Annotated in this window: 58 protein-coding genes (1 of these 58 running past the window's edge); 37 read left to right on the forward strand and 21 right to left on the reverse strand. The window is 51.2% G+C overall.

The window, feature by feature from the left end; genetic code table 11:
* The 9 genes from ACO0LL_RS06200 to ACO0LL_RS06240 form a co-directional block, all read left to right on the forward strand.
* Nucleotides 1-2,075, forward strand: a 2,075-nt coding sequence (locus ACO0LL_RS06200) for a beta strand repeat-containing protein (RefSeq protein ID WP_422950018.1), incomplete at its 5' end; no start/stop codon positions are given.
* A 276-nt stretch (nt 2,076-2,351) separates the two neighbouring features.
* Nucleotides 2,352-3,788, forward strand: coding sequence for a tetratricopeptide repeat protein (locus tag ACO0LL_RS06205; protein WP_422950019.1), 1,437 nt, complete (start codon nt 2,352-2,354; stop codon nt 3,786-3,788).
* A gap of 329 nt (nt 3,789-4,117) precedes the next feature.
* Nucleotides 4,118-4,822 (forward strand): SapC family protein, encoded by a 705-nt coding sequence (locus ACO0LL_RS06210; protein ID WP_422950020.1) that lies wholly within the window; start codon nt 4,118-4,120, stop codon nt 4,820-4,822.
* Between the two features lie 94 nt (nt 4,823-4,916).
* On the forward strand, nt 4,917-5,510 hold the full coding sequence (locus ACO0LL_RS06215; RefSeq protein ID WP_422950021.1) for a class I SAM-dependent methyltransferase: 594 nt from the start codon (nt 4,917-4,919) through the stop codon (nt 5,508-5,510).
* A 16-nt stretch (nt 5,511-5,526) separates the two neighbouring features.
* Nucleotides 5,527-7,182: a tetratricopeptide repeat protein gene (locus ACO0LL_RS06220; RefSeq protein ID WP_422950022.1), complete on the forward strand. Its 1,656-nt coding sequence runs from the start codon at nt 5,527-5,529 to the stop codon at nt 7,180-7,182.
* Between the two features lie 102 nt (nt 7,183-7,284).
* A complete protein-coding gene (locus ACO0LL_RS06225; RefSeq protein ID WP_422950023.1) occupies nt 7,285-8,592 on the forward strand; it encodes a glycosyltransferase family 4 protein in 1,308 nt (435 codons plus the stop codon).
* 729 nt (nt 8,593-9,321) lie between these two features.
* Nucleotides 9,322-11,118, forward strand: a complete 1,797-nt coding sequence (locus tag ACO0LL_RS06230; RefSeq protein ID WP_422950024.1) for a type I secretion system permease/ATPase — start codon at nt 9,322-9,324, stop codon at nt 11,116-11,118.
* Nucleotides 11,119-11,120: 2 nt separating this feature from the next.
* Nucleotides 11,121-12,476 carry an HlyD family type I secretion periplasmic adaptor subunit gene (locus ACO0LL_RS06235; protein ID WP_422950025.1) on the forward strand — a complete coding sequence of 452 codons (1,356 nt, stop codon included), beginning with the start codon at nt 11,121-11,123 and terminating at the stop codon, nt 12,474-12,476.
* Between the two features lie 2 nt (nt 12,477-12,478).
* Nucleotides 12,479-13,846 (forward strand): TolC family outer membrane protein, encoded by a 1,368-nt coding sequence (locus tag ACO0LL_RS06240; RefSeq protein WP_422950026.1) that lies wholly within the window; start codon nt 12,479-12,481, stop codon nt 13,844-13,846.
* A 131-nt stretch (nt 13,847-13,977) separates the two neighbouring features.
* On the opposite strand, the gene gatB is transcribed toward ACO0LL_RS06240, so the two are convergent.
* The 3 genes from gatB to gatC form a co-directional block, all read right to left on the reverse strand.
* Complete coding sequence (gene gatB, locus ACO0LL_RS06245) at nt 13,978-15,435, reverse strand: Asp-tRNA(Asn)/Glu-tRNA(Gln) amidotransferase subunit GatB (protein ID WP_422950027.1); 1,458 nt, start codon at nt 15,433-15,435, stop codon at nt 13,978-13,980.
* A 104-nt stretch (nt 15,436-15,539) separates the two neighbouring features.
* A complete protein-coding gene (gene gatA / locus ACO0LL_RS06250) occupies nt 15,540-16,994 on the reverse strand; it encodes an Asp-tRNA(Asn)/Glu-tRNA(Gln) amidotransferase subunit GatA (protein ID WP_422950028.1) in 1,455 nt (484 codons plus the stop codon).
* 14 nt (nt 16,995-17,008) lie between these two features.
* On the reverse strand, nt 17,009-17,317 hold the full coding sequence (gene gatC / locus ACO0LL_RS06255; protein ID WP_422950029.1) for an Asp-tRNA(Asn)/Glu-tRNA(Gln) amidotransferase subunit GatC: 309 nt from the start codon (nt 17,315-17,317) through the stop codon (nt 17,009-17,011).
* A gap of 279 nt (nt 17,318-17,596) precedes the next feature.
* Here gatC and ACO0LL_RS06260 point away from each other — a divergent pair, with 279 nt between their 5' ends.
* The 6 genes from ACO0LL_RS06260 to ACO0LL_RS06285 all read left to right on the forward strand — a co-directional run bounded on the left by ACO0LL_RS06260 (nt 17,597) and on the right by ACO0LL_RS06285 (nt 24,811).
* Nucleotides 17,597-18,640 carry a rod shape-determining protein gene (locus tag ACO0LL_RS06260; RefSeq protein ID WP_162061166.1) on the forward strand — a complete coding sequence of 348 codons (1,044 nt, stop codon included), beginning with the start codon at nt 17,597-17,599 and terminating at the stop codon, nt 18,638-18,640.
* A gap of 180 nt (nt 18,641-18,820) precedes the next feature.
* Entirely contained in the window at nt 18,821-19,897 is a 1,077-nt protein-coding gene (gene mreC / locus ACO0LL_RS06265; protein WP_422950030.1) for a rod shape-determining protein MreC, read from the forward strand.
* Nucleotides 19,894-20,412 (forward strand): rod shape-determining protein MreD, encoded by a 519-nt coding sequence (gene mreD, locus ACO0LL_RS06270; protein WP_162061164.1) that lies wholly within the window; start codon nt 19,894-19,896, stop codon nt 20,410-20,412. The genes mreC and mreD overlap by 4 nt, the downstream gene beginning before the upstream one ends.
* 114 nt (nt 20,413-20,526) lie before the next feature.
* Entirely contained in the window at nt 20,527-22,530 is a 2,004-nt protein-coding gene (gene mrdA / locus ACO0LL_RS06275) for a penicillin-binding protein 2 (RefSeq protein ID WP_422950031.1), read from the forward strand.
* 2 nt (nt 22,531-22,532) lie between these two features.
* Nucleotides 22,533-23,645: a rod shape-determining protein RodA gene (gene rodA / locus ACO0LL_RS06280; protein ID WP_422950032.1), complete on the forward strand. Its 1,113-nt coding sequence runs from the start codon at nt 22,533-22,535 to the stop codon at nt 23,643-23,645.
* Nucleotides 23,642-24,811: a septal ring lytic transglycosylase RlpA family protein gene (locus ACO0LL_RS06285; RefSeq protein WP_422950033.1), complete on the forward strand. Its 1,170-nt coding sequence runs from the start codon at nt 23,642-23,644 to the stop codon at nt 24,809-24,811. The genes rodA and ACO0LL_RS06285 overlap by 4 nt, the downstream gene beginning before the upstream one ends.
* A 23-nt stretch (nt 24,812-24,834) precedes the next feature.
* Here the strand turns inward: ACO0LL_RS06285 and rsmI are convergent, their stop codons facing one another.
* The gene (rsmI, locus tag ACO0LL_RS06290) at nt 24,835-25,749 is read right to left on the reverse strand and encodes a 16S rRNA (cytidine(1402)-2'-O)-methyltransferase (RefSeq protein WP_422950034.1); all 915 of its coding nucleotides are present in this window, start codon (nt 25,747-25,749) and stop codon (nt 24,835-24,837) included.
* 59 nt (nt 25,750-25,808) lie between these two features.
* Between rsmI and ACO0LL_RS06295 the strand changes: the two genes are divergently transcribed.
* From ACO0LL_RS06295 to ACO0LL_RS06315, 5 genes are all read left to right on the forward strand, one after another.
* Nucleotides 25,809-26,207: a YraN family protein gene (locus tag ACO0LL_RS06295; protein ID WP_422950035.1), complete on the forward strand. Its 399-nt coding sequence runs from the start codon at nt 25,809-25,811 to the stop codon at nt 26,205-26,207.
* 231 nt (nt 26,208-26,438) lie between these two features.
* On the forward strand, nt 26,439-27,035 hold the full coding sequence (locus ACO0LL_RS06300) for a phosphoheptose isomerase (RefSeq protein WP_162043771.1): 597 nt from the start codon (nt 26,439-26,441) through the stop codon (nt 27,033-27,035).
* On the forward strand, nt 27,028-27,681 hold the full coding sequence (locus ACO0LL_RS06305; RefSeq protein ID WP_422950036.1) for a BON domain-containing protein: 654 nt from the start codon (nt 27,028-27,030) through the stop codon (nt 27,679-27,681). The genes ACO0LL_RS06300 and ACO0LL_RS06305 overlap by 8 nt, the downstream gene beginning before the upstream one ends.
* Before the next feature lie 52 nt (nt 27,682-27,733).
* The gene (locus ACO0LL_RS06310) at nt 27,734-28,330 is read left to right on the forward strand and encodes a LemA family protein (protein WP_422950037.1); all 597 of its coding nucleotides are present in this window, start codon (nt 27,734-27,736) and stop codon (nt 28,328-28,330) included.
* 49 nt (nt 28,331-28,379) lie between these two features.
* Nucleotides 28,380-28,889, forward strand: coding sequence for a DinB family protein (locus ACO0LL_RS06315; RefSeq protein ID WP_422950038.1), 510 nt, complete (start codon nt 28,380-28,382; stop codon nt 28,887-28,889).
* Between the two features lie 23 nt (nt 28,890-28,912).
* On the opposite strand, the gene ACO0LL_RS06320 is transcribed toward ACO0LL_RS06315, so the two are convergent.
* The 5 genes from ACO0LL_RS06320 to ACO0LL_RS06340 all read right to left on the reverse strand — a co-directional run bounded on the left by ACO0LL_RS06320 (nt 28,913) and on the right by ACO0LL_RS06340 (nt 31,167).
* Nucleotides 28,913-29,338 (reverse strand): BLUF domain-containing protein, encoded by a 426-nt coding sequence (locus tag ACO0LL_RS06320; protein WP_422950039.1) that lies wholly within the window; start codon nt 29,336-29,338, stop codon nt 28,913-28,915.
* Nucleotides 29,339-29,350: 12 nt separating this feature from the next.
* Complete coding sequence (gene folE, locus ACO0LL_RS06325) at nt 29,351-30,058, reverse strand: GTP cyclohydrolase I (protein ID WP_422950040.1); 708 nt, start codon at nt 30,056-30,058, stop codon at nt 29,351-29,353.
* A gap of 76 nt (nt 30,059-30,134) precedes the next feature.
* Nucleotides 30,135-30,359: a cysteine-rich CWC family protein gene (locus ACO0LL_RS06330; RefSeq protein WP_422950041.1), complete on the reverse strand. Its 225-nt coding sequence runs from the start codon at nt 30,357-30,359 to the stop codon at nt 30,135-30,137.
* A complete protein-coding gene (locus ACO0LL_RS06335; protein ID WP_422950042.1) occupies nt 30,356-30,586 on the reverse strand; it encodes a zf-HC2 domain-containing protein in 231 nt (76 codons plus the stop codon). Before ACO0LL_RS06335 ends, ACO0LL_RS06330 begins: the two co-directional genes overlap by 4 nt.
* Nucleotides 30,583-31,167, reverse strand: coding sequence for a sigma-70 family RNA polymerase sigma factor (locus ACO0LL_RS06340; RefSeq protein ID WP_162043763.1), 585 nt, complete (start codon nt 31,165-31,167; stop codon nt 30,583-30,585). Before ACO0LL_RS06340 ends, ACO0LL_RS06335 begins: the two co-directional genes overlap by 4 nt.
* 100 nt (nt 31,168-31,267) lie before the next feature.
* Between ACO0LL_RS06340 and argB the strand changes: the two genes are divergently transcribed.
* The 5 genes from argB to ACO0LL_RS06365 all read left to right on the forward strand — a co-directional run bounded on the left by argB (nt 31,268) and on the right by ACO0LL_RS06365 (nt 34,969).
* Nucleotides 31,268-32,200: an acetylglutamate kinase gene (gene argB, locus ACO0LL_RS06345; RefSeq protein ID WP_422950043.1), complete on the forward strand. Its 933-nt coding sequence runs from the start codon at nt 31,268-31,270 to the stop codon at nt 32,198-32,200.
* Between the two features lie 33 nt (nt 32,201-32,233).
* Nucleotides 32,234-32,932 (forward strand): pyrimidine 5'-nucleotidase, encoded by a 699-nt coding sequence (locus ACO0LL_RS06350; protein ID WP_422950044.1) that lies wholly within the window; start codon nt 32,234-32,236, stop codon nt 32,930-32,932.
* 121 nt (nt 32,933-33,053) lie between these two features.
* Nucleotides 33,054-33,629 carry a nucleoid occlusion factor SlmA gene (slmA, locus tag ACO0LL_RS06355; RefSeq protein WP_422950045.1) on the forward strand — a complete coding sequence of 192 codons (576 nt, stop codon included), beginning with the start codon at nt 33,054-33,056 and terminating at the stop codon, nt 33,627-33,629.
* A gap of 82 nt (nt 33,630-33,711) precedes the next feature.
* Complete coding sequence (locus ACO0LL_RS06360; RefSeq protein ID WP_422950046.1) at nt 33,712-34,485, forward strand: helix-turn-helix transcriptional regulator; 774 nt, start codon at nt 33,712-33,714, stop codon at nt 34,483-34,485.
* Nucleotides 34,486-34,525: 40 nt separating this feature from the next.
* Nucleotides 34,526-34,969: a DUF962 domain-containing protein gene (locus ACO0LL_RS06365; RefSeq protein ID WP_422950047.1), complete on the forward strand. Its 444-nt coding sequence runs from the start codon at nt 34,526-34,528 to the stop codon at nt 34,967-34,969.
* 25 nt (nt 34,970-34,994) lie between these two features.
* Here ACO0LL_RS06365 and ACO0LL_RS06370 read toward each other — a convergent pair whose 3' ends face one another.
* A complete protein-coding gene (locus ACO0LL_RS06370; RefSeq protein WP_422950048.1) occupies nt 34,995-36,278 on the reverse strand; it encodes a diguanylate cyclase domain-containing protein in 1,284 nt (427 codons plus the stop codon).
* 226 nt (nt 36,279-36,504) lie between these two features.
* Between ACO0LL_RS06370 and pabB the strand changes: the two genes are divergently transcribed.
* From pabB to ACO0LL_RS06405, 7 genes are all read left to right on the forward strand, one after another.
* Complete coding sequence (pabB, locus tag ACO0LL_RS06375) at nt 36,505-38,385, forward strand: aminodeoxychorismate synthase component I (protein WP_422950049.1); 1,881 nt, start codon at nt 36,505-36,507, stop codon at nt 38,383-38,385.
* Nucleotides 38,386-38,632: 247 nt separating this feature from the next.
* On the forward strand, nt 38,633-39,796 hold the full coding sequence (locus tag ACO0LL_RS06380) for an ABC transporter substrate-binding protein (RefSeq protein WP_422950050.1): 1,164 nt from the start codon (nt 38,633-38,635) through the stop codon (nt 39,794-39,796).
* A gap of 99 nt (nt 39,797-39,895) precedes the next feature.
* Nucleotides 39,896-40,945, forward strand: coding sequence for a branched-chain amino acid ABC transporter permease (locus ACO0LL_RS06385; RefSeq protein WP_422950051.1), 1,050 nt, complete (start codon nt 39,896-39,898; stop codon nt 40,943-40,945).
* The gene (locus tag ACO0LL_RS06390) at nt 40,945-42,786 is read left to right on the forward strand and encodes an ABC transporter permease subunit (protein WP_422950052.1); all 1,842 of its coding nucleotides are present in this window, start codon (nt 40,945-40,947) and stop codon (nt 42,784-42,786) included. Before ACO0LL_RS06385 ends, ACO0LL_RS06390 begins: the two co-directional genes overlap by 1 nt.
* Nucleotides 42,786-43,589 (forward strand): ABC transporter ATP-binding protein, encoded by an 804-nt coding sequence (locus ACO0LL_RS06395; protein ID WP_422950053.1) that lies wholly within the window; start codon nt 42,786-42,788, stop codon nt 43,587-43,589. The genes ACO0LL_RS06390 and ACO0LL_RS06395 overlap by 1 nt, the downstream gene beginning before the upstream one ends.
* Nucleotides 43,590-43,613: 24 nt before the next feature.
* A complete protein-coding gene (locus ACO0LL_RS06400) occupies nt 43,614-43,979 on the forward strand; it encodes an SLOG family protein (RefSeq protein WP_422950054.1) in 366 nt (121 codons plus the stop codon).
* Between the two features lie 81 nt (nt 43,980-44,060).
* Complete coding sequence (locus tag ACO0LL_RS06405) at nt 44,061-44,456, forward strand: VOC family protein (protein WP_422950055.1); 396 nt, start codon at nt 44,061-44,063, stop codon at nt 44,454-44,456.
* A 35-nt stretch (nt 44,457-44,491) separates the two neighbouring features.
* Here the strand turns inward: ACO0LL_RS06405 and ACO0LL_RS06410 are convergent, their stop codons facing one another.
* The 6 genes from ACO0LL_RS06410 to gpmA form a co-directional block, all read right to left on the reverse strand.
* The gene (locus ACO0LL_RS06410; protein ID WP_422950056.1) at nt 44,492-45,286 is read right to left on the reverse strand and encodes a spermidine synthase; all 795 of its coding nucleotides are present in this window, start codon (nt 45,284-45,286) and stop codon (nt 44,492-44,494) included.
* Nucleotides 45,287-45,294: 8 nt separating this feature from the next.
* Entirely contained in the window at nt 45,295-45,939 is a 645-nt protein-coding gene (locus ACO0LL_RS06415; protein ID WP_422950057.1) for a glutathione S-transferase family protein, read from the reverse strand.
* Nucleotides 45,940-46,008: 69 nt separating this feature from the next.
* Nucleotides 46,009-46,767 carry a HesA/MoeB/ThiF family protein gene (locus tag ACO0LL_RS06420; protein WP_422950058.1) on the reverse strand — a complete coding sequence of 253 codons (759 nt, stop codon included), beginning with the start codon at nt 46,765-46,767 and terminating at the stop codon, nt 46,009-46,011.
* Nucleotides 46,768-46,829: 62 nt separating this feature from the next.
* Complete coding sequence (locus ACO0LL_RS06425; RefSeq protein ID WP_422950059.1) at nt 46,830-48,359, reverse strand: S41 family peptidase; 1,530 nt, start codon at nt 48,357-48,359, stop codon at nt 46,830-46,832.
* 14 nt (nt 48,360-48,373) lie between these two features.
* Entirely contained in the window at nt 48,374-49,717 is a 1,344-nt protein-coding gene (locus ACO0LL_RS06430) for a murein hydrolase activator EnvC family protein (protein WP_422950060.1), read from the reverse strand.
* A 10-nt stretch (nt 49,718-49,727) separates the two neighbouring features.
* Nucleotides 49,728-50,474 (reverse strand): 2,3-diphosphoglycerate-dependent phosphoglycerate mutase, encoded by a 747-nt coding sequence (gpmA, locus tag ACO0LL_RS06435; protein ID WP_422950061.1) that lies wholly within the window; start codon nt 50,472-50,474, stop codon nt 49,728-49,730.
* A gap of 97 nt (nt 50,475-50,571) precedes the next feature.
* Here gpmA and ACO0LL_RS06440 point away from each other — a divergent pair, with 97 nt between their 5' ends.
* The 5 genes from ACO0LL_RS06440 to ACO0LL_RS06460 all read left to right on the forward strand — a co-directional run bounded on the left by ACO0LL_RS06440 (nt 50,572) and on the right by ACO0LL_RS06460 (nt 53,527).
* Nucleotides 50,572-50,979 (forward strand): rhodanese-like domain-containing protein, encoded by a 408-nt coding sequence (locus ACO0LL_RS06440; protein ID WP_162043741.1) that lies wholly within the window; start codon nt 50,572-50,574, stop codon nt 50,977-50,979.
* Nucleotides 50,980-50,993: 14 nt separating this feature from the next.
* On the forward strand, nt 50,994-51,260 hold the full coding sequence (gene grxC, locus ACO0LL_RS06445; RefSeq protein ID WP_162061134.1) for a glutaredoxin 3: 267 nt from the start codon (nt 50,994-50,996) through the stop codon (nt 51,258-51,260).
* A gap of 163 nt (nt 51,261-51,423) precedes the next feature.
* Entirely contained in the window at nt 51,424-51,900 is a 477-nt protein-coding gene (secB, locus tag ACO0LL_RS06450; protein WP_422950062.1) for a protein-export chaperone SecB, read from the forward strand.
* 61 nt (nt 51,901-51,961) lie between these two features.
* Nucleotides 51,962-52,411 (forward strand): SH3 domain-containing protein, encoded by a 450-nt coding sequence (locus ACO0LL_RS06455; RefSeq protein WP_422950354.1) that lies wholly within the window; start codon nt 51,962-51,964, stop codon nt 52,409-52,411.
* 117 nt (nt 52,412-52,528) lie between these two features.
* On the forward strand, nt 52,529-53,527 hold the full coding sequence (locus ACO0LL_RS06460; RefSeq protein ID WP_422950063.1) for an NAD(P)H-dependent glycerol-3-phosphate dehydrogenase: 999 nt from the start codon (nt 52,529-52,531) through the stop codon (nt 53,525-53,527).
* Nucleotides 53,528-53,558: 31 nt separating this feature from the next.
* Here ACO0LL_RS06460 and ACO0LL_RS06465 read toward each other — a convergent pair whose 3' ends face one another.
* From ACO0LL_RS06465 to hslV, 5 genes are all read right to left on the reverse strand, one after another.
* Nucleotides 53,559-53,738, reverse strand: a complete 180-nt coding sequence (locus tag ACO0LL_RS06465; protein ID WP_422950064.1) for a hypothetical protein — start codon at nt 53,736-53,738, stop codon at nt 53,559-53,561.
* A gap of 221 nt (nt 53,739-53,959) precedes the next feature.
* Nucleotides 53,960-54,469 carry a GAF domain-containing protein gene (locus ACO0LL_RS06470; RefSeq protein ID WP_422950065.1) on the reverse strand — a complete coding sequence of 170 codons (510 nt, stop codon included), beginning with the start codon at nt 54,467-54,469 and terminating at the stop codon, nt 53,960-53,962.
* A gap of 18 nt (nt 54,470-54,487) precedes the next feature.
* A complete protein-coding gene (locus ACO0LL_RS06475) occupies nt 54,488-54,697 on the reverse strand; it encodes a hypothetical protein (protein ID WP_422950066.1) in 210 nt (69 codons plus the stop codon).
* 56 nt (nt 54,698-54,753) lie between these two features.
* A complete protein-coding gene (gene hslU / locus ACO0LL_RS06480) occupies nt 54,754-56,091 on the reverse strand; it encodes an ATP-dependent protease ATPase subunit HslU (RefSeq protein ID WP_422950067.1) in 1,338 nt (445 codons plus the stop codon).
* Between the two features lie 13 nt (nt 56,092-56,104).
* Nucleotides 56,105-56,636, reverse strand: the 3' portion of a protein-coding gene (hslV, locus tag ACO0LL_RS06485) for an ATP-dependent protease subunit HslV (protein ID WP_422950068.1). The gene runs 5 nt beyond the window's last position; only the last 532 of its 537 coding nucleotides appear in the window; its start codon lies off the right edge, out of view; the stop codon is at nt 56,105-56,107.

Here is a 56,636-nt window from a genome sequence, read left to right on the forward strand (position 1 = left end):
CCAACGTTGCTAACGCAACAGTCGGCGTTTCCATCGATGCAGGCGCATTGACAGCACAATCTGCACTGGACGTCACACTGGCCCGCGGCGCCAACTTCCTGAGCCTCGGCGCTGGTAATGACCGCGTTGTACTGTTGGGTAACTATGTTGCCGGTACCTACAACACGACAGAAAACGGTGTGAACCTGAATGCACAGTCCACAGCGACTGCAGTTGCCCGCGTTGTAACAGACACGATCAACCTGGGTACAGGTAACGATACACTGGTCACTTACGGTGCGATCAATCTGGCTGGCGCGCAATTGTCGGGTATTGAAAACATCACAGCGAACTCCGCTGTTGTGATCACTGCTTCCCAATACGCTGCTCTGGTTGCTGCCCGTGCTGCTCTGTCCCTGAGCACACCAGTGATCACATTCACAGGTAACGTTCCACATCAACTGACTATCGTTGATGATATCGCTGGCGTGAACAACATCGATCTGTCCCTGATCGCTGTAACTAGCGGCACATTGGTGATCGACACAACGTCTTCTTCCAATGCAACTGGTGGTGGCGTGAACAACACTACAGTTAGCAATGCAGTGACAGTGTCTGGTGGCGCAACAGTAACAACAGGTGTTGTTGGTACTAATCCAGTTAATGGTGGCGGTACAGCATTGACTCCAACAGCATTCGTTGCTGGTGGTAATTACGCAAGTGCTGTCAATGTGAACGACAACTTCACAGGTACAGTAGCTAACCTGAGCGGTACAACTATCAGTGGTAACGTTGGCGATACAGACACGATCACTTTGACTGGTAACTCTAGCATTACTGGTTTCGGTAACGGTACAACTGGCGGTATCATCACCAACATCAAATCTCTGATCACTGATAACACTGGTGGCACTATCACTTTCGGTGCAACTACTACTGGTGTTACTACAGTAACTGGTGGTACAGGTGTTGATAACGTTGATGTGACAGGTGCAGGTACTTCCTTCCTGGCTGGTAACGTTAATCTGGGCGCTGGTGCTGGTCAGACATTGACACTGGGCGCATTCGCTTACACTGGTACTTTCAGTGCAGGTGCTGGCGTTACTGATACTCTGGCATTGGCCGCTGGTGCAAACATCTCTGGTGCTAACATCACAGGCTTCGAAAATCTGACATTGGCAGCAACTGGTAACTACACTCTGACTGCAGCGCAATATAATGCATTCACAGGTACTATCTCTGCAGGCAATACAGAAACACTGACATTCACTACAGCCGGTACTATCGTTGCTAACAATGCGATCGAACGCTTCACTCTGGCTGCTGGTACTAACACATTCACTGCTGGTACTAACACAGTGAGCGTTGTTGGTGGCACAGGTAACGATACATTCAACTACACTGCAACTCAAATCGCCGGCGCAACAACGCTGGACGGCGGCTTGGGTATAGATACACTGAACATCGGTGCTATCGGTGCTAACTTGAATATCACTGCTCTGGTAACAGGCATTGAAACAGTGAACGTAACTGGCTCTGCAGCAACAGGCTGGACTTTCACTAACGAAAATGGTGCTGGTGTAACTCTGAACTTCGCTAAAGGCGCATTTGCTGACACAGTAGTTCTGGGTTCAGGCGGCCAAACAGTTAATCTGTTGGGTACAGCTGCTACAAATGTAACAGTAACTGGTAATGCAACTGGTGTTGATACTATCAACCTGTCCACTACTGCAACTGGTGTTGAAACTATCACTGCTGGTTCCAACATTGCTGCTATCGATACAGTAGCAAACTTCAAAGTTGCTGGCGCTGACGTGTTCAAAACTGGCACAGCAGCAACTTCGTTGAACCTGTTGTCTATCGCTACTGCTGACATCTCTACTTTGGCAGCGGCTATCGCTACAGCAGCAACAGGTGCTGGCGCGGCTCTGGCAGCGAATACTCAGGCTTACATCATCACTGTAGCCGCAGGTACAGCAGCTGGTACTTATGCTTTCCAAAACATCGGTGGCACTGTAGGTGCAGTTGATGCAACTGACTTTATCGTTAAAATCACTGGCGCAGGTTCCATCGTCGCTGGCGACTTCATCGCTTAATTCAGTAAGCTATGCAGGAAAATGGGTAGCTTGCTACCCATGCAGCAGGGAGAAAACATCCTCCCTGCTGTGTAAAAATAAAAAACCCACCCCTGTAAAGCGGTGGGTTTTTTTATGATGGTTGATCCTTGCCGACAACGGTATTTTTGTTGAAGGTCTTTGTTTGAGATTTTTGTTTAATTTTGACGATTAAATTCTGCAGTTCCAGCCCAGTCTTTGCTAGCATGCAGCTTCATCTATCCTGAATCCCTGGTTTTGTCAGTCCTGCGAACGTCTATGAAAAAATTGAGCCGTAACGATCCCTGTTCCTGTGGCAGCGGGAAGAAATACAAGCAATGTTGCATGGCTGCAGACGACGCCGCGCAGGCGCAGGCAGACAAGCAAAAACAGGATGCGCAAAAACAGATTGCTGCATGGGTGGAGCAGGGCATGGGCTTGCACCGCAATGGGCAAATTGAGGCAGCAAGGCAAATCTATCAACAAATCCTTGCAATACAGCCAGAGCATGCAGACACCCTGCATTTATTTGGCGTGACTGCTCACCAGCTCGGAGAATATGCTAACGCAATAGAATTTATCCAGCGCTCTTTGCAAGCCAATCCCCGGAATTTTTACGCCCTGAATAATCTTGGATCGGCATTGCGGGAGTCTGGCCAATTGGTGGAGGCACTCGCATGTTTCCACCAAGCCTGCAAGCTCAAGCCCGACTATGCTGAGGCACACAGCAATATTGGCAATGTATATAAGGACATGGGGCAGCAGGAAGAGGCGATATCCGCTTATAAACACGCAAGCAGCCTTAATCCATCACTGGCCGAGCCCTGGAATAACCTGGCCTTGATTTATCAAAAGCGTAAGGACATAGATCAGGCCATACTATGTGCAGAGCGCGCTGCTGCGCTGCAGCCCAACCACGCAGAGATTCATAATAGTCTGGGTAATATTTACAAGGATGCCGGCCAGACTGCGCAGGCAATCAGCAGCTATCAGCGTGCCGTCGCCCTGGACCCGGAACACGGCAATGCCCTGCATTTCATCCATGTTCTCAGCGGGCAGGCCAGTGCTCAGGCACCAGTCAGTTATGTCAGTAAGGTATTTGATGATTATGCAGAGCGTTTTGACCAGCATTTGCAAGAAGTGCTGGAATACCAGATTCCTGCCATTATTGGGCAGGAGCTCAGTCAATTACGCGTGGCTGACACGAAGGCATGGCGCATACTGGATCTGGGTTGCGGCACCGGTTTGGTCGCGAAAGAACTTGCGCCACTGGCTGCGAGCCTCGTTGGCGTTGATCTGTCAGAAAAAATGCTGGCAAAAGCCCAGGCCAGGCGGCTGTATCACAGGTTGATCAAAGCCGATTTGCTGAGTATGACGCAACAAGAAGCAAGTGCAATCTATGAAGTCGTGACGGCGGCAGATGTATTTGTATATCTGGGGCAACTTGATAATATCATTGCCGAGGTCAGTCGTTTGTTGATCCGCGATGGCTTGTTTGCCTTTTCTGTCGAAGCTGCAGATGGAGGTTCTGCTACCACCCCCGGTAGCACAGGCTATACGCTACGCAATAGTGGGCGTTATGCGCATCAACTTAATTATCTGGACAAATTGGCCTCAGAACATGGATTTACGTGTTTGCAATGTTTGCCACAGACCATCAGAATGGAAAATTTGCAGGCCATTCCAGGTTATCTGCTGATATGGCGTAAGCACTAGCATTGGCGACTGGACTGCTATGATGCCATTACCGCTCTGGTATCAAAATCAGGCATTGACCGTATCCGCTAACAAAGTTGCACCTGCACCCTGGCCTGCCTTGATTTTGCCCCAAACTGCCTATGCTGAAAAAAGCGCCAGCGCTTTAAGCTGCTGATACAATACTGCACTTGATTTTGACCAAAACGTCTTCATTTCAATGTAAGTAGTCGCTTTTTGCGTGTTTTGATCAAAATAAATACTGATTTGTGATTTAATGTCATCTAAGCCTGGCGCTTAACCCATGCCGTCAATGGAAATGGGCTTTTTCTAGTTATTGGAGTTTTACTATGTTTCAAAATGCTCAAACCCTGGACAAGAACCTGCATGCCTCTTTGCGCTTTCAACCAGCTGCTGACTTTGCTTTTGCCCGTAGCCTGACGACTGCCCCACTGGCACCGACAGAAATTCCTGAGGCAGCACAGTTCTATCCAGTCTTGTTCTCACAATCCGGCTTGCTCAATCCGATTGCCGTACTGGGTTTGAGAGAACGCAATGTATTCCTGAATGAAAAAAATCAATGGACTGAGGCCTATGTACCAGTTCATGTACGTCGCTACCCATTCATCCTGGGTCGTATCGGTGACACTGATGACTATGTGCTGGCTGCTGATATGGATGCGCCACAGTTCAACACCAAAGAGGGTGAACTGGTATTTACAGACAAAGCAGAATTCAACCCCAGCTTTGGCAAGGTACTGGAGCTGTTGAACAGCTATGAGAAAAACCTGCGTGAAGGCCGCGTCATTCTGAATGAACTGGAAACCACAGGCGTATTGGTTGCCAAAGACCTCAACTTCCGTGAAGGCGATGAAGTTCACCTGATCGGCGGTTTCCGTATTGTCGATCGTGAAAAAGTCCTGGCACTTGATGATGCAACACTGGCGCGTTGGGTGCGTAGTGGTTTGATGTCCCTGCTGGAATTGCACTGGGCGTCTTTCCGTCATCTGCCTAAAGTGGCACTGGCTTCTTCACGTCCAGATCAGGTACAGTAATCTGTATTTGACTTGATATAGAATGTGCATGGAAAATGGGGCTATATGCCCCATTTTTTTTGTTTAAATTTTGGTTTAAATTACAGGTGATCCTTTGAAATTACTACACGTAGGTTGCGGTCCACAAAACAAGTCAGGTACTACACCTTTCTTTCAGTCAGATGAATGGCAGGAAGTACGCTTCGATATCGATCCTAAGGTCAATCCTGATATCCAGGGGACTTTGACTGATATGAGTGCTGTCGAGACAGGCTCCATAGACGCGGTTTATTCCTCCCATAATATTGAACACCTGTATCCGCACGAAGTACCGGTTGCACTGAAGGAAATTATGCGTGTGCTCAAGGATGACGGCGTCTTTGTCGTGACTTGTCCTGATATGGTATCGGTCTGCAAACTGGTGGCTGAGGACAAATTACTCGAACCCGCCTACATATCACCTGCCGGGCCGATTGCACCTATCGATATCCTGTATGGACACCGCGCAGCCATGGAAAGAGGTAATTTGTTTATGGCCCACCGTTGCGGTTTTACCCAAAAAGTATTGATGAATACACTTGCTGGTGCAGGCTTTCAGACAGTGGTAGCGGCGTCACGTCCCTCAGCCTTTGATTTGTGGGCGGTAGGCAGCAAGAGTGCCAGGCCTATTCCTGAGATGGAGAATTTGTTGCGTGCGCAATTGAAATAAACTTCAAGCGCTGAATATGCATAAGAAAAAAATATCTGCTGTAACCAAAGGTACGAACCCTGCTACCCATGCACGGGTAAACCAGGCAGCACAGTTGCTGCAAAAGGCTTTGGTATTGCATCAGGCCGGAAATCTGGCTGATGCTGCTGCCATCTATCAGCAGATACTAGTCATTGACGCCCGGCATTTTGAAGCCTTGCAATTCCTGGGCATGATCAAGCGCAGCACAGGTGCTTTGCAAGAGGCGCTTGATCTATTGACCTTGGCGGCTTCCATCAATCCAGCCAATACCATCATACATGCTTCACTCGGCAATGTTTTAATGGACCTTGAGCGCCACGCCGATGCCATTGTCAGTTATGACCGTTTCTTGTCGGCCACGCCTGACTTTGCCGAAGTTCTCAACAATAAGGCGAATGCATTGAGCGCCTTGGGGCGAGAAGCAGAGGCCATGGCATGCTATGAACATGTGCTGCGTCAACAGCCAGATTTTTCTGATGCGCATTTTAATCGCGGTAATCTGTACATGGACATGCGTCAGTATGCGCAGGCCCTGGCTGACTATGAACAGGTGCTGCGTAGTCATCCTGGTCATTTTCAATCCTGGAATAACCGTGGTAACGCGCTGCTGAAACTGGAAAGACTGCCTGAGGCCAGGCAAAGTTACCAGCAAGGATTAAGCATCGCGCCCGACAATCCAGAATTGCACGCTTGCTTGGCTCACGCCTATAAAATCACTGGCCAGTTAAATGAGGCGGTTCAGCATTATGCCAAAGTGCTGGAACTGACCACGACCGGTTTTCCCAGGCAAAATGCTGCGCTACAGCTGGCTATCCTGCACTATGTCTTTGGTAGCCCGGCCAATGTAGATGCTTTGCTGCAAGTGGCAAAGGATATGCTGGGCAATGCGCTGATTAAAGACAAAGGTTCTTTGATTTACTGCGCCTTCATGTTGAAAATCCAATTATGGTGGCAGATGTACAGGCAGCAGGCACAAAACCCGCCAGCGCAAGGCACGCTGTATGTCATAGGTGAGAGCCACATCTTGTCGGCCCATAATCTGCTGGTCACGTATCAGGGCCAACATCTGCAATGCAAAGGGCTATGGATAGAAGGCTGTACGCAGTGGCAAATCGGCAAAGTCGAAACCAATCATTACCAGCAACTAATGCAGCAATATCTGCAGGCCGTGCCTGTTGCGTCGAGCGTGTTGATTAGCATAGGTGAAATTGATTGCCGCATTGATAGCGGCATCCTGAAAGCCAATAAAAAATCTGCAAGCACCAGCACTACTGATGCCCACAACGCTCCCAACGCCTCCAACATCAGCCTGACACAGCGGGTGCAGGACGTCATAGTGGCTTTCCTGGATTTTATTGTTGCCCATGCGCAGCCGCGCCAGCTCAAGCTCATCATCAGCGGTGTGCCTGCCTATTTAATCAATGAAAATGGCTATGCGGCAGATCAGTTGCAGGAATTTGGTCAGTTTCTGACACTGTTCAATACCGGTCTGAAACAGCAGGTTGCAGAGCGGGGTCTGGATTTTCTCGATATGTTTACCCTGACCGATGGCGGTGGCGGTAAATCGAATCAGCAATGGCATATAGACGAGCATCATTTGCGACCTGATGCTGTTATCGAAGCGTTTTCCAGGCATTTGCTTGTTCCCTGAATATTTGCCTGCAGCATGAGTGCATCGGCATGACTCTGTGCTGCCGAATAGCGTTTATACTGTAGCAATTTACGAAGTTCGTATTCCTACTCAATTTGCGCTATGAAAATCCTGTTCGTTCACCAAAATTTTCCAGGTCAGTTTGTCCATCTTGCGCCAGCACTGGCTGCAGACCCGGCGAATGAAGTTGTCGCGCTGACCATGCAAAAGGCTGCTCCGGCGCTGTGGAATGGCGTCAAGGTATTCTCATACCAGGTTGCGCGAGGTACCAGTGCTGAAACCCATCCCTGGCTGGCCGATAGTGAACCCAAGGTCATCCGTGGTGAAGCTGCCATGCGTGCCGCGCTTCAATTGCGTGAGCAGGGTTTTGTACCTGATGTGATCATCGCCCATCCAGGCTGGGGTGAAAGCCTGTTCCTGAAAAAAGTATGGCCCACAGCCAAGCTAGGCATCTATGCAGAATTCTTTTATCACGCACAAGGAGCGGATGTCGGGTTTGATCCTGAATTCTCTTCCAATGCGATTGAGCAAGCCTGCAAGATACAACTCAAGAATATCAATAACCTCTTGCATATAGAAATGGCGGATGCTGCCATATCTCCTACGCACTGGCAGGCCAGCACCTTCCCCAGCGCCTTCCGTGAGCGCATCAGCGTTATTCATGACGGCATCAATACGGATATGGTCGCTCCCAACCCCGGTGTTGCCCTGGCCCTGGGTGGGGGATTGAAGCTGACCCGTGATGATGAAGTAATCACCTTCGTCAACCGCAATCTCGAACCATACCGCGGCTATCATATTTTCATGCGTGCCTTGCCGCAGATATTGGCACAGCGCCCCAATGCCCACGTACTGATGGTGGGTGGGGATGATGTCAGTTACGGTGCCAAGTCTGAAACCGGCAGGTCATGGAAAGAGATCTTCCTCAGCGAAGTAAGTCCGCAACTACCGGAAAGCGCGCGCGAACGCATACATTTCCTGGGGAATATCCCTTACCAGCATTTTATTCCCTTGCTGCAATTGTCGCGCGTTCATGTTTATCTGACTTACCCCTTCGTTTTGTCGTGGAGTCTGCTTGAGGCCATGAGCGCAGGATGCGCTATCGTCGCGTCGAATACTCAGCCTTTGAGAGAGGCCATACGTCACAATGAGACAGGCAGGCTGGTTGATTTCTTTGATGTGGCAGCGCTGAGCAAGGAAGTCTGTGATTTATTGGATCAGCCAGAAGAAAGACAGCGTCTGGGTGAAAATGCCCGTCGTTTTGCCTGTGAATTTTATGATCTGCAAAAAGTATGTTTGCCAGCGCAAATAGAATGGGTATATGGCCTGGTTGAAGACACAAAAGTTAACTTAAAAAATGATATATCTGCACAAGCACTAGTAAACACAGTAGTAATTGAGTTAAAATAATATCGTAGCCAGCAAGACCATTAAGAACTCGGCGCCCCGCAACGGATATTGCGGGGCGTTTTTTTTCGCATACCACTTCGCGCTCGCGGCTTTAAGCATACTTACTTAAGCATTCCCAAACTTCTGTAGTGCCGTACACCCCGCTGGACCCCAAAACACGATCACTCTGCACAAGGTCCAATGCCGATAAGGCTACACCAAGTGAGAATTCTGGCTAAGTCACAGCAAATTGCAGCATTTCAAGTGAGAGATATACATTCAATGAGGTCCAACGAAGTGCCGCATGTGCATATCTGATTCTAAATTGACAGCATTTTATGTTTAAAAAGCATGTCAATTAAGTATGTGATGCAATTGACAAAAATTTTTGTATTACCAATATATGGGGAGTATGCCCGTAATATCAATAGTGCTGCAGGAGGTATATGGAGATTTTTGATATACAGGAGGGGGTATGCAAAATATATCGGCTTCGATACACGAAACACGTTTTAAAAGCGTAAAACTTGTGTTACGCTTTCGAAAAATGTGATGTACGTCACATTTAATTGAGTTGTGAACAGGGATAATGCCGCCTTGCCTTAAAAATGCTGATGAATTCCTCCTCTAAAGAGATTACTCATCAAGCGGCCACCTATTATATTGCGATGTTTTTAGCACTTCAGTGTGCAAAGAATACAAATGATCTCGAAACTAAAACTTCCACAAACTGAAATTGCACAGGTTCTGATGACCTTTAAAAGTGCCTTCAGAACCGTTGGCATCTTCAGTGCCATCATCAATCTGTTGATGTTAGCACCTTCCCTGTATATGTTACAGGTTTACGATCGTGTTTTGCAAAGCCGCAACGAAATCACCTTGTTGATGTTGACATTGTTGATGCTGGGTGCTTACGCCTTGATGAGTGCGCTTGAATATATCCGTAGTTTTGTACTGATACGTCTGGGCGCCAAGCTCGACATGCAAATGAACAAGCGTATCTACACTGCTGCATTTGAACAAAACCTGAAACGTGGCGGCGGTAATGCCGGCCAGGCTTTGCAGGATTTGACGCAAATCCGTCAGTTCCTCACAGGTGCAGGCTTGTTTGCCTTCTTCGATGCACCATGGTTCCCGTTCTATCTGGCCGTGATCTTCATGTTTGATACTTATCTCGGCTTGTTTGCGCTGGCTGCGGTGATTGTCATGGTGATCCTGGCGTACGCCAATGAAGTGGTTTCCAAAAAACCTTTGACTGAAGCCAATACCATGGCCATCGTCTCCAGCAATCTGGCGACGAATAATCTGCGCAATGCCGAAGTCATTGAAGCCATGGGCATGCTGCCTAACCTGATGTCGCGCTGGTTCAAATTGCATGGCCGTTTCCTGCAATTGCAGGCAGAAGCGAGCGAGAAGTCAGGCATTATCACCGCTTTGAGTAAATTTGTTCGTGTCTCCGTTCAATCCCTGGTGCTCGGTTTTGGTGCCTTGCTGGTGATTGAAGGCAAGATGTCGCCTGGTATGATGATTGCCGGCTCCATCCTGTTGGGTAAAGCAACTGGTCCTATCGATCAACTGATCGGTGTATGGAAACAATGGAGCACTGTTAAAGGTGCCTATGGTCGTTTGAATGAATTGCTGGCATCCAATCCACCACGTCAGGCTGGCATGGACTTGCCTAAACCGTTGGGTGCTTTGTCTGTCGAAGGCGTGACTGCAGCGCCTCCGGGCTCTACTGTTGTTGTTGTTAAAGGCTTGTCCATGGCTTTGCAACCAGGTGACGTACTGGGCGTGATCGGCCCATCAGGTTCCGGTAAATCCACACTGGCACGTTTGCTGGTAGGCGTCTGGCCAGCTGCGGTTGGTAAAGTGCGTCTCGATGGCGCTGATATCTACCAATGGAACAAAGATCAACTCGGACCAAATATTGGTTACCTGCCACAAGACATAGAATTGTTTGGCGGCACAGTAGCAGAAAACATCGCACGCTTTGGTGAAGTTGATTCTGAAAAAGTCATTATGGCTGCCAAGCGCGCCGGTGTGCATGAAATGATTTTGCATTTCCCTCAAGGTTACGACACCCGTTTGGGTGATGGCGGTGCCGGTCTGTCTGGTGGCCAAAAGCAGCGTATCGGTCTGGCCCGTGCCATGTATGACGATCCATCCCTGCTGGTACTTGATGAACCAAATTCGAATCTGGATGATATTGGCGAACAGGCTCTGGTCGTTGCTGTGAATGATTTGCGTCAACGCGGCAAAACGATTGTGTTGATCACGCACCGTACGACGATTCTGGGCGCCACCACCAAGCTCTTGTTGTTACGTGATGGTGTTGCCCAGGCCTTTGGTCCACGTGACCAGGTACTGGCTGCACTGAATCAGGCAAATCAACAACAGGCACAGCAGATGCAACAAGCCCAGCAAGCTGCGGCAGCACAACAGGCTGCCCAACAAGCGCAGGCTCAGGGCGGTTTGCAGTCAGCAGCTACAGAGCCACCGGCAGATACGCAGCAAAGAATTAATGCTACAGCTGCACAAGAGGAATAATCATGAAAAATGCATTGGTCAAAAAAGGTGATGTCACGGACGTGACAACTCACAACGTAGAAATACTTGAAGTTAATACAGATGCACGCGGCTATTCCCGCCTGGGCTGGATCATCATCCTGATCGGCGTAGTTGGCTTCCTGCTGTGGGCGTTTACTGCCAAGCTCGATAAAGGTGTGCCCATGAGTGGTAACGTCGCCGTGGCCTCCAGCCGTAAAGTCATACAGCATCAGACTGGTGGTACCGTTGATGAAATCCTGGTCAAGGATGGCGATGTCGTCAAAGCAGGTCAAACCTTGCTGAAAATGAACTCTGTCAGTGCCAAGTCAAATGCAGAAATCACCAGGGTGCAATTGTTTACAGCCCAGGCGGTAGAAGCAAGATTGCTGGCTGAACGCGTAGGTGCAAAGTCCATCAGTTTTCCCAAGGAACTGGATGAGGCAAAAAGCGATCCTCGCGTTGCTAACGTCATTTCGCTGCAACAGCAACTGTTCACTACACGTCAGATTTCCATACAAAGTGAGTTGGGTGCAGTAGATGAAAACATCGCTGGTTTGAAATCGCAACACAAAGGCCTGGAAGAATCCATGGTCAGCAAAAAGCAACAGCAACAGTTCCTCAAAGAACAGCTCGATGGTATGCGTGATCTGGCCAAGGAAGGCTATATTGCCCGCAATCGTCTGCTGGATCTGGAACGTACTTATGCGCAGGTGAATGGCAGTATCTCTGAAGACCTGGGTAATATGGGCCGTGTCTCACGCCAGATCATGGAAATGGGCTTGCGTAAATCACAGCGTCAGCAAGACTATCAAAAAGAAATCCGCACACAATTGTCTGATGTCCAGAAAGAAGCAGAAGCCTTGCAAAACCGTCTGACTGCACTGGATTTTGATCTGAATAATGTCGCCGTGAAAGCACCTGTAGCAGGCACCGTTGTCGGCCTGAATGTATTCACCAAAGGTGCGGTTGTACCTAGTGGTTTCAAATTGATGGAACTGGTTCCGCAGGATGATGCGCTGATCGTCGAAGCCAGCTTGCCAGTCAATCTGGTAGATAAAGTGCATGCCGGTTTGAAAACAGAATTGATTTTCTCTGCCTTCAATACCAATACCACACCGCATATTCCGGGCATCATTACTCAGGTATCCGCTGACCGTACTGTTGATGAAAGAACCGGCCAGGCCTTCTATAAAGTCCGTGCAGAAGTAGCACCTGAAGGCAAGAAAATGATTGCCAACCTGAACATCCGTCCTGGTATGCCTGTTGAAATGTTTGTCAGCACTGGTGGCCGCACCATGATGAACTACCTGTTGAAACCAGTGATCGACCGTGCCCATTCTGCAATGACTGAGGATTAATGATGAAAAAATCATGGAAGCGCCTTAATCTGATCGCAGCTGCCTGTGGCGTCCTGGTGATGTCGGCAGGCCAGGCTCAGGCCATGGGCTTGTTGCAGGCCTATGAGGCTGCGTTGGTCAATGATCCTACTTACCGTGCAGCTGTTTCAGAAAATATCGCGGGTAAGGAATACCGTAATATCGGCCGGGCCGGTTTATTGCCAACCATACAGTATGCTTATGGAACAGGTAAAAACCGCGCAGAAATCACCTCGCCGGCGACCAACTTTTTGGGTCAGCCAACTGGTGGTGTGGCGGTCAGTAATTACGATTACACCAGCATCACCAATTCTGTTTCCTTGCGTCAGGTGTTGTTCAGTCTGGATACGGCAGCGCGTTACAAGCAAGGCATAGCGCAGACCAACTATAGCGACGCTATCTTTTCTGCACGTAGCAAAGACTTGATCATCCGCCTGACGACAGCTTATGCGGATGTCAAATTCTCTGAAGATCAGGTAGATTTGTTCCGTGCCCAAAGAGATGCTTATGCCGAACAGAAACGCATCAATGAGCGCATGTTTGAAAAAGGTGAAGGCACCAAGACCGACATGCTGGAAACCCAGGCAAAGCTTGATGTTGCCGAGGCTCAGGTGATAGAAGCGCAAGACAATTTGCTGAATTCAAGGAATGCTTTTTCTGCCATCATTGGCAGTGAAGTAGTGCAGCTTGATGGCTTGCGCCCAGAGTTTACCGTGATGCCTGTTGCCCTCTCCAGTTTTGAAGAGTGGATGACGATCGCAACAGAAAGCAATCCTGAAATTGCAGCCGCCAAATATTCTGTCGAAGCTGCCGAACTGGAAATCAGCAAGAGTAAAGCAGGCCATACACCAAGGCTGGATCTGAACGTTGGTTACAACCGTGGTTTGTCTGACAGTATCACGACACGTACGCAAGATCAGACGATCAAGAGCATAGGCGTGCAATTGGTGATACCGATTTATTCTGGCGGTTATGTCACCGCAATCAGTAATCAGGCCATCGCCAACCGCGACAAGGCCAAAGCTGATCTGGACTCAACCAAGAACAGAATTTCGATAGAATTGCGCAAGCAATTTAATGCTATACAAACCAGTTTGACGAAAATCAGTGCTTTGCAAAAGTCCGTCAACTCCGCGACTTTGCTGGTTGAAGCAACCAAGCAAAGTGTCAAAGGTGGTGTGCGTATCAATCTGGACGTGCTCGGTTCCGAACAACAACTGGTCGCCGCCAAACGTGACCTGGCGCAAGCCAAGTACAATTACCTGATCAGCTACCTCAAGCTGCGCGTCACTGCAGGTAATATCAGTGTGGATGATGTACAGACAGTAGCTGCTTACTTTGCACCGAACTGATATTGATAAAGGCTGCTGCCGGGATTTGAAGCAGACGCCAAGCCCGGCACTAAAAGCCAGACAATAAATCAGCAGGTATAAAAAAACGGCACATCTTCACAGATGTGCCGTTTTTCATTTTCAGCCGGGAATTAACCAGCCAATTTTTTCTTCAGCAATTCATTGACCTGAGTCGGGTTACCCTTGCCTTTGGTCGCCTTCATCGCCTGACCAACCAGGGAGTTGAATGCCTTCTCTTTGCCTGCACGGTATTCATCGACAGACTGCTGATTCGCAGCCATGACTTCGTCGATGATTTTTCCGAGAACATTTACATCAGAAATTTGTCCGCCTATCGATGCGATCGTTTTATCGACTACACCTGTATCTTCAGATGGCGCCTGCCAAATAGCCGTAAACACTTCCTTGGCAATCTTGTTGGAAATCGTGCCATCAGCAATACGTTGCAACAGCACTGCCAACTGCGCGGACGTTACTGGAATAGCGCTGATATCCAGGCCTTCACGGTTCAGAGTCGCTGACACATCACCCATCATCCAGTTGGCCGCAGGTTTGGCTTGTGCGGCACCCGCAGCAGTCACCACCGCTTCAAAATAAGTAGCCATACCTTTGGATTGCGTCAGCACAGTCGCATCATATTCAGGCAAGCCCAATTGCTCGATGAAACGCTGGCGCATCGCAGATGGCAGCTCAGGCATGGTAGCGCGAACTTGTTCTACCCATTCGCGGCTGATCTTCAGTGGTGGCAGGTCAGGATCGGGGAAGTAACGATAATCCATCGAATCTTCCTTGTCGCGCATTTTTACTGTGATCTTTTTATCCGGGTCATAAAGGCGTGTTTGCTGCACTACCTTTCCACCATCTTCGATTAATTCTATCTGGCGGCGCACTTCATAATTAATCGCCTCTTCCAGGAAACGGAAAGAGTTCAGGTTTTTTATTTCGCAACGTGTACCAAATTCTTTTTGACCGACAGGGCGTACGGAAACGTTAGCATCACAACGGAAAGAACCTTCCTGCATATTTCCATCGCAGATGTCCAGCCAGGTCACCAGCGAGTGCAAGGCTTTGGCATAAGCCACCGCTTCAGCAGCACTGCGCATCACAGGTTCAGTCACGATTTCCAGCAAGGGCGTACCTGCACGGTTCAAGTCTATGCCTGTCATGCGGGCGGCTGCACCGTGGGTGGATTTGCCAGCGTCTTCTTCCAGGTGGGCGCGTGTCAGTTCAATATTTCTGAATTCGGCCTTGCCATCTTTTTCAAATACACAAGGCACGAAACCGCCCTGTACTACCGGGATTTCAAACTGGCTGATCTGATAGCCTTTAGGCAGGTCAGGGTAGAAGTAATTTTTGCGGGCGAAGATGGATTCAGGCGCAACCACGGCACCGACGGCCAGGCCAAACTGTATGGCTTTTTCTACCGCACCTTTATTCATGACCGGCAACACGCCAGGCAGGGCCAGATCGACCGGGCTGGCCTGAGTATTGGGCTCCGCACCAAATTGTATTGAAGAGCCGCTGAAAATTTTTGAGTTGGTCTTGAGTTGCGCATGCGTCTCAAAACCGATAACGACTTCCCATTGCATAATATTCCTCGTTATATCTTTGTTTATTGCCTCTGCCTCTTTACAGAAAGCAGTACATCAATTCCATGTTTATGATCTTTCATTCCCTGTCAGAGGGAAGAGGCTCATGCCGGTGCGCGTGTATGCCAGTCTGTCGCTTGCTGGAACTGGTGAGCCACATTCAGCAATTTCGCTTCATCATAATAATTCCCGATGATTTGCAAACCTACCGGGCGCTTCGCATTTTTTTCACCCTGACCAAAACCACAAGGGATGGACATGCCAGGCAAGCCAGCCAGACTGGTCGAGAGGGTGAAAATATCAGCCAGATAGTTGGCTACCGGATCATCCGCTTTCGAGCCCAGATCCCAGGCCACGGTCGGTGCTACCGGCCCCATGATGACATCGCATTTCTCGAATGCAGTGGCAAAATCCTGGGCGATCAGACGGCGTATTTTCTGTGCCTGCAAATAATAAGCATCATAGTAACCGTGCGACAGTACATAGGCACCTACCAGGATACGGCGCTTAACTTCTGCACCAAAACCTTCAGCACGCGACTTCTTGTACATGTCTTCAAGGTCAGTGTAGTCTGCTGCGCGATGACCATAACGTACACCGTCAAAACGGCTCAAATTCGAAGAAGCTTCTGCCGGCGCAATCACATAATACACAGGGATGGACAACTCGGTTTTTGGCAAAGAAATTTCTACCAGTGTCGCGCCCAGCTTTTCATATTCAGCCAGCGCAGCGCGGACTGCCTGTTCCACATCTGCAGCCAATCCATCAGAGAAAAATTCTTTCGGTACACCGATGCGCAAGCCTTGCAAAGACTTGTTCAGGTCACGGTTGAAATCTTCTTTTTTGCGTTCGAGAGAAGTCGAATCTTTCTCATCAAAACCTGTCATCGCATTCAGCAAAATACCGCAATCTTCCGCTGTCTGGGCAATAGGGCCACCCTGGTCCAGTGAAGAGGCAAATGCGATCATGCCGTAACGCGATACGCTGCCATAAGTTGGCTTGATACCGGTGACACCGCAAAATGATGCCGGTTGACGGATAGAGCCACCAGTGTCCGTAGCTGTCACTGCCGGTGCCAGACGCGCTGCAATTGCTGCTGCTGAACCGCCAGAAGAACCACCGGGTACGGCAGTCTTGTCCCAGGGGTTTTTCACCGCACCAAAATAAGAATTTTCATTTGATGAACCCATGGCGAATTCATCGCAATTCAATTTGCCCAGGGTGACGGTGCCAGCCTTGTTGAACAGCTCAACGACAGTGGCATCAAAGGGACTGACATAATTTCCCAGCATGCGTGAGCCTGCTGTAGAACGCCAGTCGCGTGTCACGAAAATATCTTTATGGGCGATAGGTACGCCCGTCAATACACCGGCATCACCACTGGCCAGACGTGCATCAGCTGCGGCAGCCTGTTGCAAAGTCCATTCAGGATTCACATGCAAAAAAGCATTGAGGTCACTGGCAGCAATACGGTTCAGATAATGCTGGGCAAGTTCAGTGGCGGAAACCTGCTTGCTTTGCAGCAGGGCGGATAATTGCGAAATTGTCTTGGTATGCATAAGTGAAATATGACTTATTCAGTCTCAATAACCTGAGGTACGAGGTAAAGGCCATCTTGTGTCGCTGGCGCTGGCTTTTGATAATCTTCGCGATGATTGCTTTCAGTAACCACGTCTTCGCGCAGGCGCAAAGCCATTTCTGGCAGCAGGGCGGCGATAGGGTGGCTCAGAGGCGCCACACCCGTGGTATCGACTGCTCTTAATTGCTCGACCAGCGAGAAAATACCGTTCAGTTTCTCCAGCGTAGCAGTCGCTTCTTCAGGGGAGGTCTGTATATTTGCCAATTTGGCAATTCTTTCTACATCTTTAATTGTCAGTGACATAGTTCAGGAGCGCATTTTTGCGCGAAAAGAGTGTCAAAAAATACATAATTCGACATACCACCAAAAGCATAATTTAGGTGTTGGTATCGAATAAATTTAAACAGATTATAAGGTAGAATGGCGGGTTAATGCCCTAAATGGCTTGCTAAATCCCCTAACATGCTTGGATTGCGAGATGGCTGCTCAGTTTTTACTGGAATCAGTCAGGGTTAAAAATTCGGTAGCACAGCCCGGCAGAGCGGGTTGAGCCCACAATCAGTTAAATACAGGACAATATACATGTTTGGTTTTTTACGTAGTTATTTTTCAAATGATCTGGCGATCGATCTGGGAACAGCCAATACGCTGATTTATGTACGTGGACAGGGTATCGTACTTGATGAACCATCCGTAGTAGCGATCCGTCAAGAAGGCGGCCCTAACGGCAAGAAAACAATACAGGCAGTTGGTAAAGAAGCCAAGCAGATGCTGGGCAAGGTACCAGGTAATATTGAAGCCATCCGCCCGATGAAAGATGGTGTGATTGCCGACTTTACCGTCACCGAGCAAATGCTCAAGCAATTCATCCGCATGGTGCATGACACCAAGTTCTTCAAACCATCTCCACGTATCATCATTTGCGTCCCTTGCGGTTCTACCCAGGTAGAACGCCGTGCGATCCGTGAGTCTGCTTTGGGCGCCGGTGCTTCTCAAGTGTATTTGATTGAAGAACCGATGGCTGCGGCGATAGGTGCTGGTTTGCCAGTGTCTGAGGCAACTGGTTCGATGGTGGTTGATATCGGTGGTGGTACGACAGAAGTCGGTATCATTTCCCTCGGCGGCATGGTCTATAAGGGTTCGGTCCGCGTCGGTGGTGACAAGTTTGATGAAGCGATTGTCAACTACATCCGCCGCAACTACGGCATGCTGATCGGTGAACAGACTGCTGAAGCCATCAAAAAAGCCATCGGTTCTGCTTTCCCGGGTTCTGAAGTTAAGGAAATGGAAGTCAAGGGACGTAATCTGTCCGAAGGCATTCCACGTTCCTTCACGATCTCCAGTAATGAAATTCTGGAAGCGCTGACAGATCCGCTGAACAACATCGTTTCTGCCGTTAAAAACGCGCTGGAACAAACACCGCCAGAGCTGGGTGCCGATATTGCTGAAAAAGGCATGATGCTGACCGGTGGTGGCGCACTCCTGCGTGACCTCGACCGTTTGCTGATGGAAGAAACCGGTTTGCCAGTCATCGTTGCAGAAGACCCGCTGACTTGCGTAGTCCGTGGTTCTGGCATGGCGCTGGAGCGCATGGATAAGCTGGGTTCGATTTTCTCTTACGAATAATAAGACTAAATAAGACTAAGTACCGGACCATCGTGGGAAGACTGTCAGCACCGATGTTGGCTGTACTTCCCGTATTTGATGAAGCTGCATTTTCCTGGCTACTGATGCGCAGGATGTACAGCTGATTTGATTGCAATTTATATGCTTGTTGCGCTGTTCACTGAGAAACACCGGTAAAGTATGGATTACAGCCCGCCACCACTCTTCAAGCAAGGCGCCTCTGCGCGCGTGAGGGTGGTTTTCTTTGCCGTCCTGGCGATTTTTCTATTAGTTGTTGATTCCCGTCTGAAGTCTCTGACTCTGGTCAGGCAAATCCTCGGCAGCGTACTGTATCCGGTGCAAATGGTCGCCGTCATGCCACGTGATACCGTCAAGCGTGCTTCTGATTATTTTGTGTCGGTCACGACACTGGAAAAAGAAAACACGCAACTGAAGCACCAGCAAACCCAGAATGCCGATACCCTGCAGCAGACCGGGCACTTGATGGCAGAAAACACCCATCTGCGCAAACTGCTGGACGCGCGTGAACGTCTGCAAGTCAAGTCTGTCATGGCAGAGATCATCTACGATGCCCGTGACCCTGCCAGCCGCAAGGTCATCATAGACCGTGGCATCAAGCATGGCCTGACCTTGTCCCAGCCAGTGATTGATGACAAGGGTGTGGTCGGCCAGGTGACTCGGGTATTCCCGCTGACGGCAGAAGTAACCTTGCTGACCGATAAAAACCAGGCCATCCCCGTGCAAATCCTGCGTAATGGCTTGCGCAGCGTGGCCTATGGCCGCGGCCAATCCAGCTACCTGGACATGCGCCTGACCACCAATGCCGATATCCAGAACGGCGATCAACTGGTGACTTCAGGCATCGACGGTATCTATCCCCCAGGTCTGGCGGTTGCCAAGGTAGTACAGGTAGAAAACAAGGCCAATACCACCTTTGAAAGCATCTTGTGCGTGCCGACTGCGGGCATAGACCGCAACAAGCAGTTACTGGTCTTGCTGGTATCTGCAGATAATTTGTCGCGTCCGGATACCGAGGACGTGCGCGCCAAGAAAGAAAAAATCAATCGCAAGGTAACCCGTGATGCGGCAGCACCTACATCTGATACCAAGCCTGTCGATCAGCCCATGAAAGATTTGCCGGTCAAGGACGGTGCTGTGAAAGAAACTCCAGCCAAAGATGCGACAGGCAAAGATGCGCCACCTAAAGACGCAGAAGCCAAGGATGCACCTGCCACTGCAAAGGAGCCCAAAACATGAATAGCCCTCACTACATATTATTGCCGGTCAATCCGCTATTTATTGCCATCAGTTTCGCTGTCGCTTTCTTCCTCAATTTCTTGCCATGGGGTGGCTGGATAGGCGTACCTGATTTTGTTGCCCTGGTATTGGTTTTCTGGACCATACATCAGCCGCGCAAGGTCGGCATAGGTGTGGCGTTTGCCATGGGGCTGCTGATGGATGTGCATGACTCCATCTACATGGGTGAAAACGCGCTGGCTTATACCCTGTTATCGTATTTTGCCATCATGATACACAGGCGCGTGCTGTGGTTTCATCCACTGACGCAAACCCTGCATGTGTTTCCCCTGTTTTTGTTTGCACAGCTGGTGCAGCTTGCCGTACGCATGCTGGTGGCACCAGATGCGCATTTTCCGGGTTGGGCTTATTTTACCGTCAGCCTGGTGACGACTGTATTGTGGCCGTTTGCAACTTTGCTCTTGCTGGCACCTCAAAGACGCGCCAAAGATAAAGACCATACCCGTCCTATCTGAGTTTGCTGTATTTCTGATTGCTGACTGTTGTCTGTTGTCTGTTGTTTGACCTGATTAGTCTGCTTCATCTGCTTCATTTGTTTCATCTGCGCCACCTGCTTCACTTTTTTCAATATGACAGAACTTAAAAATACGGAACGCGAACTGCATTATTTCCGCATGCGCCTGATTTTCATCGGTGTATTCGTATTTCTGTGTTTTGCCGCACTGATTACGCGCTTTGTCTGGCTGCAAATCATCAAGCATAATGATTATGCTTTGCTGGCAGATGAAAACCGCATAGACATCGTCCCCGTCGTTCCCAACCGTGGCTTGATCACGGACCGGAATGGCGTCATCCTGGCACGTAATTATTCTGCCTATACGCTGGAAATCACGCCCTCAAAAATCAGCAAGGACATGGATGTCCTGATTGATGAGCTGGCGGTATTGGTGGATATACAGCCCAAGCACCGCAAGCGTTTTCGCAAATTGCTGGAAGACTCAAAAAGTTTTGAAAGCCTGCCTATCCGTACCCGGCTTACGGACGATGAGGTCGCCAGATTCACGGCCCAGCGTTTCCGTTTTCCTGGTGTCGATATCCAGGCCCGCCTGTTCCGTCAATATCCACAAGGCGATTCAGCTTCTCATGTGATTGGCTACATAGGCCGCATCAGCCCCAAGGATGCCGAGATCATTGATGAAATGGACGATGCTGCCAACTACAATGGCACCGACTACATAGGCAAGGAAGGTCTGGAAAAAAGCTACGAAAAAATCTTGCACGGCAGCACAGGTTTTGAAGAAGTGGAAGTCGCAGCAGGTGGCAGGGCTGTGCGTGTGTTGTCCCGTACCCCACCGACCTCAGGCAAGAACCTGATTTTGTCAGTCGATATAGAACTGCAAAAAGTCATAGAAGAAGCTTTTGGCGACAGGCGTGGTGCGCTGGTCGCCATCGAGCCTGAGACGGGTGACGTGCTGGCTTTTGTGTCCAAACCTACCTATGATCCTAACCTGTTTGTCGAGGGCATAGACCAGCAAAGCTGGAATGAACTCAATACGTCTGAAGACAAGCCCTTGCTGAACCGGCCATTGACAGGTGCGTATCCACCAGGCTCCACCTACAAGCCTTTCATGGCATTGGCCGCACTGGAGCTGGGCAAGCGCACCACCTCGCAGGCAATTGCTGATCCTGGCTATTTTACTTTTGGTAATCATACTTTCAAGGACGATAAAGCAGGCGGACATGGCATGGTCGATATGTACCGTTCCATCGTGCAGTCCTGCGATACGTATTACTACATGCTGGCCAATGACCTGACGGTAGATGTCATGCATGATTTCATGAAACCTTTTGGTTTTGGCCAAATCACCGGCATCGACCTGGAGCATGAACGATCCGGCTTGTTACCTTCGACTGCCTGGAAGCGCGAAGCCTTCAAGAAAAAACCGGCACAGCAGCGCTGGGTACTGGGTGACACCATTTCTCTGGGGATTGGTCAGGGACAAAATACTTTCACTCCTTTGCAGATGGCGCATGCCATGGCGACGCTGGCAAATAACGGCATCATCATGAAACCACATCTGGTCAAGATGACAGAAGACCCGCAAACCCGGCAAAGGGTGTTGACCGTTCCCAAAGAGACGGCCCGCATTCCCCTTAAACAGGAAAATATCGATTTCATCAAAAATGCCATGGTCGGCGTCACCAAAGAGGGTACTTCTGCCAGGGTGTTCCAGGGAACTGAATATGTTTCTGGTGGCAAGACAGGTACAGCTCAGGTGGTGGGTATTAAAAAAGGCGAAAAATATAATGCCAAGAACATGGCTGCGCGCCATCTTGATCACTCGCTGTATACTGCGTTTGCCCCGGCTGACCGTCCTAAAATAGCGATCGCCATTATTGTAGAGAACGGCGGCTTTGGTGCCGAGGCGGCTGCGCCCATCGTGCGCAAGGCACTTGACTATTATTTGCTGGGCAAGCGTCCGCAAGACAAGGGTAGCAAGGACCAGGTACCACCACAACCCAAGCCGCAAAGCGACATGGCCTTGTACCGTTCAGACGCTGAAGTCAAGACACCGGCTGAGCCTGATCCGGGTCCTAAACCCGGTGGCGAAACTACAGGCAATAAGGATTGAAAATGCAAAAGAATAGTTTTAACTGGCATTTCATCCGCTCGCACATCTTTGTCTTTGATGCGACCCTGGCGATACTGGTGTTCATGATCATGTCGATAGGCATCATGACCCTGTATTCTGCGGGCATGGATTTTCCCGGGCGTGTTGAAGGCCAGGTCAGGAATATCATGGTGTCTCTTTTCATCATGTGGGTCATGGCGAATATCCCGCCGCAGACGCTGATGCGCTTTGCCATACCGATTTACACCTTTGGGGTGGCTTTGCTGATTGCGGTCGCCCTGTTTGGCCTGGTCAAAAAAGGCTCACGTCGCTGGCTGCATGTGGGTATAGACATGCAACCATCAGAGATGATGAAAATTGCCACCCCGCTCATGCTGGCCTGGTACTTCCAGAAGCGCGAAGGTGCCTTGCGCTGGCGTGATTTTGTGATTGGTGCTGTGATTCTTGGCATACCCGCCGCACTGATCGCCAAGCAGCCGGATCTGGGTACCGCCATGCTGGTTACTGCGGCCGGTTTTACTGTGGTTTTCCTGGCTGGCTTATCTTGGAAGTTTCTGATCTCACTGATTACGGCGGCGGCTATCATTATCCCTACCGTAGTCTGGCCATACATGTTGCATGACTACCAGCGCGACCGGGTACTGACCATGCTGGACCCTAACCGTGATCCCCTGGGCAAGGGCTTCCACATCATACAATCGACCATTGCGGTTGGTTCCGGTGGCTTGCATGGCAAGGGTTATATGAAAGGGACGCAGGCCCATCTGGAATTCATTCCCGAACATACGACCGATTTTATCTTTGCCGTATTCTCTGAAGAATTTGGTTTTGTCGGTAATGTGATACTGGTTACCCTGTACTTTTTATTGATACTGCGCTGTCTGGTGATTGCTGCCAATGCGCCCACGCTATTCTCGCGTTTGATGGCTGGTGCCGTGACTATGATATTCTTTACCTATGCCTTCGTGAATATGGGCATGGTCATAGGCATAGTCCCCGTCGTTGGGGTGCCTTTGCCTTTCATGAGTTACGGCGGCACTGCACTGGTGACGCTGGGTATGGGATTAGGGATAATGATGAGCGTACAGCGTAACCGAAAACTGGTGCAGACATGACATTGCGCATGTCTGTCATGCGCGCCCGTTATGGCCACCTGCCATTGCTGGCAGCCAGCGCAGTATTACTGGCTGCATGCGGCAGTGCACCGAAGAATAACGTCGTTACTGCTGATAACCCCCGTCCTGCCAGCGGCACAAAATCCAGTCCGTTTCAGACAGCAGCCTTGCCCAAGGCAAATTCTGGCAAAGGCGCCTATTACAAGGATGACGGCCCCGGCGACAACATACCTGAAGGTCTGGAAAACACGGTTGATCCCATCCCTACACTGGAGAATTATTCCCGCTCAGGTAACAAGCCCTATGTGGTGTTTGGCAAAACCTATACCCCGATAGCAGACAGCACCACACCATTTGTGCAGCGTGGTGTTGGCAGTTGGTATGGCAAAAAATTCCACGGGCAAAAAACTTCGTCCGGTGAGCTGTATGACATGTACAAGATCACTGCAGCCCATCCCATCCTGCCTATACCTTCTTATGCGCGGGTCACGAATGTCAGCAACGGCAAGCAGATCATCGTCCGCATCAATGACCGCGGGCCCTTTCATGCCAGCCGCATTATTGACCTGTCTTACACCGCAGCTCTGAAGCTTGATGTCATAGGCAAGGGCAGCAGCCAGATTGAAGTTGAGCGTTTGTTGCCCGCTGACATAGAGAGAATGGCTGAGAACCGCAAAAATCAACCATCGCAATCTGCCCAGGTTACTCAGCCTGTGCAAGTCGCAAGGCAGGACACAGCCATCGCGGTCACCACGCCAGTACCTGCCCGGGAATTGCCTGTTGTGCGGACCAATCCCGTCGCGACCATGAGCATGGAAGAATTGCTGGCATCCCAGGACAGCAAGCCAGTAGAAAAATTTACTCCGCCCTTAGCTGCTACCGGCACAGCCAATACATCAGCTAATTCAGCAGGCAATACCACAGCGTCGGCAACTCCTGGCTACTACATACAATTCGGCGCTTACGCGATACGCGCGAATGCTGAGGCCATCATGAACCATCTCAAGGGACGCGCAAGCAGCAAGCTGCCTGGCTTTGATATCGTGCAACAAGGTAGTCTGTATCGTCTCGTCAGTGGGCCATTTGCCAACCGTAGCGAAGCAACAGCAGCAATTGTTCAGGCCAGTGATCTTGGTGTGGGCAAACCTCTGATCGTGCAGCGCTAGTGAATTGTTGCAGTCCCCAGGATTTATTCTTCGTCTGCCTGTTTCATCTCCAGCGCCATCTGGTACAGGGCATTTTTCTTTTGCCCGGTCAGTTGTGCTGCCAGACTGGCAGCCTGCTTGACTGAGCATTCTTCCAGCAATATCTGCAAGACCCGGCGCGCTTCCAGTTCCTGATCATCGGCGGCAGCCGGTGCAGCTTCGATGAGTATCACGTATTCGCCTTTTTCCCTGTGGCTGTCAGCCGCCAGCCAGCTCTCTGCTTCAGCCAGGCTACAGCGGTGGATTTCTTCAAACAGTTTGCTGACTTCACGCGCCAGCACGATGCGGCGTGCGTCACCAAATACTGCTCGCATGGCGGCTACCGCTTCGATGATACGGTGCGGCGCTTCATAAAAAATCAGGCTGGCGGGTATGGCTTGCACTTCCCGCAAGATACTGTCGCGCTGTCCGGCCTTGGCTGGCAGGAAGCCGACAAAATAAAAACGGTCATGTATCAGGCCGCTGGCTGACAGGGCGCTAATGGCGGCAGATGCGCCTGGCAAGGGTGTGACCGGCAAGCCGGCCAGTTTGACGGCATCAACGATCTTGGCACCGGGGTCTGACACACCGGGTGTACCAGCGTCAGACACCAGTGCGATGCGTTCGCCTGCCTGCAAGCGGGCCAGTATTTTTTCTGCCACTTCGCGCTCATTATGCTGGTGAGCTGCGATCAGGGGTTTGCTGATACCATAGCGTGATAGCAATTGTGCAGTATTGCGGGTATCTTCGCAGGCAATCGCATCTGCCAGCGACAGCAGGTGCAGGGCGCGCAGGGAGATATCGGCGACATTACCAATAGGAGTAGCGACTACATATAAGGTCGCTGCGGGATAATTTTGCCGCGTGACTGCCTCGATCACAGTCGCACTCGTGAACAGTGCCTTATCGGTGGTGCTCATGCCTGTTCCTTTATATAGTATGCAAATTAAGCAAATGAATTAGCCGAGATTGTACGCCAATGAGACTCGCAAAGACTGCAGAAACGCCAGATAGCAAATCGGGAGCTGACCAGCGCACCAGTCGCCGCCGTACCGGCGACGAGGCAGAAAGCCTGGCACTGCTGTATTTGCAAAAAGCTGGCTTGAAACTGATACAACAGAACTTTTTATGCAAAGGTGGCGAAATCGACCTTATCATGCAGGATGGTGCTGTGCTGGTCTTTGTCGAAGTCAGGAAACGCAGTTCCATGCAATTTGGCGGTGCCATTGCTAGCGTCACACCAGCCAAACAAAGGCGCATGGTGCATGCTGCGCAAGTCTATTTGTTAACAAAAAAGACCCAACCCGCTTGTCGTTTTGATCTGGTGGCCATAGATGGTGAGCAGATCAACTGGCTAAAGAATATTATCGTCGCTTGAGGAAATGACAGGCTAGTGGACTGGAATAGTGAAAGCTGAAGTGAAGGGCGCGTGCCCGGCGGCCAGGGCAAGGCAAGGGCAGAAGCATGCGCAGCGATAGTCGGACTATCGCGAGTATTTGCAACGCAGCCTTGGTCGGCGCGCACGTGACAGGCACTCTGCTTTCACTGTTACGGTCCACTAATGCTCAGCCTGCCGTATAATCTGACGCAATCAGACTAAGTAAGCATTATGACAAATCAACGCATATTGGCGCACTTCCAGGAAAGTGCAGAATTAAAGATGCGGGCTGGCACAGAGCTGGCCCAGCCTATTTCAGAAGCGGTGGAACTCATGTTCTCGGCGCTGTCTAATGGTAACAAGATACTCGCCTGCGGAAACGGCGGTTCTGCCGCTGACTGTCAGCACTTTGCCGCCGAGTTGGTAGGGCGCTTTGAGCGTGAGCGCCTGCCTTTACCGGCCATGGCACTGACGACAGATACGTCGATTTTGACTGCAGTCGCCAATGACTATAGTTTTAATGAAGTATTTTCCAAGCAGGTACAGGCGTTTGGGCAGTCTGGCGATATCTTGCTGGCCTTATCCACTTCAGGCAATTCGCTGAGCGTGGTGAATGCCATCAACGCCGCACTTGAGCGGGATATGCGCGTCGTGGCGCTGACCGGCAAGGGCGGCGGAGAAATTACGAATATCCTGACTGAGGCCGATGTCCATATCTGCGTACCGCATGACAGGACCGCGCGCATACAGGAAGTGCATTTATTAACCATACATTGTTTGTGTGACGGCATTGATGCCGCATTATTCGGAGGTGATGCTGATGATTAAGAAATCCTTGAGCAAGCTGGGCAAATCTGCTGCAGTCATAAGTTTGAGCTGTGCTGCGGCCTTGAGTCTGCAAGGCTGCGTGGAAATGGTCGTAGGCAGTGCTGTAGTAGGTACTTTTGCAGCAACTGACCGCCGTACCTTTGGTGCGCAAACCGAGGACAAGGCCATCGTCATCAAAGGCGAAACCCGTATCTCCCGTTTGCTGGATAAGAATGGCCATGTGAATGTCAATGCATTTAACCGCCGCGTCCTCTTGACTGGTGAAGTGATCGATGAAAATGCCAAATCAGCCGCCGAGCGCGAAATGCGTGCCGTTGAAGGCGTAACTACCGTCACCAATGAATTGATCATAGGGCCAGTCTCCAATTACACATCACGTTCAAATGACACCCTGCTGACGACCAAGGTCAAGGCGACCTTTGTCGATGCCAAGGAAGTGTCTGCGAATGCCTTCAAAGTCGTGACCGAAGCCGGTGTCGTCTTTTTGATGGGACGTGTCACCCAGCGTGAAGGCAACCATGCTGCTGATCTGGCCAGCAGCATCAGTGGTGTGCGCAAGGTCGTCAAGGTATTTGAATATATTACTGAAGAAGAATTGAAGACTTACCAGACCACACCAAATAAAAATCCTCCCAACGACAATTAAACCAGCATGACCGGCTTGATATTTGGCCGGTTTTGTTTTTTCTGGAGACATCATGATTGCAATGATCGTGTTGGCGGTCATCTTCGCAATACTGGCATTCTGGGTGCTGGGCATACAAAAACGTCTGCTGAATTCTCGCAGACGCATCAAATATGCATTTTCACAAATGGATATACAGTTCAAGCGCCGCTATGAACTGATACCCAATCTGGTGGAGATTGCCAAAGGCTATATGAAGCATGAGCGCGAAGCGCTTGAGGCCATCATCACCGCGCTCAATGAGGCTGTGTCTGCCAATGCCATGGCTTGCATCCATCCCCTGCTTGGCATTGCGATACTGCATCTGGCCACGACGGAAGACAGACTGACCGTGACATTAGGCAGAATGTTCGCGATTGCCGAAGCCTGTCCCGATTTGCAAGCCAATGAAAACATGCAAAGGCTGACCACGGAATTGAATGATGCTGAAAACAAGCTCATCTTCGCCCGTCAGGCTTACAACGATTGCGTGGTGCAATATAACCAGAGCATGGAGCATTTCCCCGGCCCTGCCATTGCGAATATCTTCGGTTTTCATGCAGCAGAATTAATGCAGGTGGCAGAATCCGATGGCGGCCTGGTAGCACAGCTTGCGGTTGCATCAGCGTAGTAACTAGTGACTAGTAACTAGTGATTAGTAACAAAGGAGATCCGCGACTATGGATAGTATTCTGGTTTCACTCTTCAGTTACAAGGCCTGGGCCAATGCAGAGATGCATGCTGCCCTTGCCAGATTTGATGCCCAGCGGTACCCCGATCAATTCCAGGCCATGCTGCATACGCTCGATCATGTCAACGTCGTGGACAGGATTTTCAAAGGGCATTTGAGTGGAACGGGGGCTGCTGGTTTTACATCGACAAATTCCGAAAAAATACCGGATTTATCTGCATTGCGCGAGATCGTCAGTGCGACTGATAACTGGTACCTCGACTTTGTATCCGGCCTCAGCACCGAGCGTCTGAAACAGCGCCTGCAATTTAGCTTTACTGACGGCGACAAGGGCACCATGTCATGCGAAGAGATGTTGCTGCATGTGATTACCCACGGCGGTTATCACCGTGGTTGCGTGGGGCAGATTCTGGAAGACATGGGCATCGGTTCTCCCCCTGATTCCCTGACCAAATTTTTGCACAGGCATGAACCTGAGCGGCGCCTGCACCAGTTATAAACCGGAGCGGGGGCACACCTGAATCAGGTTCGTCCAACGATAGACGCAGTCGCCATCAGTTCATCGATCAGGGCCAGCAATATCTTGCCTGACATGCGGTGCGGGTCCAGTACCGGCAAGGGCGAATATTTCAGCAAAATCGAAGGATTGATCTTGCTCATATTTGCCTGTCCCATGGTCCAGCCTGCATAACGGCGTTCCAGAATTTCTTCATAATCAAGCAGGATCACGTCAGTATGGCGGGCATCCCGCAGGATGTGGCTGTACAGGGTATTAACCGCTTCGCGGCCACCCTCCAGCACCTGCATGAAGACCTGATCGCTGTGGCAAAGTACGCCGGTGATGCCGTGTTGCGGGTTATGCTGGCGAGACTGGCTGACGATGGATTGCACGATATCGCACATTTTTTCATCCACGACACGGCTGGCGTAAAGTAAGCGTACTAGCATGGCAAGTCCTGGTTAGCGTTTGATCAGGGATAAAAATTCACGGCGCAGATTCGCATCCTTCAAAAAGGAACCGTGCATCACACTATTGATCATGGCGGTCTCCATGTCTTTGACACCACGCCAATGCATGCAAAAATGGTCTGCTTCCATGACCACTGCCAGGCCATCTGGCTGCATTTTTTCTTGCAGGGTATCGGCCAGTTGTACCACCGCTTCTTCCTGTATCTGCGGACGGCTCATGACCCATTCAGCAATGCGCGCATATTTCGACAGGCCGATCAGATTCGAATGTTCATTCGGCATGACACCTATCCACACCTTGCCAATAATCGGGCACAGATGATGTGAGCAGGCGCTACGTACCGTGATAGGGCCGATGATCATCAATTCATTCAAATGCGAGGCATTCGGAAATTCGGTGACTGGAGGCATAGGGACATAACGGCCCTTGAAGACTTCCTGTATGAACATCTTGGCGACGCGGCGGCCAGTATCCTGGGTGTTATGGTCACTCTCGGTATCTATTACCAGGCTTTCCAGTACGGCACGCAGTTTTTCTTCAACTTCTGCCTGCAATTCCTCCATCTCGCCTGCTTCAATGAAACGGGCGATATTGTCATTCGCGTGAAAACGCGTCTTGCTGGCCGTGATGCGTTCACGTATGCGCTGCGAGACGGGGATATTGACAGCTTTATATGCTAAGGGCGTATCGTTGGACATGCTGAAAACCGGGATATAAAAAGCCTATGGTAACTTAATTGTCAAATTGGCGTTGCTGGCCTGACCAGCCTGTTAGCTAAGCAGCGGGCTGCGGACTGTTGTCAAGCTGGTATTCTGCTTCACGTTCTGCCTTCCACTGTGGCAGGCAATGCGGACAAAAGCAACTGGCATCCATCTTCAACTCACCGTCAGGTAATTTTTTAAATGCAATCGGTGGCAGGGCGGTGCACCAGCATGCCTGGCCGGTATTGTCGGCCATCGCGCAGGTAAACACCGTCTGGCAACGTGGGCAAACGCTCATGTTGCACTACCTGTGCCACCAGTATGATCAGTTTCTGTGGGCAAGCCTTCGCTGGCAGTCTGTTTCATTGCCTTGCGCAAGAAGGACATTTGTCCATTAAAGCCGGTACAGGCGCGGCAAATCGCCAGATGCATTTTTAACTGGCTGCGCTCAGACAGACTGAGCGGGCGGTCCAAACCCTCAGAAATAAGCTGATGTGCTTGTTTGCAAACAATAAAGACACTCATATTTTTTCTCCTGATGACACCCTGCCAAACCAGTTCAGGTCCAGGCATTCACGCAAGCGTAATCGCGCACGATAGAGCACCACCCATAGATTAGACGTGCTCAGTTCCAATTCCTTACAAATTTCTTCGGTTTCCAGTTCCAGCCATTCGCGCATCATGAAAACGCGTGCAGTTTTGGCAGGCAGGTTTTCAAGGCAGACTTCCAGCACACGGAAAAAATCTTTTTGTTGCAATGTTGCTTCAGGCGCACCCCAGGCGGTCGGCATACCTATCACGTGGCCGTTGGCATTAAATAAACTGTCTATCAAATCGTCTTCAGATTCATCATCCTTGATTTCCAGCGGCTTTTCTTTTTTCAGCGAGCGCAGGTGGTCGATGATCTTGAATTTCAAAATGCCTGTCACATAGGTGCGTAGCGAAGAATTACCGGCAAAGCTATCCGGTTTTTCGAGTACGGCCAGCAAGGTCTCCTGCACGGCATCTTCTGCCGCACACTCATTGCGCAGTTGCAATTGTGCAAAGCGATACAGGCCGGGGCGCAGGTTTTCCAGTTGTTGATGTAAATCTGTAATCGATGTCATAAGTCTGGTGACTGAATTGGAAAAGCTTTCGCTGCAAATCCTGTAAAATTCAGGCTTGATGAAATAACCCACTATCATACCTTCAGGATATACCGTCATTATGAGCGATTTGAACGCAAACACGACAGAAGAACTTGCACCGGAAGACCGGTTGGCAGGTGTGGAACCAGCCATCAAGGCGGAAATTCTGGCGGAAGCCCTGCCTTATATCCGTAAATTCCATGGCAAAACCATCGTTGTCAAATACGGTGGCAATGCCATGACAGAAGAACGCCTGAAGCACGGCTTTGCCCGTGATGTCATTTTGCTCAAACTGGTAGGCATGAACCCGGTCGTGGTGCATGGTGGTGGCCCGCAAATTGATAATGCGCTCAAGAAAATGGGCAAGCAGGGTACCTTTATCCAGGGTATGCGCATCACCGATGAAGAAACCATGGAAGTCGTTGAATGGGTACTCGGTGGTGAAGTCCAGCAAGATATCGTCATGCTGATCAACCACTACGGTGGTCAGGCAGTAGGCCTGACCGGTAAAGACGGCGGCCTGATCCGCGCCCGCAAGATGATGATGCCTGACCGTGAAAATCCGGGTGCCATGCTCGACATCGGTTATGTTGGTGAAATTGATGCCATCAACCCGGCGGTTGTCAAAGCACTGCAGGACGATGCTTTCATCCCTATCATTTCTCCTATCGGTTTTGGCTCAGATGGTCAGGCTTACAACATCAATGCTGATCTGGTCGCAGGCAAGATTGCCGAAATCCTGAAAGCTGAAAAGCTCATCATGATGACGAATATCCCTGGCGTGCTCGATAAACAAGGCAATCTGGTGACCGATTTGTCTGCGCGTGAAATTGATGAAATGTTTGCCGACGGTACTATCTCTGGTGGCATGTTGCCAAAAATTTCATCCGCACTCGATGCTGCCAAGTCCGGTGTGAATACCGTACATATCATTGATGGCCGCATAGAACATTCGCTGTTGCTGGAAGTGTTGACCGAACAAGCCTTCGGTACCATGATACGCAGCCATTGATGAATCCATATCAGCTGGTGGAGCGCCTGCCTCATGCGTAGGCGCTCTGAGCCCTTGTGGCTGTTTGACCTGGACAATACGCTGCACAATGCCTCACATGCGATTTTTCCTGTCATCAGCCAGAACATGAATGCCTTCCTGGCACGTGTGCTGGGGGAAGATGGCAAGCCGGCAGATGCCGGGCGTGTAAATGCCATCCGTCAGCAATACTATGCGCGCTATGGCGTCACCATGCTGGGCATGGTCAGGCACCATGGCGTCAGGGCAGATGAGTTTTTGCAAGAGGTCCATCATTTTGATGACCTCAGCGCGATGATCAGGTATGAGCGCGGTTTGAAAAAACTGTTGCGCCGCCTGCCAGGTAAAAAGATTTTGCTGACCAATGCACCGCGCGTGTATTCAGGCCGGGTACTCAGGCACATGGGTTTGCACAAGCATTTTGATGCGCATATCCCGGTTGAGGCCATGCGCGTGCATAGGCAAATGCAACCCAAGCCTTCGCGCCCTTATCTGCGCAAGCTGCTGGCAACTTATGGCAAACAGGCAAGAGACTGTATTTTGGTAGAAGATAGTGTGGAGAATTTGCTTGCTGCAAAGCAAGAAGGTCTGCGCACAGCCTGGGTCACAGGCTATACTCCTGCCCATCAGCGTAAAAGAGCTGCTGCCTGTGCCGACGTCAAAGTAAAATCCGTCCTACAACTCGCCCGTCACATCCATCGTCTGCGCGCCTGAGCTCAGGCAGTGTAGCAAAATGCGAAGGGGGATTGCGTACTGGGCGGCTGGTCTTTAGAATCTCGCCCCGGCGCGGCTGAATTGCCTGCTCTCCTTTTTTGAATTCACTTATTTGACACCTATGGCCAGCACCAAACCCGGCGAACGTAAATTACAGATACTCCAGACGCTGGCGGCGATGCTTGAACATCCCAAAGGTGAAAAGGTCACGACCGCTGCGCTGGCGGCTAAAGTAGCCGTGTCTGAGGCCGCGCTGTACCGTCATTTCGCCAGCAAGGCGCAAATGTTTGAGGGGCTGATTGAATTCATCGAGTCTTCCATCTTTGGCCTGATCAACCAGATCAATGAAAGCCAGGAAGATGGCATGGTGCAAGCTCAGTCCATCATCAACATGCTGCTCAATTTTGCCGAGCGCAATCCCGGCATGACCCGCGTGCTGATTGGTGACGCCCTGGTGAACGAAGATGAACGACTGCAATTGCGCATGAATCAACTTGCCGAAAGACTGGAAATGGCTTTCCGCCAGTCTTTGCGTCTGGCAGCCAGCCAGGGGCATTTTGCTGAAGAAGAAGCACAGGCCCGTGCCAGCCTCTTGTGCAGCTTTGTCATGGGCCGCTGGTTGCGTTTTGCCAAGACCGGCTTCAAATTGCTGCCGACAGAACAGGCAAACATGCACATTGCTTTGCTGTTGCGCTAATCATCAAGGCTTGATTGCACTTCATCGCTAGCTGACGCATCATAGCCCTTGTTTGATTCACACAAGATGCCGACTGCCATTGATGAAGCTGCCCCAGCAACCCGGACGTTTATTTTTATGGCGCGGAGCCGCCCTGGTGGTTTCACCAGGCATAGATTCGTCCCTGCATACCCATTTTGCACTGCAACTGACTCATGGCCTCGAGCGGCCATTCCGTGCCCGCCTGCAGGCAGATCATTACTGGACAGAAACCCGTAGTGCCAGCTTTGCCCCGCATGATGCCCATCAGATAGACAGCGATGGCGGCATGCTGACGCATCTGTTTCTGGAGATGCCGGAGGCCGTGAAGTGGGGTGGGACGGATTTGCAGGCGGCATTCGGGTCCCTGTCAGAATTTCAGGTGCTGGCCGCCAGTCTGGCCGACAACCGTCATCAGTCACTGGACATGGCAGCCGCCCTGCAGATACGGCAAGTCTGGCAAGCCTGTGCTTTGCCGCAAAGCCAGGTTAGTACCTCGCTCGATAGCCGCATCCTGACTGCGCTGGATGCAATAGCCGCCAGCCATGGCGCAGATTGTTGTGGTGAGAACCTGGCCAGACTCGTACATTTATCTGAAAGTCGCTTTACCCATTTGTTCCGTCAGCAAACCGGCATGTCGCTGTCACGTTATCTGCTATGGTCGCGCATGGTGGATGCCGTAGCGGCAGTTGCGCAGGGCAATAATATGACAGCGGCTGCCCATGCGTCCGGTTTTGCCGATCTGGCGCACATGAGCCGTACTTTCCGCAGCATGATGGGGGTAGCACCTTCGGAGTTGCACAGGATGGCGATTGCGTTCAAGCAGGATGCCATTTGATGGATTACTCTGGGGGTATAACAATATCCGGGAGACCCTCATGCAACAAACAAACCAAAGACAGATAGAGCAACTGCTGGCGAAATATAGCGAAAGCCATCTGAACCCCACCAATGAGCTGATCCACTTTGTCTGTGTGCCCGTGATCGTGCTGTCCTTCCTTGGCCTGATCTGGGCTGTGCACCCTATGGCGGCACTTGCTGTTACTGTCATCTCGCTGATTTACTACACGACACTTTCGGTGCCGTTTGCCGCAGGCATGCTGGGAATGTCGGGCACGATGCTGTGGATACTCTCGCAACTGCCACAACACATGGTGTGGCAAATCTCACTCGGTATTTTTGTGGTCGCCTGGATAGGCCAGTTCATCGGCCACAAGATAGAAGGCAAGAAACCATCTTTCTTTGATGACCTGCGTTATTTGCTGATCGGCCCTTTGTTTGTCCTCAGCTTTTTATACCGTCGCCTGCATATTGCGTATTGAGCATCCGATTAGCATCAACTCAGCATCAGATGCTGAGTTGCACTGCCTGAGAAGTCTTGGGCAAGTCTTTGCTATACAGGCGCCAGGTATTGCGGCCAGCGGCCTTGGCGGCTTTCAGTGCAATATCAGCATGATGCAAAAATAGCCGCTGCTCTTTGGCGTGCAGAGGGCAGCAGGCTACTCCCACACTGGCGCTCAGCAAGATTTGCTGGCCGCGCAAGGTCATGGGCTGGTTGATGGCCTTGACCAGCCGGTCTGCCAGCTGTTCTACCACTTCCAGGCTACCCACATTGGGCATGATGGCGGCAAATTCATCACCATCAACACGGCATAGCGTATCAGTACTGCGCAAGACACCGCACAGACGGTTGGCCATGGTCGCCAGGATCAGGTCACCGGCATCATAGCCAAAGCTTTCGCTAAGTCCCTTGAAGTGGTCCAGGTCGATAAACATCAGGGCAGCTATTTCATTATTGGTGACGGCATCTTCGAGACAATTGCTGAGCAATCTGTGGAAGTAATGGCGGTTAGGCAGCTTGGTCAGGCTGTCATGATTATTCAAAATGGCCAGGCGGCTGTCGGCTTCGCGTCTTTCCCTGGCTTCGCTTTGCATATCGTTTTCCCAGGCTTCCATCCGTGCCAGCATGAGATTGAAATGCATGTTGAGGCTGCCCAGTTCATGCTCAGGGTCTTGCGGTGCGCGCAGGCTGTAATCGCCCAGTGTTGCTACTTTTTCAGCAATGACGCTTAATTCCATGATGGGTTGCATGGAGCGTAACTGGTTATTCGTCAGCCAGTAAGCTGCCAGTACAGTGATAAACACAGACAGGAAAGCCGCAATCAGCAAGAACAGCAGGATATGCTGGTACAGCGGCCAGGTGCTGATTTGCAACTGCACCTGGCCTATCACCGTGGTGCCGCTCAGCACCGGGCTGATCGCGTTGAAATTACCAGGGTGAAAATCCACCGTATGGCGCCGTAGCAAAGTCGTGGCTTCTACGCCACTGGTCTTGATCAACTGGCCCTGAGGGTTCCAGGCCAGTATGGGCTGGCCATGCCTGTCATAGACATTGGCAGTTTGCATGTCTGGCGTATTGGTGGCATTCAGCAACAGGCTTTGCAATTGCCGCATGTCATTGGCGATCATCGCGTCTGCCATATTGCTGGCGAGGATGTCAGACTTATACAGGGCTTCTGAACGCAGGTTTCTTTGCAAAAGATAAGCAGATAGTACCAGCCCCAAGATCAGGGCAGCCAACATCGCCAGCGCGATTGCCTGCAAATTCTTGCGAAAAATGCGTTTTGCCATTGGTAACCTGAAGTAAGTGTTTTGCATGAGAAATATTGCGAATTGCCCTGTGGGAAGTACTGCTGTAGTGAATATCAGCGACTATACCTATGTGCCAGAATCATGTCATAAAAAAGTGCCATGGCACTATACTTCTGTCTTGATTGGTGTCTTTGTGCATCGCTTTATGCAGAAGCAGGCATCTGCGGGTAAACTGCGGCACATCTTTATGTTAGCTTGAATCCGCGTGTCAGATTTTTCCAACAACCCTGTCCTGCCATTTCCCCTGCCCCGGGCCGGGGAATGCTTTGCCCTGCTTGATGATGCTCATTCAGAGCAGGCACAATCGCGCTACTACCATCAGCTGCAGACCGTACTGACATGCAGCACTGCGCAGCAATGGCCAGACTTGTGGCGTGATGCAGAGCAGGCTTTGCAACAGGGCAGTTTTGCGCTGGCATTGCTGTCATATGAAAGCGGTGCGCAATTGCAGGGTATTAGTGAACATGCTGCAGCGGCTGTGTCACGCATACTCCTGTTCCGGCAATGTCATATTTTGGATAGCCAGCAAGTCACTGCTTTTTTACAGGCGCAAGAAGCTTCGCACACCATTGCCGGAATCGCAGGTATCGCAGGTATACAGCCCAGTGTCGATGCCAGCCAGTTTGAAGAAGACATAGCCAGGGTCAGGGAATATATCGCTGCGGGTGATACTTACCAGGTCAACTACACTTACCGCTTGCATTTTGACAGCTATGGCCCGCCCGCCGCACTCTACAGCCGCTTGCGCCAGCGCCAGCCTGTGCCTTATGGCGCGCTGATCTGCCTGCCTGATGGCGAGGCTGTCGTTTCGCTGTCACCAGAATTATTCGTACGCCAGCAACAGGGTAAATTGCTGGCCCGCCCCATGAAAGGCACGGCAGCGGCCACTGGCGATGCAGAGCAAGACCAGCGCCTGGCAGCAGAACTTGCTGCCGACAGCAAGAACCGCGCAGAAAATCTCATGATCGTTGATTTGCTGCGTAACGACCTCGGGCGCATCGCCAAAACGGGCACGGTCAGGGTACCCAAATTATTTGAGGTCAAGCGCTTTTCCAGCGTGCTGCAAATGACTTCTACTGTAGAAGCCGATTTGCAGCAATACCTGAATCTCGAACAGATACTGACGGCCCTGTTTCCCTGTGGCTCGATTACCGGGGCACCCAAGCACCGCACCATGCAGATCATCCGTGAGCTCGAGACCGAGCCGCGTGGTCTGTATACCGGTGCCATAGGCTGGTTCGATCCACCTGCACAACCAGGCGCATTGGGCGATTTTTGCTTGTCTGTACCTATACGCACTCTGCAACTGCAAGCCCCTGTTAATAATGCAGAGCCAGTCTTGCGCCGTGGTGTGCTGGGCGTAGGTGCTGGCATCGTGTATGACAGTGTGGCACAGGACGAATATGCAGAATGCCATTTAAAGGCACGCTTCCTGACCGGACTGCCACCCCAGTTTGAGCTGTTTGAAACCATGTATGCAACGCAGGAAGAAGGTTGCCGTCACCAATCACGGCATCTGCAGCGCCTGCAGGCATCGGCACAGTATTTTGGCTTTGCCTGGAACCAGCAGCAGATCAGGCTGGCATTGCAGCAAACATGCGATGCCCTGCCTGCCAGCCTGCCACACAGGTTGCGTTTGGCGCTGAAGCCGGATGGCGAACTGGAGGTGCGAACTGCGCTACTGAGCAGCATGCCAGAGCAGCCCAAGGTCATGCTGGCGACAACTGCCAGCGATAGCCATAATCTGTTCCTGCGCCATAAGAGCAGCTTGCGCCAGCAATATGACCAGGCCTGGCAGGCAGCCGAGCAACAGGGCGCATTTGATATGTTGTTTTTTAACGAAAAAGGGCATCTTACCGAAGGCGGGCGCAGTACAGTCTTGCTGAAACTCAATGGCAAATGGCTGACACCGCCACTCGAAGACGGTGTCTTGCCCGGTATCATGCGGGCGATTTTGCTGGAAGACAGGCGTTACCAACTGACTGAGCAAGTCCTGACGCTGTCAGACTTGCAGGCGGCAGAGCAAATCATGTTGTGCAATTCCCTGCGTGGTGCTTTTGTTGTTGATTTGATTAAAATGGATTAACTAAGTGCATGCAAGACTTGTTTTGCTGGCAAGAAAGCTGACATGACTTGCCTATCTGAAGTATAAAGATAAATTCCGCTCACAAATTTGGTCTGGAAAATTGATCCAGCTTAAATATTGTGCCTGCACGAAGGAAAGGTTACACTGGAAAAAAATTAACCGACCAAGCGGTCGGCAAATTGCATTCTTATTCATATTGTTTGGTAATGATTAATATTGCAGATAATCGCAAAACAGGAGACTACCCATGAAGAAACGGTTTTTACTGGCGGCCTTGCCTGCCATGTTATCGCTGGTACTGGCAACAAATGCTTATGCGCAGATCAAGGTTGGCGTCAATGTGTCGGCCACCGGCCCCGCAGCTTCTCTGGGCATCCCTGAAAAAAATACCTTTGCGCTGCTGCCCAAGGAAATCGCAGGCAAGAAGGTGGAATACATCGTACTGGATGACGCCTCTGATACCACGACCGCTGTCAAGAATGCCCGCAAGCTGATAGCCGAAGATAAGGTCGATATCCTCATCGGTTCTACCATCACGCCTAATTCCCTGGCCATGGTCGATGTGGCAGCAGAAAATGAAACGCCAATGATTTCGATGGCGGCATCTTCGGCGATTATTTCACCTATTGATTCCAAGCGTTACTGGGTATTCAAAACGCCGCAAAATGATTCGCATATGTCCACGGCGATCACCGGCCACATGAACGATGCTGGCGTCAAGACTGTTGCATTTATTGGTTTTGCCGATGCCTATGGCGAAGGCTGGTACAAAGAATTTTCCAAGATCGCTGAATTGCGCAAGCTCAAAGTGGTTGCCAATGAGCGCTTTGCCCGCAGTGATACTTCAGTCACAGGCCAGATCCTCAAAATCCTGGCGACCAATCCTGATGCAGTCTTAATTGCCGGTGCCGGTACGCCAGCAGCGCTGCCACAAAAGACCTTGAAAGAACGCGGCTACAAGGGCAAGATTTACCAGACCCACGGCGTCGCCAATAATGACTTCCTGCGTGTCTGCGGCAAGGATTGTGAAGGCACCTGGTTGCCAGCAGGCCCACTGCTGGTGGCTGAACAATTGTCCAATGATAATCCAGTCAAAAAATCTGCCATGCGCTATGTTAAAGCGTATGAAAAAGAATATGGCGCAGGTTCTGTCTCCACCTTTGGTGGTCATGCCTGGGATGCCGGTCTGTTGCTGGAATCTGCCGCGACTGTCGCTTTGAAAAAAGCCCAGCCAGGTAGCAAGGAATTCCGTGCTGCCTTGCGTACCGCGCTGGAAAATACGGTTAACTTGCCAGTCTCACATGGCATCGTCAATATGACGGACACTGACCATCTGGGTTTTGACCAGCGTTCCCGCGTCATGGTGCAAATCGTCAATGGCAAATGGAAACTCATAGGTCAGGCTAACTGATGTATTGATGAAGTAATCAAGGGAGCTGCGGCTCCCTTTTTGTTCGGCCCAAAGTAATGGGGCCATGCTTGAACTAGTAAGCAAGAAAGTCAGGTTTACATGGATTTTTCAATTGCCGCCATCCTCGCCCAGGATGGTATTACCAGTGGCGCCATTTATGCCTTGTTGGCATTGGCGCTGGTGCTGGTGTTTTCCGTCACACGGATTATTTTCATACCGCAAGGTGAATTCGTCGCCTTTGGTGCGCTCAGTCTGGCTGCCATACAGTCGGGCAAGTTCCCGCATTCTGCCAGCCTGTTACTCGCTTTTGGCTTGCTATGCCTGGGCAAGGAAATTTATGCGCAGCTGCGCAGCAAGCAAGCTGTGAATGCCAAGGCCCTGGCTTTATCTGCCGGCAAGCTGTTGCTGTTTCCACTGGCTGTGTGGCTGCTGGCACGCAATGTCAACGCGCAGGAATGGCCGCTGTTTGCCCAAGTCTTATTGGCGCTGGCGATAGTCGTGCCCATGGGGCCCATGATTTACCGGCTGGCTTACCAACCGCTTGCAGAAGCCAGCACTCTGGTCTTGCTCATCGTTTCTGTTGGTGTGCACTTTGCGTTGACTGGCATGGGTCTGGTGATGTTCGGTGCTGAAGGTTCACGCACGACCGCTTTCAGTGATGCCCGCTTTGAACTCGGTGCCATGCAGATATCTGGCCAGAGTCTGGTAGTGATTGCTGTCTCTGCCCTGTTGATCGCTGCGCTGTATTTCTATTTTGAGCGCAGCCTGTCTGGCAAGGCCTTGCGTGCTACTGCCGTTAATCGCCTCGGTGCGCAACTGGTTGGCATAGGTACCACGCAGGCGGGTCGTCTGGCATTTACTCTTGCCGCGGCCATGGGTGCATTGTGCGGCGTGTTGATCGCACCGATGACTACGGTGTATTACGACGGCGGCTTTTTGATCGGCCTCAAAGGTTTCGTCGGTGCCATCGTCGGTGGCCTGGTGTCTTATCCGGTGGCCGCCGCGGGTGCTCTGCTGGTGGGTTTACTGGAATCGTATTCATCTTTCTGGGCCAGTGCCTATAAGGAGGTTATCGTATTTACCCTGATTATCCCGGTCTTGCTGTGGCGTTCACTCTCCAGCAAACACACTGATGAGGATGAAGAATAATGAAAGCACTCATCAATAACGGTATCAATAAGGGTATCAAACACGGTAAATGGATATTGCTTGCGCTGGTCTTGCTATTCCCCCTGGTGCCGGTACCTGAATTCTGGATCACTCTTGCCAACTACATAGGCCTGTATGCGATCGTCGCGCTGGGCCTGGTCTTGCTGACCGGGGTAGGTGGCATGACCTCTTTTGGTCAGGCAGCTTTTGTTGGCCTCGGTGCTTACTCCACAGCTTATCTGAGTACGGCCCTCGGTTATTCACCGTGGCTGGGTTTGCTGGCTGGCCTGGTGCTGACCATGGTGGCGGCACTGGCGATAGGCCTGATTACCATGCGCCTGTCCGGCCACTATCTGCCACTGGGGACTATCGCTTGGGGCCTGTCGCTGTTCTTCCTGTTTGGTAACCTGGAATTCCTAGGCAAATATGATGGCCTCAACGGCATACCGCCGATAGAAATCGCTGGCTTAAAACTAGATAGCGGCCGCAGCATGTTTGGCCTGATCTGGGTGATATTGTTGCTGGCGATAGTTGCGGTACAAAACCTGCTGCAATCACGTCCTGGCCGGGCCATACGCGCGCTCAAAGGTGGTGGCGTCATGGCAGAAGCCATGGGTGTCAATACTGCGCGCATGAAGGTCATCATCTTCGTTATCGCTGCCATGCTGGCGAGTGTTTCCGGCTGGCTGTATGCGCACTTGCAACGCGCCGTTAATCCCACTCCATTTGGCTTGAATGCCGGTATTGAATACCTGTTCATGGCCGTGGTTGGCGGTGCAGGCCATGTGTGGGGAGCCTTGTTGGGATCAGCCCTGCTGACACTGCTGAAAGACAAATTGCAAAGCATCTTGCCCGCATTGCTGGGCGCGAATGGCAATTTTGAAGTCATCGTGTTTGGTGTCTTGCTGGTCTTGCTGCTGCAACGCGCGCGTGATGGTGTCTGGCCTTACTTAGCCAGCTGGAGCAAGCGCCTGTTTGCCAAATGGTTGCCAGAAGATAAGGGCATACAGGTCGCTGCAGATGCTGCAATATTGCCAGTACGTGCCAAACCGGCAGTCGACACCGTCATCCTCGAAATTGACAAGGCGCGCAAGCAATTCGGTGGCTTGGTTGCCGTCAATGACATGCAGTTTACCGTCAGCGCAGGCCAGATCGTCGGCCTGATAGGTCCGAATGGTGCAGGCAAATCGACGATGTTCAACCTGGTCACCGGTGTCTTGCCCTTGACCAGCGGTGCCGTGCGTTTTTACCGGGATGGCAAATTGCAGGATATCGCCAACCTGCCTTCTCGTGAAATCGTCAAGCTGGGTATAGGCCGTAGCTTCCAGCATGTACGTTTGCTGGCCAGCATGACGGTACTCGAAAACGTCGCGATAGGTGCGCATTTGCGTGCCAAGGGTGGTGATGTCATGGAAGTCATCGCCAGCATCTTGCGCCGTGACAGCAAGGTAGAAAATTCCCTGCTGGCCGAGGCAAAAAGGCAGTTGGAACGGGTAGGCTTGGCACATTTGATCAATGAAGAGGCAGGCAGCCTGGCGCTGGGCCAGCAACGCATACTGGAAATCGCCAGGGCGCTGTGCTGCGATCCTAGTTTGCTGTTACTCGATGAGCCAGCCGCCGGTTTGCGTTATAAGGAAAAACAAGAACTGGCGGAGCTCTTGCGCAAACTGCGTGCCGAAGGCATGAGTATCTTGCTGGTCGAGCATGACATGGATTTCGTCATGAACCTGACAGATCAACTGGTGGTCATGGAATTCGGCACCAAGATTGCCGAAGGCTTGCCGCATGACGTACAACAACATCCGGCTGTGCTGGAAGCTTATCTGGGTGGGATAGATTGATGACGACTACAAATTCTGCAGACACCACGCCAGTCATCCTGGCGACGACTTCCTTGTCTGAACCGGCCTTATTGCAAACCAAGGACCTGCAAGTATTCTATGGCAAGGTCGAGGCTTTACAGCCTGCCAATATACGTGTCGGCGTCGGGCAAATCGTTACCGTCATCGGCCCGAATGGTGCGGGAAAATCGACGATGCTCAATGCCATCGCCGGTGCCCTGCCTGCCAGTGGCAGCATGCGCGGTCAGATATTATTGGCTGATAAAAACCTCGCCAGTGTCAGCATAGAAAACCGCGTTGCTCAGGGCATGTCACTGGTGCCAGAAAAACGCGAGCTGTTCGCTAGCATGAAGGTCGAAGACAATCTTTTGCTCGGCAGTTACCGCCGCTACCAGGCCGGTGAGAAAAATTATGCTGACCAGCTCGATGTTGTCTTCGATCTTTTCCCCCGCCTCAAAGAAAGACGCACCCAGGAAGCGGGTACATTGTCAGGCGGTGAACGCCAGATGCTGGCCGTAGGCCGCGCCCTTATGGCCAAGCCGCAATTGCTGATGCTCGATGAGCCCAGCCTGGGCCTCGCGCCGCTGATCGTCAAGGAGATTTTTCACATCATCCAGCGTCTCAAGCAAACCGGCGTCGCGATTTTACTGGTAGAACAAAACGCTCGCGCCGCCTTGCAGGTGGCCGACTATGCCTATGTACTGGAAACCGGGCAGATTGCGCTCGAAGGTGATGCCGCAGAATTGGCCAATGACCAGCGCGTAATCGATACCTACCTGGGTCTGGCCAAAAAGAATCATTGAGCTGGCCGTGCTAGACTTTGCGGTATGAGAGTATTGATTACAGGTGCTACCCAGTGGGAAAGCCAGGGCGCGATTCGCCGCGAACTGGCTCAGTTGCCGCCAGCGACCATCATCGTCACAGGTGATACACCTGGCATAGATGCGCACGCCAAAGCAGTTGCACTGGAATTTGGTTTTGCAGTCGAAGCGATGAAAAAAACCAATGCTGACTACCGCGCATTTCCAGGTGAAGGATGGAAGGGCCTGAACGTCAGGATGCTGGCGACCGGCATAGATATGGTGCTGGCATTTCATGCTGACTATGGCAAGCCCGGTTGCGCCCGCGGTACGCAACATGCGGTAACACTTGCTGAGCAAGCGCAGATACCGGTCAGGATTTTCACGCAGTAAAAATCCCACACCCAAATAAACGTCACGACCAAATAAGCGTCACGACCAAATAAATACTACAATCAGCGCGAAGGAAAAAGCATGATCTCCCATGTATTCACAGGCATACAGGATTTTGATAAATCTTTTTCGTTTTACTCTGCACTGATGACTGAGTTGGGCCTGGTCTTGAAATTCAAGGATGCTGACAAACCCTGGGCAGGCTGGATGCCAGCAGACCAGCCTCGCCCTTTGTTTGTCATCGGCAAACCATATAACGGCGAAGCCGCCGAACAGGGCAATGGCCAGATGGTGGCATTGCTGGCTGCCTCGCGTGCAACGGTGCAGCGTGCCTACGACGCAGCACTAGCACATGGCGGCACTTGCGAAGGAGCGCCAGGTTTGCGTCCGCATTATCATCCAAATTATTATGGCGCTTATTTCCGCGACCCAGATGGCAACAAGCTTTGCGTTTGCTGTCATCATCCTGAGGATTAAACAGCACGGAGCATATTAAAGATGCTCGCCAGGATTCAGGCATTTTCCGCCATCCATGCCTTCAGGCCATTGACCCATTTTGCCGCCGGTAATTTGCAGGCCAGCCGTATTGCCTTTGCACGTTCATACAAGTCTTCAAAATCCACTGCAGGGGCTTGTTTGAAGGCGATGGCGACGGTGTTGGCATCGTGCACCAATGGCAGCCAGACCACTGCATCAAAAGCCTCTTGTAAAGCAGCGATATTGGCATTGCAGTTGGCGCGGTAATTTTGTGGATTGCCAAACAGGTTCACGGTCAGCATACCATCTTCGCTGAGGCAATTGGCACAGGCCTGGTAAAACGCGGCGCTACCCAGCGCCGGCGCTTCGGCGGCGGCATCGTACAAATCAATTTGCAAGACATCTGTCTGACCATGGTTAGCGCTGTCGTTGACATAGTCCAGCGCATTCATGCACAGCACTTGCAGACGTTCATCATTGTCTGGCAACTTGAAATGCTGGTGGCAGGTAGCGATGACCCTGGGATTGAGTTCTATCGCAGTGACCTTGGCCTGTGGGAAATTGCGGTAGCAAAACTTGGTCAGCGCGGCTGCACCCAGGCCCAGTTGCACAACGTGCTGCGGTTTATATTTGAACAGCATCCACATCATCATTTGCTGCACATATTCCAGCTCTATCTGGTCAGGCATGGCCGTGCGCATGGCACCCTGTATCGCATCAGAGGACAGATGCAGGGTACGCACACCAAGGTGCTCGGCGATGGTGACCTCGGGCAAGTCCATAGCCGCTGCCTGAGTCGCCTTGTACAGATTAAGACCCGTCTTTTGCATGCCGGGAATTAATTACTGGTTTTAGGCCAGGTTTCCAGGCCTTCGATTTCTACCATCTTTTGCCAGCTCGGGCGGGCGATAATCAGTTGCGCGAGTTTGTTCAAGGCTGGCCATTGCGTTGCCGGGCGTGGCATATTGCGTGACCAGCGCATCAGCATGGTCAGTTGCAGGTCAGCGCCAGAAAAAGTTTCACCGAGCAGGTAAGGGCCATTCTTGCTCAGATGCAGGTCAAGCTGATCCCAGATGGCAGCGATACGTTTTTGCAAGGCCGCTTTACTGGCTTCACCATGCTCGGTAAAACCCAGTTCGGCCGGATAAAACCAGGCACGGAAAGCAGATTGCAGGCTGCCGCTGATGAAGACTATCCATTGCCGCCACAGATCGCGTTCAACGGTGCCAGCGGCGGGTGCAAGGCCCGCTTCCGGGTGGCGCTCTGCCAGCAGCATCAGCAAGGCGGCGGATTCCAGATAAGGGCGGTTATCGATGACCAGGGTAGGCACGACACCGTTTGGATTCAGGCGCAGATAATCGGGATCTTTTTGCTGGTTCTTTTCTACATCGACGAGTTTCAACTCATGGGCAGCACCAATTTCCAATAGTGCCAGATGAACGACCATGCTGGCGGTGCCAGGGCAATAGTAAAGAGTATACATATAGTCCTTGATGAATTTTGAAGTGTAGTTTTGAAGTGTAGTTTTAAGCTGCAGTTGTAAAGTACAGATTTAGCCTGGATGAGCTTGCCCGCAAACAGAGCATTGCATATTTTTGCTGATGCCTATGCTATTCCATTCCATGCGCAAGGCATCCAGTAACAGCAGGCGGCCTGACAGTGCCTGGCCTATGCCCATGATGACTTTCAGGGCTTCGGCGGCCTGCATGCTGCCTATGATGCCTACCAGCGGTGAAAATACGCCCATGCTGGAACACAGCACTTCTTCAAAAGGCTGGTCGGGTGGGAACAGACAGGCATAACAGGGCGAAGCCTCGTCACGGCTGTCAAACACACTGATCTGGCCATCAAAACTGATGGCCGCGCCAGATACCAGCGGTACTGCAAATTTGACGCAGGCGGCATTCACGGCATGGCGGGTGGCAAAATTGTCGCAACAGTCGAGCACGATGCTGGCCTGGCTGACCAGTTCTTCCAGCCGCGCATCGGCAGCCCGCTCTTGCAGGGCAATGATATTTATTTCAGGATTGATGGATTCCAGCGTGTGTTTGCCTGAGCCAACCTTGGCCATGCCCACGGCTGCCGTGGTATGCATGATCTGTCTTTGCAGATTGGTCAGATCGACGCTGTCATTATCGACCAGGGTGATCGTACCCACACCAGCGCTGGTCAGGTACATGGCCGCAGGTGAACCCAGGCCACCGGCACCGATGACGAGCGCATGTGCTTCCGTGATTTTTTGCTGGCCCTCTATACCTATCTGGTCCAGCAAGATGTGGCGGGAATAGCGTAAGAGTTGCTGATCGTTCATCGTCGTAAAAAAGGCCGCTGTTGGAGTAAGCGGCCTTTTTTTATGAAGGTTAATTTCAGGGTTTATTTTTTCTTGCTGTCGGTTTTGTGCTCGGTCTTGTGTTCGGCTTTGTCAGCTTTGTCAGTTTTAGCTGGCTTGTCAGCTTCTTTACTGCTGTCTTTGCCTTCCTTGCCTTCTTTATCAATAACCTTGGCTTCAGTGACCTTGACTGGCAAACCTTTCAGGTGGTTCAGGGCCTGGGCCAGCTGGAAGTCTTCGGCACCGCCGTATTCAAGAGGCTTGCTCTTTTTCGCCAGCGCGATCAGGCGTTGCTCTTCTTCGGCTTCATCGACTTTAGGACGGGCAACTTCTTTTTCCTTGTCGTTTGTCAGATGTTTTTGCAAGTCAGCTTCACGCGCACGCAAGCCATTGAAGCCATCGCCATCTGCTGTTTCTTCGACGTTCAGGTCAGGGACGATGCCTTTGGCCTGGATAGAGCGGCCATTCGGCGTGTAGTAGCGCGCTGTGGTCAATTTGACGGCAAAGTCTGGATTGCTGCTATTGAACGGGAAGCGGATGATGGATTGCACTGATCCCTTGCCAAAACTTTGCGTGCCCAGGATGGTCGCACGTTTGTAGTCTTGCAAGGCACCCGCCACGATTTCTGAGGCAGATGCAGAACCGGTGTTGATCAGCACCACCATAGGTACTTTTTTGATTGCTTCCGGCAATTTGCTCAGAGGATCAGTCAGCGTTGCCCTGTCATAGTCCTGGCGGCGGGCAAAATAAGTTACTTTTTGATCTGCCATCTGACCATTGGTGGATACGACCGGCACTTCCTTGGGCAGGAAGGCGGCAGACACGCCGATGGCGCTATCAAGCACACCACCCGGGTCATTGCGCAAATCGAGTACCAATCCCTTCAAATTTGGGTCTTGTGCATACAGGCCCTGGATTTTTTTGGACATGTCGTCGGTGGTTGGTACCTGGAACTGTGCAACCCTGATCCATGCATAGCCAGGCTCGACGATTTTTGCCTTGACGCTTTGCTGCTTGATCAGTTCACGGGTAATCGTGACGACGATGGGTTTTTCTTCGCTCTTGCGGTAAATCGTCAGCGTGATCTTGGTATGCGGTTCACCACGCATTCTCTTGACGGCTTCATCCAGCGTCAGGCCTTTGACCGGTTCAGAATCGAGCTTGGTAATCAAGTCGCCGGATTTCAGATTCGCGCGGTAGGCAGGAGAATCTTCAATAGGGGAAATGATTTTCACATAGCCGTCTTCCATGCCGACTTCTATGCCCAGGCCGACAAACTTGCCCTGCGTGCTTTCATTCAGTTCCTTGTAGGCTTTTTTGTCCAGATACACTGAATGCGGGTCGAGAGAACCGACCATGCCGGAAATGGCATCCTTGATCAGTTTTTTGTCTTCGACTGGCTCGACATAGGCAGATTTGATCAATCCGAATACGTTAGTCAGGTCTTTTAGCTCGTCGAAAGGGAGTGTCTCCGCAGTGCCTTTTTGTGCCACAGCAGAAAACTGCATCGACACTGCCACACCGGCAATCATGCCGAGTCCAATTAAACCGAAATTCTTGAATTTGCTGCCCATGATTCACCTAATGCCTATTTAGAGATCCAGTTGAGAGGATCAAATACACGTCCTTGATGACGTACTTCAAAGTATAAACCTGATTCTTCATTACCGCCGCTGTTTCCGGCACTGGCAATGACATCACCGGTTTTTACCACATCGCCGACATGCTTCAATACTGCTTGATTATTGCCATACAGGCTCCAGTAACTGCCGCCATGGTCAACAATCACCATATTTCCATACCCCTTCCACCAGTCAGCAAAAATCACTTTGCCTGGGGCGATGGTCTTGATTTCTGCACCTTCATTCGCCTTGATGAACATGCCTTTCCAGCTGGGACCATCAGCGCGTTTGCTACCAAACCGGGCAAGAATTTCACCTTTTACTGGCAAGCGTAATTGCCCTTTCAGCTTGTCAAATTCACCTGCAGGTGGGGTCGCCACCTTGGCTTGCCTGGGCGGTTCGTCATCATCAATCGCATTAGGATTGGTGATTTTCGCTGGTTTCTTGCCCTGTGCTGCCTGTCTTGCTCTTTCTTTCTGTGCTGCTGCAATTCTTTCCTGGCGTTGTTTTTCTTCCAATGCCGCTTTGGCCGCATCTGCCTTGGCCTGCTCTTCAATCAGTTTATTTAATTGTGAGACCAGATTACTCAGTCTTTGTTCATCTTTTTCGAGACTATCAGCCTGTTTTTTTTGTATATATAATTTTTCTGCCAACTGACTTACCAATGTGGCATGTCGTTTTTTCTCTTTTTCCAGCGCCAGCTTATGGCTTTTTTCTTCATCAGCTATTTCATCGAGTTCTGCCTTGGCTTCTATCGCTTCTTCGGCATTTTTTTCCACAGCTTGAAGGCTGATGCGCAAACCATCTATCAGTTTGGCCTGGGTTTGCGATACATAACTCATGTACTGCAGTTCGCGGTTGATACGGTTGGGGTTGTCGCCCGACAGCAGCAATTTGATGCGGTCACTGTCGCCGCGCATGTATTGGCGGCGTAAAAAATTCGAGAGTTGTGTTTTTTGTTTTTCAACTTTATCAGCCAGGGCTTGCTGCTGCTCTGTCAGTTGTTTGACTTTGGCTTCAGTCTGCGCCTGTTCGGCCTGCAAATCACGCAAAGAACGGTTGGCTTCAGAAATGGATTTTTCTGATTCGGCCATCGCATCGCTGGCATTGTCTTTGGCCGTTTCAGTTTTATTGATATCGTTTTTCAAGGACTTCAGGCGGTTTTGCAACTCTGCCCGGTCTGCTTCTGCCTTGTTTTTTTGCTGGGCGCGGGCATTGCTGGCGGCCATTGCAGACGTTGCTGTGCCTGCCAGAGTCAGGCACAGCAAACTTGCAATTAAAAACGGTGAAGACTTGGTGTTAAATGACATTCAATACTTATTATTTGGACTTGCCCTGGCTGGCCACAGCTTGCAAGGCCGCGGCGATGGCTTCCTGGTCACCCAGATAATAATGTTTAATTGGCTTCAGGTCGGCATCAAGTTCATATACCAGTGGCTGGCCATTTGGGATATTCAGGTTGACGATGTCGTCATCGCTGATACCGTCAAGCATCTTGATCAGGGCGCGCAGGCTGTTGCCATGGGCAGAGATCAGGATGCGTTTGCCAGCGCGTATGGCTGGTGCAATGCTGTCGTCCCAGGCTGGCATGACGCGGGCCACCGTGTCTTTCAGGCATTCTGTCAGCGGTATCTGGCTGCGGTCCAGGCCTGCATAGCGCGGATCGTTGAACGAGGTGCGGTCATCATCTTCTGCCAGCGGCAGAGGTGGCGTGTCGTAGCTGCGGCGCCATACCAGCACTTGCTCGTCGCCATATTTGGCTGCTGTCTCTGCCTTGTTCAAGCCTTGCAGCGCGCCGTAATGACGTTCATTCAGACGCCAGTCATGCATCACTGGCAACCACATCAAGTCCATTTCATCGAGTGTGCCCCACAGTGTACGAACCGCGCGCTTGAGTACCGAGGTATAAGCCAGGTCAAAAGTCAGGCCGGCTTCTTTCAATAGCTTGCCAGCCTGGGTAGCTTCTGCCACGCCTTTTCCTGTCAGATCGACATCAGTCCAGCCGGTAAAACGGTTGTCCAGATTCCAGGTAGATTCGCCGTGGCGCATTAAAACGATTTTGTACATAGTGTGCGAGAAGTAGGGATGAGTGATTTAGTATGCGATTGCGGCATCTATTTTATAATGACGCGCTTCTGATAACCATTTTTACTACTGGAATCCTGTGAATTTCATTCTTACCAACTACAATTATGTGTGGTTAGCCCTTGCCCTGATCAGCGGCGGCGCATTGTTAATACCTGCTTTACAAAGACGTGGTGCCAAGGTATCGCATTTTCAAGCCACACAATACATGAATCAGGGCAAGACCCTGGTGCTGGATGTGCGCAGCGCCGAGGAATTTGCTGCCGGACATTTGCCAAATGCCAAACATATCCCGCTGCCAGAGCTGAATGACCGTCTGAAAGAGATAGAAAAATCAAAAAGCAATGTGGTTATTACTGTCTGTGCTTCAGGTGTTCGTTCGTCCAGTGCTGCTGGTTTGCTCAGCAAAGCCGGTTTTACGCAGGTGTTCAGCCTTGACGGTGGTATAGATTCCTGGAAGTCGCAAGGCTTGCCAACAGTAAAGTAAAGCAGGAGAGCATCATGAAAGCCCATGTAGTCATGTATACCACAGCCGTGTGCCCCTATTGCACGATGGCAGAACGCCTGTTGAAATCCAAGGGTGTCGAAGAGATAGAAAAAATCCGTGTCGATCTTGAGCCCGGTGTGCGCGAAGCGATGATGAAAAAGACCGGCCGCCGCACCGTGCCGCAAATCTATGTAGATGACACACATGTGGGCGGCTTTGATGATCTGTCTGCCCTCGACAGGGCGGGTAAACTTGATCCTTTGCTGAATCCGGTTGATTAAAAGCAGGTTTTTGCCGGATTTTCTACGGGTTTTGCAGCAAAATTGCTGTTTTTGCAGACTACTTGCTACAATAGCGCGCTGCGATCTTGAAATGGCTGGAAACGGCCCTATCTGCCAGTCTCGCTGTTCATTATTAATCTTTTAGAATTTTAGAAAGTTTCACATGTCTGACGAAAATCTGCAGCCCGTATTCCAAATTCAACGCGTTTATCTGAAAGATTTGTCGCTTGAACAGCCAAATTCCCCAGCTATTTTCCTGGAACAAGAAGCCCCAGGCATCGAAGTTTCTGTCGATGTAGGCTCTGAAAAACTGGCTGATGGCATCTACGAAGCCACAGTAACAGTGACTGTTACTGCAAAAGTCGGCGAAAAAGTTGCTTTCCTGGTTGAAGGCAAACAAGCTGGTATTTTCGAAGCGCGCAATATCCCTGAAGATCAACTCGATCCTCTGCTGGGTATCGGCTGCCCTAACATCGTTTATCCATACCTGCGTTCCAACGTAGCAGATGCGATCACACGTGCTGGCTTCCCTCCTATCCATCTGTCAGAAATCAATTTCGAAGCGTTCTACGCGCAACGCCTGACACTGGCTGCTGAGCAGGCAAATGCCACTACTGAAGCACCTACGACTATTCAGTAATCTGCTTTATTACTACGGGCTTGATCCGGTTTTTGGCCGGGTCGGCTTGATGAAAGCTACCATGCGACGCTTGCTGACGCCTTTGCCTTTGTTGTTATTGATGCTACTTGCGAGTAGTGCGGCGCAGGCTTTGGAATTCCGTTCCGTCGGTGCTTCGCCGGTCATCTTGTACGATGCCCCGTCTGCCAAAGGTGCAAAACTGGCAGTGGCCCCGCGTGGCATGCCGCTGGAAGTGGTGTTTACTTCTGGTACCTGGAGCAAGGTAAGAGATGTCAGCGGTGAAATGAGCTGGGTTGAATCCAAGGATTTGATCACCCGCCGCAGCCTGGTAGTGCGGGCCGCGAATGCCAAAATCAGGGCAGCGGCAGACGAATCTGCGCCGCTGGTCTTTAGTGCCGACAAGCATGTCTTGCTGGAAATGGCCGAGCCCGCTGCTGGTGGTTGGGTCAAAGTGAAACACCGTGACGGCCAGTTAGGCTTTGTCAAAATCAATGAAGTCTGGGGCCTGTAGTGCTATAGTGCCTGGGCTGAATATATAGGCAGATGACAGTTTGCAAAAAAGGACAGCCTGCTGTCCTTTTTTTACATCTTCCCCGGTTATTAAAATAAGCAGGAGTCAGGGACAAGCATGAATATCAGCGTATTGGGCGCAGGTGCCTGGGGCACGGCCATGGCAATTGCCTTTGCTGCAAAAAACAATGTTTTGCTGTGGGGACGTAATCAGGCTGCGATGTCTGCCATGCAGACAAATAAGCAAAATAGTGATTATTTAAGTGGTTTCCCTTTTCCTGATAACTTGCAGGTGACGGCAGATTTTGCCGCTGCCATGGCACATGCCGCTGGCGCTGATGGCTTGCTGGTGATTGCCACCTCAGTCTCTGGTTTGCGTCCTACGCTGGAAGCCTGCCGTGCTTACCAGCCAAAAAACATTATCTGGCTATGCAAGGGCTTTGAAGAATCCACGCAGCTTTTGCCACACCAGGTAGCAGAGCAGGTGCTGGGGCAGGACACTGCCTTCGGTGCCCTGTCTGGCCCCTCGTTTGCACAGGAAGTAGCCAAAGGCTTGCCTTGTGCATTGACGATTGCCTCAAAGTCCGATGAACTCAGCAGCCTGGTGGTACAGGCCCTGCATGTGAATGCCATGCGGGTGTATTCCAGTGACGACATGGTTGGTGTTGAAGTCGGTGGTGCGGTCAAAAATATCCTGGCGATTGCGACTGGTGTGGCCGATGGCCTGGGCCTGGGCCTGAATGCGCGGGCCGCCCTGATCACCCGTGGCCTGGCAGAAATCAGCCGCCTGGGCGTTGCTCTTGGGGGACGTTCAGAAACCCTGATGGGCCTGACTGGTGTAGGTGATCTGATACTCACCTGTACCGGTGATTTATCGCGCAACCGCAAGGTCGGCCTGGCGCTGGCCCAGGGTAAATCCCTGGACGTCATAGTGCAGGAACTCGGCCATGTTGCTGAAGGCGTTCGTTGTGCGCAGGCAGTAAGGACGCTGGCTCAGCAACTGGGCATACAGATGCCAATTACCGATGCGGTGGCAGGTGTCTTGTTTGACGGGATTTCATTACAGGAAATGATCAGTCGCTTGCTGGCCAGGGATGCAAAACAGGAAACACATTAGGAAACGCATTAAGGAAACGTATTAGAACAGCTTAATAGCGCCGTCGGTATGCAGGCGAATGCAGGACGCGGTTGATGACTGTTTCAGGCACATGGTGCCTGCGCAAGAAATGCATGGCCTTGGCCAGCCCCAGTACTTCAAGATAGTGGATGCCGAGATCGACCATGAAGCGCGTCATCACATCACGCCTGCGCAAAGGCTGCTTGTGCATGTGTAGCATTTTCCGGCGTCTGCATCCTGCCATGATGCCATCTCCCTCGGTCTTCTGAATTTTGCTCAGTTTCAATAAACTCAGTGTAGAGCGACAAAGACCGGGCAAAGACAGGAATTAGGCAGTTTTGACATAGCTTAACAAAAAAGACCATGGCTAGCATGGTCTTTGTCTGCCCTTTGCCACATTCTGGCTGATTCCACAGGGCACTGGTATTGCTATTATTTTAAATCTGTCGCAGCCGTAAAGATGGCGAGCAAGTTCTCAAGACCCAACTGGTCTTCTGCATCGAAGCGTTTCAGGCGCGGGCTGTCGATATCAAAAACGCCATAAATCTCACCGTCCTTGATCAAAGGGATGACTATTTCAGAGTTGGATGCTGAATCACAGGCGATGTGTCCCGGGAATGCATGTACGTTTTCTACCAGCACGGTGCGACGTTCTGCTGCGGCTGTTCCGCATACTCCGCGTTTGAATGGGATACGGGTGCAGGCGACCTTGCCCTGGAATGGGCCGAGCAGCAGGTCATTCGGGAATTCTGCATCTGGCTTGCTGGCCGGTGCGCATAGATAAAATCCAGCCCAGTTCAAATCTGTGATGCTGCTGTAAATGAAGGCAGAAAACTGCGCGGCATTGGTAATCAGATTGCGTTCACCTTCGAGTACGCTGGCCAACTGGCGCGCCAGCATGGGGTAATCGGGTTTGTCGCTGGCAGCCGGTGTGCTAAACATGGATGTATTCCTGAAGGTTTAATTTTCTTGTTGTTCATCTGTACTGCTTGCAGTGTTTGCCGCAGCAGTAGCAGGGAGTGACAGAGATTTGGTATTTCTTTTCGCAGTCAGGTAATCAGGCAAGACTTTTCTTGCCTGATTAGCCCTGCCTTTGGCCGGGGCCGGGACTTGAGACGGCTCAACGCGGAACTGCATGCGTTGTCGTGTTGCGAGCGCCTTGTTAGCCATCTTGAATCCCGGATTAGGAATTGAAACTAAGATTAAAACTAAGATTAAAACTAAAATTACAGCACGTAGCGTGACAGATCTTCATTCACCGACAAGGCTTCCAGACGTTCATTGACGTATGCAGCGTCAATGGTGACTGTCTTGCCGCTATTCTGGTGAGCATCGAAAGAAATTTCTTCCAGCAGCTTTTCCATGACGGTGTAGAGACGGCGCGCTCCGATGTTTTCTGTCGTTTCATTGACAGAATAAGCGATGCCAGCCAGGCGTTCAACACCCTCAGGTGTGAAGTCTATCTGCACGTCTTCGGTTGCCAGCAAGGCCTGGTATTGACGTGTCAGGCAGGCATCGGTACCTGTCAGTATCCGTTCAAAATCAGCGATGGACAAAGACTCCAGTTCTACGCGGATAGGAAAACGGCCCTGCAACTCAGGTATCAGATCAGACGGCTTGGCCAGATGGAAAGCGCCAGACGCAATGAACAGGATATGGTCAGTCTTGACCATGCCGTACTTGGTATTCACGGTCGTGCCTTCTACCAGCGGCAGCAAGTCACGCTGCACACCAGCGCGTGAGACTTCTGCACCGCCAGTTTCTGAACGTGAGGCGATCTTGTCAATCTCATCGAGGAAGACGATGCCGTTTTGCTCTACATTGCGTATCGCATCCTGCTTCAGTTCTTCTTCGTTGACGAGTTTGCCCGCTTCTTCTTCTATCAGGAACTTCATCGCTTCCTTGATTTTCAGCTTGCGTGATTTCTTGCGGCCATTGCCCATGCCCGAGAACATCGTCTTGATCTGCTCGGTCATTTCTTCCATGCCCGGCGGTGCCATGATTTCCATATGGGTTACGCCTTCGGCCACTTCGATTTCAATTTCCTTGTCATCCATCGCACCTTCGCGCAGACGCTTGCGGAAAGTCTGGCGTGTCGTATTGTCAGGGGTTGCGACTTCGGTTTCACTTGGGTGAAAACCAAAATCGCGCGCCGGTGGCAACAGGATATCGAGTATGCGGTCTTCCGCCGCATCTTCAGCACGGGCGCGTACCTTGCGGGTGGCTGTCTCGCGGGTTTGCTTGATGCCGATATCGACGAGGTCGCGGATGATGGTATCAACATCGCGGCCCACATAACCAACTTCAGTGAATTTGGTCGCTTCGATTTTGATGAAGGGCGCATCCGCCAGTTTGGCCAGGCGACGGGCGATCTCGGTTTTACCTACGCCTGTCGGGCCTATCATCAGGATATTCTTGGGTGTGATTTCATGGCGCAGCGGTTCTTGCACCTGCTGACGGCGCCAGCGGTTACGCAGGGCGATGGCAACGGCGCGCTTGGCCTTGGACTGGCCAACTACATGTTTATCGAGTTCAGAGACGATCTCTTGCGGGGTCATGTTCATTGCGTATTCCAATTCATTCCAGTGTTTCTATGGTGTGCGACAAGTTGGTATAAATGCACAACTCACCAGCAATAGTCAGGGATTTTTTGACGATGTCGACAGGTGACAAGTCAGTATTTTCAAACAGGGCAATCGCAGCGGACTGGGCGAAAGTACCGCCAGAGCCTATCGCACCTATACCCTGGTTGGGTTCCAGCACATCACCATTGCCGGTAATCACCAGCGTGCTGTCTTTGTCTGCCACCAGCAACATGGCTTCCAGACGGCGCAGCATGCGGTCAGTGCGCCAGTCTTTTGCCAGTTCTACCGAGGCGCGCATCAGGTGGCCCTGGTGTTTTTCCAGCTTGGATTCAAAACGTTCTATTAATGTAAAAGCGTCAGCCGTGCCGCCAGCAAAACCGGCCAGCACCTTGTTGTGATACAGCTTGCGCACCTTGCGGGCAGTGCCCTTCATGACGATATTGCCCAGTGTCACCTGACCGTCGCCGCCCAGGGCAATCAGATTGCCGCGTCGCACCGTCAAGATCGTGGTGCCGTGAAATTGT

This window comes from Undibacterium sp. TC4M20W (genome assembly GCF_049340245.1).
Taxonomy (GTDB): Bacteria; Pseudomonadota; Gammaproteobacteria; order Burkholderiales; family Burkholderiaceae_D; genus Undibacterium.

Coding starts and splice junctions, on each gene's coding strand:
- ACO0LL_RS06205 (WP_422950019.1), top strand. CDS start 2,352: ATGAAAAAATTGAGCCGTAACGATCCCTGTTCCTGTGGCAGCGGGAAG.
- ACO0LL_RS06210 (WP_422950020.1), top strand. CDS start 4,118: ATGTTTCAAAATGCTCAAACCCTGGACAAGAACCTGCATGCCTCTTTG.
- ACO0LL_RS06220 (WP_422950022.1), top strand. CDS start 5,527: ATGCATAAGAAAAAAATATCTGCTGTAACCAAAGGTACGAACCCTGCT.
- ACO0LL_RS06225 (WP_422950023.1), top strand. CDS start 7,285: ATGAAAATCCTGTTCGTTCACCAAAATTTTCCAGGTCAGTTTGTCCAT.
- ACO0LL_RS06230 (WP_422950024.1), top strand. CDS start 9,322: ATGACCTTTAAAAGTGCCTTCAGAACCGTTGGCATCTTCAGTGCCATC.
- ACO0LL_RS06235 (WP_422950025.1), top strand. CDS start 11,121: ATGAAAAATGCATTGGTCAAAAAAGGTGATGTCACGGACGTGACAACT.
- ACO0LL_RS06240 (WP_422950026.1), top strand. CDS start 12,479: ATGAAAAAATCATGGAAGCGCCTTAATCTGATCGCAGCTGCCTGTGGC.
- gatB (WP_422950027.1), bottom strand. CDS start 15,435: ATGCAATGGGAAGTCGTTATCGGTTTTGAGACGCATGCGCAACTCAAG.
- gatA (WP_422950028.1), bottom strand. CDS start 16,994: ATGCATACCAAGACAATTTCGCAATTATCCGCCCTGCTGCAAAGCAAG.
- gatC (WP_422950029.1), bottom strand. CDS start 17,317: ATGTCACTGACAATTAAAGATGTAGAAAGAATTGCCAAATTGGCAAAT.
- ACO0LL_RS06260 (WP_162061166.1), top strand. CDS start 17,597: ATGTTTGGTTTTTTACGTAGTTATTTTTCAAATGATCTGGCGATCGAT.
- mreC (WP_422950030.1), top strand. CDS start 18,821: ATGGATTACAGCCCGCCACCACTCTTCAAGCAAGGCGCCTCTGCGCGC.
- mreD (WP_162061164.1), top strand. CDS start 19,894: ATGAATAGCCCTCACTACATATTATTGCCGGTCAATCCGCTATTTATT.
- mrdA (WP_422950031.1), top strand. CDS start 20,527: ATGACAGAACTTAAAAATACGGAACGCGAACTGCATTATTTCCGCATG.
- rodA (WP_422950032.1), top strand. CDS start 22,533: ATGCAAAAGAATAGTTTTAACTGGCATTTCATCCGCTCGCACATCTTT.
- ACO0LL_RS06285 (WP_422950033.1), top strand. CDS start 23,642: ATGACATTGCGCATGTCTGTCATGCGCGCCCGTTATGGCCACCTGCCA.
- rsmI (WP_422950034.1), bottom strand. CDS start 25,749: ATGAGCACCACCGATAAGGCACTGTTCACGAGTGCGACTGTGATCGAG.
- ACO0LL_RS06295 (WP_422950035.1), top strand. CDS start 25,809: ATGAGACTCGCAAAGACTGCAGAAACGCCAGATAGCAAATCGGGAGCT.
- ACO0LL_RS06300 (WP_162043771.1), top strand. CDS start 26,439: ATGACAAATCAACGCATATTGGCGCACTTCCAGGAAAGTGCAGAATTA.
- ACO0LL_RS06305 (WP_422950036.1), top strand. CDS start 27,028: ATGATTAAGAAATCCTTGAGCAAGCTGGGCAAATCTGCTGCAGTCATA.
- ACO0LL_RS06310 (WP_422950037.1), top strand. CDS start 27,734: ATGATTGCAATGATCGTGTTGGCGGTCATCTTCGCAATACTGGCATTC.
- ACO0LL_RS06315 (WP_422950038.1), top strand. CDS start 28,380: ATGGATAGTATTCTGGTTTCACTCTTCAGTTACAAGGCCTGGGCCAAT.
- ACO0LL_RS06320 (WP_422950039.1), bottom strand. CDS start 29,338: ATGCTAGTACGCTTACTTTACGCCAGCCGTGTCGTGGATGAAAAAATG.
- folE (WP_422950040.1), bottom strand. CDS start 30,058: ATGTCCAACGATACGCCCTTAGCATATAAAGCTGTCAATATCCCCGTC.
- ACO0LL_RS06330 (WP_422950041.1), bottom strand. CDS start 30,359: ATGAGCGTTTGCCCACGTTGCCAGACGGTGTTTACCTGCGCGATGGCC.
- ACO0LL_RS06335 (WP_422950042.1), bottom strand. CDS start 30,586: ATGAGTGTCTTTATTGTTTGCAAACAAGCACATCAGCTTATTTCTGAG.
- ACO0LL_RS06340 (WP_162043763.1), bottom strand. CDS start 31,167: ATGACATCGATTACAGATTTACATCAACAACTGGAAAACCTGCGCCCC.
- argB (WP_422950043.1), top strand. CDS start 31,268: ATGAGCGATTTGAACGCAAACACGACAGAAGAACTTGCACCGGAAGAC.
- ACO0LL_RS06350 (WP_422950044.1), top strand. CDS start 32,234: ATGCGTAGGCGCTCTGAGCCCTTGTGGCTGTTTGACCTGGACAATACG.
- slmA (WP_422950045.1), top strand. CDS start 33,054: ATGGCCAGCACCAAACCCGGCGAACGTAAATTACAGATACTCCAGACG.
- ACO0LL_RS06360 (WP_422950046.1), top strand. CDS start 33,712: ATGAAGCTGCCCCAGCAACCCGGACGTTTATTTTTATGGCGCGGAGCC.
- ACO0LL_RS06365 (WP_422950047.1), top strand. CDS start 34,526: ATGCAACAAACAAACCAAAGACAGATAGAGCAACTGCTGGCGAAATAT.
- ACO0LL_RS06370 (WP_422950048.1), bottom strand. CDS start 36,278: ATGGCAAAACGCATTTTTCGCAAGAATTTGCAGGCAATCGCGCTGGCG.
- ACO0LL_RS06380 (WP_422950050.1), top strand. CDS start 38,633: ATGAAGAAACGGTTTTTACTGGCGGCCTTGCCTGCCATGTTATCGCTG.
- ACO0LL_RS06385 (WP_422950051.1), top strand. CDS start 39,896: ATGGATTTTTCAATTGCCGCCATCCTCGCCCAGGATGGTATTACCAGT.
- ACO0LL_RS06390 (WP_422950052.1), top strand. CDS start 40,945: ATGAAAGCACTCATCAATAACGGTATCAATAAGGGTATCAAACACGGT.
- ACO0LL_RS06395 (WP_422950053.1), top strand. CDS start 42,786: ATGACGACTACAAATTCTGCAGACACCACGCCAGTCATCCTGGCGACG.
- ACO0LL_RS06400 (WP_422950054.1), top strand. CDS start 43,614: ATGAGAGTATTGATTACAGGTGCTACCCAGTGGGAAAGCCAGGGCGCG.
- ACO0LL_RS06405 (WP_422950055.1), top strand. CDS start 44,061: ATGATCTCCCATGTATTCACAGGCATACAGGATTTTGATAAATCTTTT.
- ACO0LL_RS06410 (WP_422950056.1), bottom strand. CDS start 45,286: ATGCAAAAGACGGGTCTTAATCTGTACAAGGCGACTCAGGCAGCGGCT.
- ACO0LL_RS06415 (WP_422950057.1), bottom strand. CDS start 45,939: ATGTATACTCTTTACTATTGCCCTGGCACCGCCAGCATGGTCGTTCAT.
- ACO0LL_RS06420 (WP_422950058.1), bottom strand. CDS start 46,767: ATGAACGATCAGCAACTCTTACGCTATTCCCGCCACATCTTGCTGGAC.
- ACO0LL_RS06425 (WP_422950059.1), bottom strand. CDS start 48,359: ATGGGCAGCAAATTCAAGAATTTCGGTTTAATTGGACTCGGCATGATT.
- ACO0LL_RS06430 (WP_422950060.1), bottom strand. CDS start 49,717: ATGTCATTTAACACCAAGTCTTCACCGTTTTTAATTGCAAGTTTGCTG.
- gpmA (WP_422950061.1), bottom strand. CDS start 50,474: ATGTACAAAATCGTTTTAATGCGCCACGGCGAATCTACCTGGAATCTG.
- grxC (WP_162061134.1), top strand. CDS start 50,994: ATGAAAGCCCATGTAGTCATGTATACCACAGCCGTGTGCCCCTATTGC.
- secB (WP_422950062.1), top strand. CDS start 51,424: ATGTCTGACGAAAATCTGCAGCCCGTATTCCAAATTCAACGCGTTTAT.
- ACO0LL_RS06455 (WP_422950354.1), top strand. CDS start 51,962: ATGCGACGCTTGCTGACGCCTTTGCCTTTGTTGTTATTGATGCTACTT.
- ACO0LL_RS06460 (WP_422950063.1), top strand. CDS start 52,529: ATGAATATCAGCGTATTGGGCGCAGGTGCCTGGGGCACGGCCATGGCA.
- ACO0LL_RS06465 (WP_422950064.1), bottom strand. CDS start 53,738: ATGCACAAGCAGCCTTTGCGCAGGCGTGATGTGATGACGCGCTTCATG.
- ACO0LL_RS06470 (WP_422950065.1), bottom strand. CDS start 54,469: ATGTTTAGCACACCGGCTGCCAGCGACAAACCCGATTACCCCATGCTG.
- ACO0LL_RS06475 (WP_422950066.1), bottom strand. CDS start 54,697: ATGGCTAACAAGGCGCTCGCAACACGACAACGCATGCAGTTCCGCGTT.
- hslU (WP_422950067.1), bottom strand. CDS start 56,091: ATGAACATGACCCCGCAAGAGATCGTCTCTGAACTCGATAAACATGTA.